Here is a 57671-nt window from a genome sequence, read left to right as displayed (position 1 = left end):
ACGGCTCCCGTCTGGACGGGATAGGTGAACTCTGAAAATGCTCTAACCTCGGCGAGCAGGGGGCTGCGGCTCGCGCACCTGGACGATTCAGGAGCTGCATGCATTAAGGCTTGCGCCTGACCCATGAGACTAAATCAGAACGACAGTTCCATCATACCGCCCGGCGCCGGGAGGCTGTTGCACGAAATGGTGCATTCCCGCTGGTTTTGGCGCTTTCTCATGCCGCTTTAGTGTGCGGCGTCGCGGCGTCGCTGGAGGAAGTGGCGGACGGCGGGGTCGCGTTCGAGGCCGATGGCGCGCTGGTAGGCGAGATCGGCCTGGGCGGGCTGGCGGGCGCGGTTGAGGAGGTCAGCGCGGGCGGCCCAGTAGGGCTGGTAATCAAGCAGGCGAGTGTCGGCGGCGAGTTCATCGAGGGTGAGGAGGGCGGGGTGCGGGCCGTCCACTTCAGCGAGGGCGAGGGCGCGATTGAGGGCAACTACGGGCGAGCTGGTGAGGGCGAAGAGCGCGTTGTAGAGGGTGAGGATGGCGGGCCAGTTGGTGATGCCAGTGCGATGGCGCTCGACATGGGCCGACTGGATGGCAGCCTCGAGCTGAAAGCGGCCGATGCGGCCGAAGCGGCTGGCATGGAGGAGGGAGGCTTCGGCTTTGGAATTGAGGCTGGCGTCCCATAAGGAGGTGTTTTGCTGCTGCAGCGGAACGAATTCGCCGGAGGCGTTGCGGCGTGCGGCGCGGCGGGCCTCGGCGTAGAGCATGAGGGCGAGGAGGCCGAAGGCTTCGGGTTCGGAGGGCAGCAGATCGGCGACGATGTGGCCGAGGTAGATGGCTTCGCCGGCGAGTTCGCGGCGCGCGGGATCGGAACCGGCGGGGTCTTGCCATCCCTCGGAGAACGCGGTGTAGATGGCGTCGAGGACGGCCTCAAGGCGCTCCGGCATCTGCTCACGCTGGGGAATGTGGAAGGGGATTCCTGCCTGACGGATTTTGGTCTTGGCGCGAACCAGGCGCTGGCTCATTGCGGAAGGCGACATGAGGAAGGCGGAGGCGATTTGAGCGGCTTCAAGGCCGAGCACTACCTGGAGCATGAGCGGGGCGCGGATGGCGGCATGGATGGCGGGGTGGGCGCAGGCAAAAAGAAGGCCGAGGCGGCGATCGGGGAGGGGGGAGGTGGCGGCTTCGTCGAGCGACGCGGGGACGGTATCGAGTTCGTCCGACCCGGCCTCAGGGCGCTGTCGGCGGGTGAGGTCGATGAGCTTGCGGCGGGCGACGGTGAGCAGCCAGGCGTCGGGATTTTGCGGGCAGCCCTGGAGAGGCCAGCTCTGGAGGGCCGCGGCGAAGGCTTCGGAGAGGGCGTCTTCGGCTGCCGATACGCTGCCGCAGCGGGCTGCCAGCCACGCGATGAGCTTGCTGTAGCTGGTGCGGGCGACAGCTTCAGCGGTCTGGTGGGCGCGGGCGGTGTCGAGAGTCATAAGTCAGGTGGTCAAGTGGGTGGCGTCTGGTTGCGCAAGACGCCACCCGGAGGCGTGTTCTGGAGGATCAGGATGGCGACTATCGGCTGGCGACAGCTTCCTGGGGGACGGGCGCAGCGTTAGCTGTTCCGGCGGAGGCCCAGATGGCGCGGACTTCGACCGAACCATGGTCGACAGCTGGGCACTTCGAAGCCCAGGAGAGGGCTGCGTCGAGATCCGGGACATCGATGAGGAAGTAGCCGCCGAGTTCCTCCTTGGAATCGACGAATGGGCCATCGAGGACCTGCACCTTGTTGTTCGCAGCGTGGAGGGTGGTGGCGGTGGTGGCGGGACGCAGGCGATTGGATCCGGCCAGAACGCCGGCGGCCGCGAGCGACTCGCGATATGCCATGTAGGCCGCGACGCCCTGCTGCTGCTGCTCGGCAGACATGGCGCTCCATCTGGATTCGTCAGAGTAGAGCATGAGGAGATATTGCATGGGGAGAACCTCCGTGTTGGGATTGTAGGCGTTTGATGGCCTCAATTTCATGACGAAGCGGGGATCGGTCAATCGACATGCCGCCCGAGATCTTTCTGGGCGAAGGAGGATTGATCGGGGCTCGATGGCGCCAGATTGCATTCGCGGGGGCGCAAGCCTCTCATTCCGCAAACGCTAGTCGATGCCCTAGAATCGATCTCGGCATGAAATGTCCCTACTGCGGGTTTGCGCAGGATCGAGTGGTCGATTCACGCGAGAGCAAAGAGGCGGACTCGATCCGTCGGCGGCGGGAGTGCGAGCGCTGCAACCGACGCTTCACGACCTATGAACGGATTGATGAGATTCCTTACATGGTGGTGAAAAAGGATGGGCGGCGCGAGCGCTTCGACCGGCAGAAGATTCTAAGCGGGTTGCTCCGGGCTTGCGAGAAGCGGCCGGTGTCGTCGAGCCAGTTGGAGAAGGTGGTGGATGGGACCGAGCAGTTTGTGATGGATGCGCAGGAGCGGGAGCGGTCGACGCGCGAGATTGGCGAGCTGATTATGGATCACCTCAAGGGGCTGGATACGGTGGCGTATATCCGGTTCGCCAGCGTGTACCGGGACTTCAAGGATGTGCGGGAGTTCAAGGAAGAGCTGGAAGGGTTGCTGGAGGGGAATCGGGCGGGGAAGGCCAAGAAGTAGTGCATCTGTTCCAGCCATCGACTGGGTTTCAGAAACAGGAAGACCAAATATGCAAACTCCTGATCTGTATAGCGGTCGCTGTTCTTGCCATCACCGCAGATGCCCAGCAGACGGCGAAGACAGCGGCACGAATATTGACGGCACGTACAAGCTCGTCACGCGCGTGAATGCGGACGGCACCGAACTGCGGTCCCCAACCGTCGAGGGGATCTATACGCTACGCCGCGGACACGGGAGCTTGAATATCTTTTGGAAAAAGAACAGCGCCACTCTCGCGTCGCAAGCGATGATCTTCAAGTATTCCGTGACCGCCGACGAGTACTGCGAGTGGATCGTGTACAGGGTGAGGAATAACGTTGACGCGCCGGGTAACAACACAGACGCGCCACAGGTAGCCAATCACTGTACGCGAGTCAGGGTTGATAAGGGCGAGCTTGTTTTCGCGGAGCCAGGAGAAGGCGTCGTCACGAGCTTCGATGAAACAGGCTTCAAGGCTACGATCGCGGGCGAATTGACCGACTACTGGGTGAAGATTGGCTGACGCTGGAAATCTATTCTTTCACGCCTCATCGAAAGAATCCGGGCAGAAGACCAAGAAGTAAAAGACGATGAGCATCAATCGAAAGAGAATCGCAGCTGAGTACTGAGGCGCATGGTTCAATTGTCTAAAGATGCCAGCATGCTCCCCGCGCGGAATGGAGTCGAATTGAGCCCGACCTCAAGGATGCATTTGCCGCATGCCTAATCCGCAGCGGAGTTGCTCAGCGCTTGATTGCGTTTGGCGGCACGAAGCCCGATCTGCAACCCATCCAGCGCCCCAGACCTGAGCCTGATTTTGATCCCGACGCCGACCCTTCCTCCAAGAAGCTTTAGGCTAGTAGCTAGGAGCTAGCAGCTAGAAGCCACTATGTCCGAGACCAAAACCCACAAAGTCACCCTCATCCCCGGCGACGGCATCGGCCCCGAGGTCACGCAGGCTGTCGTGCGCATTCTTGAAGCTACCGGCGTCAAATTCGATTGGGAGCAGTTCGCCGCCGGCGCTGAAGCCTTCGAAATCTTCGGCGAATACATTCCGCAGGCGCTCTGCGACTCGATTGAACGCAACAAGGTGGCGCTCAAGGGGCCTGTCACCACCCCCATAGGCGGCGGCTTCAAGAGCATCAACGTCACGCTGCGCAAGAAGTTCGACCTCTTCGCAAACTTCCGGCCCATCAAGCTGCTGCCGGGGCTCACATCCCATTGGCCCGGCGTCGATCTCATCATCGTCCGCGAAAACACCGAGGGCGAATACGTCGGCCTGGAGCACGAGGTGGTGCCGGGCGTGGTCGAGTCGATCAAGGTGATCACGGAGAAGGGATCGACGCGCATTGCGCGGTTTGCGTTCGACTATGCGCGCAAGCACCGGCGCAAGAAGATTCATTCAATTCACAAGGCGAACATAATGAAGCTCTCCGATGGACTGTTTTTGCGCTGTGCGCGCAAAGTGGCGGAGGAGTTCCATGATGTGCAGTACGGCGAGCACATCATCGATAACACTTGCATGCAACTGGTGATGAATCCGTATCAGTACGACACGCTGCTGCTGGAGAATCTCTACGGCGATATTGTGAGCGACCTTTGTGCGGCGTTTGTGGGCGGGCTGGGGCTGGTGCCGGGAGCGAATCTGGGACACGACTGCGCCATCTTCGAGGCAGTTCATGGATCGGCGCCGGATATTGCGGGGAAGGATATTGCCAATCCGACGGCGCTGCTGCAGTCGGCGATTCTGATGCTGCGTCATCTGGATGAAGAGGCCGCGGCGGACAGGATTCAGAAGGCTCTGGAGACGGTGTATGAAGAGCGCAAGTGCCTGACGCGGGATGTGGGCGGGACGTGTGGAACGACGACGTTTGCGAATGCGGTGTTGCAGGCAATGGGGTGATCTTCGTCCGGCAGGTGAGAAGCAGGTTCCCTGTGCGGGAATGACAGACAGAAAAGAAGAAGCAAGTGCAAAGCAAATGCAAGTGCAATCTCGGGTCCTTTGCTTCGCTCAGCGACTGTCTGGATTGTCAAGGGGCGGGTTGATGGAAAAGCGGAAAACGAGAGTGCCGTTTCCGCTTTCCCACAACCACGGCTACGGCTGCTGTGAGGTTGGTGTTCGTTAAACCATGGCTGCTGCCTGTTGGGTGGGCTCGCAGGCGGGAAGCTTTTGGCGGCGGACCTGGCGGGCTCTGGTCCGCGACGGTGATGCGCACTCCTTTTGGAGGTTTTCCGGCCGCGCGGAGGTGCTGCTGGAAGGCGATGAAGTCGGGCTCGTGGCGAGCCACGACGCTGCCGGCCAGGAACAGGATGCCGCGCACCGCGGCACGGCCTCGGCGCACCGAGCGCTTGCCCTGGTGCTTGCCCGAGTCGTTGGCCAGCGGGGCCAGTCCGGCCAGCTTGGAGATGGTTTTGTTCGACAGCGTGCCGATCTCCGGCATCTCAGCCATGATGCGCGCTACTGTGCGGTCCGCCACGCCTTTGATGGTGCGGAAGGCCTGATTGTTGAGCTCGCGCCACAGGGGGTCGGCTTCGATGAGTGTGGCGATGGCCTGTTCCAGTTCCTCGATTTGCTCAGCCAGGAAGGCGAGCTCTTGCTGAAGCCCTTGCGTACAGCGTGGTTGGTGACCAGACGCTGACGGTTCTTCTGGACGGTGCGCGCCTCGGTGAGCTGGCGCAGGCGCGTAACGCGGGCGCGCAGCTCGAGCTGGGTTTGTGGGGCCAGGCATGCTGGCCGGGAGTTCCTGGTTGCGGCGTACCAGGCGATCATGCCGGCGTCGATGGCATCGGTCTTCTCCAGCCAGCCCATACTCTGGGCGAACTGGCGCACCGCGCGAGGGTTGAGTACGGCTACCGGCAGGCCGTGCTCGGACAACTTTGCAAAGGCTTGCTGCTCATAGCCGCCGGTCGCTTCCATGGCAACCAGTTCCACAGGATGAGGTGCACAGAACGCGGCCAGAGCGGCAATGCCCTCTGCGGTGTTGGGGAAGGTTGCGGCGGCGCCATCCTCTCCGATGCGCGCGGCCAGAGACGATGATGCGATATCCACTCCACCAATGATCCGTGTCACGGTAACCTGCCTTGTATGTGCGACTGAAGTGTCTTGCGACTGTTCGGTCGTGCGTGACTTGGGCAGCGGCCCCTGGGCTGAGCGTCGGTCGCTAAGACCGCAGCATGAACGGGAGCCGTTCGCCCGCGCGGGAGCCGATGTCTCGGCTCCCCCACTACGACAGTCTCATCGAAACTGCCGCTTATTCAGAGATACAAGGATGACAAAGGGTGGCGGAGTGCGGGAGCGACAGAAGGAAACGCAATGCAAAGTGCTAACGAAAACGCCGGAGCTGATGGCTCCGGCGTTTTTGTGGAGTCTGCAGAGGTGCGTGGTTTAGTAGGAAAGTACGCAGCCGCCGGTCTGGCTGTTGAAGGCGTTGCTCCACAGCGACTGGACGGGGAAAGCGCTGCCGTTGGGGAAGGTGACCCTCGCGGAGGCGCCCTGGCCGGAGGAGATCCATGCGCATTTGTCGCCGTTTTCCTCGCCGCTGGAGTCGAGCCAGCCGCCATTCGGGAACTGGTCGGTTTCGCTTTCGGCCATCTCATGGCCGCCCACGATGGTGATTCCGGCATTGGGGCCGAGGCCGTTGAAATTGGCGCCGCAGCTTGCGCCCGCGTCAGTCATATAGGGAAGGTTGGTATAGGCAATGTTGCCGTAGGACGAACTGGTTGAGCTGTGCCAGGCGCAATACTGCGAGCCGAACCCGGAGGGCGTCACTCCGTGCGGTGAGGCGATCACGTATTGAATGCTCTGATTGCTGGAGGCGGAGGTGTTGCCGAAGTGCGAAGCCGCGCGTGTGGCCTCCGCGGCAATCTGCGACTGGCTGGGGCGCCGGGGCGCGGTGGTCGAGGTATCAGACCAAACGCCTGCGAGCATTCCGGATGGGTTTCCTGCGTGGGTGCCGCTGGTGCAGAAGTAGGTTCCGCTGCTGACTCCCTGGCAGTACTGGGTGACGCTGTTATTCCAGGAACTGCCACCCACCCCCGTGTAGAAGTTTTGGAGGATCTGGGATTCTCCGCTGGGATCCTTGCCAGTCCACTGCGAGCCCCACAGAACGAGGTAGACCTTGGGCGCGGTCTCCACGCCGACGCCGCCCACCCCACCGTGGTAGTAGAGCTGGTTTGTGGTGCTGGCGGCGCCAGAAGCACCGGCACGCGGATTCAAGCGGCGGTAAGTTTCCATCGCGTCCACGGTCGGGTGGAGGGTGACGGGGCGCTGACCAGGTTCGAGGATTACGGATCCGCCTGGGGGGACCATGGGTCGTAGCTGCGGGGCCTGAGCATCGAGGACGGCGACGGGAGTCGCGATGAAGCAGCCAAGAAGAGGCAGAACAACCCTCGACGCAAATAGAGACTTACTCATTCGGAAGACCTCCTGATGTGTCTTGCTTTCGTTTAGAGAGATTGCTCGCGCCGGGCTGTCCATGGGGGGGTGAACTGCCCAACTGCCGTGCCTCGTGCCCCGGCGCAGAGTGAATTGTGGAGACACTATTTGTTTTCTGATTTCTCCGTCAAGTGACGGAGGTCGGCCGACCTTTGGGGTCTAAGCGGCGCGGCGTTGCTCAAGCACGCAGCAGCGTTTTGAGATCGAGGACGAAGCAAACACACGGATCTTGGCGGTTCAACGCGATTTCCGCCAGGTTTCAGAGTTGTTTTAGTATGGAGGCGCAGGAAGTCAGAGAGGGAGGTCATGCATTATCTGCTCTTCTATGAGGTGAGCGAAGACTATGTCGCACGTCGCTCTGAATTACGAAAACTTCATTTACAAAAGGCCTGGGCGGCGAGCGAACGTGGCGAATTGATGCTGGGAGGGGCCTTGGCGAATCCGGTGGATGGAGCTGTTTTGCTGTTCAAAGGCGATTCGGTCGCGGTGGCTGAGGAGTTTGCCCGGGCCGATCCGTATGTGCTGAATGGGTTGGTGAGGCGATGGTATGTGCGAGAGTGGACTACCGTCGCCGGCGAACAGTGTGCTATGCCGGTGCGGCCGGATTAGGGTTGTCCCGGTGCCGAGTTGCGTGCTGGAAGATTTCACGGCAGCGCGTCCACGGAGTTAACCCTGAGGCGATGTGCGTATCTCCTCGGACGACTGCCTTTCCTGTACACTGAAATGTTTACTTCCATCATGCGAAACAAATATTCAATTGGCATTCTTGGGGCCACCGGAATGGTGGGCCAGCGCTTCATCCAGTTGCTTGAGAACCATCCGTGGTTCGAGATTGCGTGGCTTGCGGCCAGCGACCGCTCGAGCGGGAAGAAGTATGGCGAGGCGGCCAAGTGGCGGCTAGAGTTTCCGCTGCCGGATCGCATTGCGAACATGACGGTATCGTCGGCGGAACCGGTGGGGGCGCCGAAGATTATCTTCGCTGCGCTTGACTCTGATATTGCGAAGGAACTGGAGCCGAAGTTTGCCGCGGCGGGTTGCGCCGTGGTGTCGAACTCGAGCGCATTCCGCATGCATCCAGAGGTGCCGCTGGTGATTCCGGAGGTGAACGCGGAGCACCTGCACCTGATCGAGGAGCAGTCGTGGCGCAAGGAATCGGGCGGGTATATGGTGACGAACCCGAACTGCTCAGCGATTGGGCTGGTGGTGGCTCTGAAGCCTTTGGAAGAGCGCTTTGGGATCGAGCAGATTTTCGTTTCGACGATGCAGGCGATCAGTGGCGCGGGGTATCCGGGCGTGCCGTCAATGGACATTCTGGGCAATGTAGTGCCCTACATCAAGAGCGAAGAAGAGAAGATGGAAGCGGAAACGCTCAGGCTTCTGGGCCGTTTCGAGGGCCATCAAGTGAAGCCGCTGAGCGCGCGGATGTCGGCGCATTGCAATCGTGTGGCGGTGGAGGATGGGCACACCGAGTGCGTGTCGATCAAGCTGGGCAAGAAGCTGGGCCGGGCGGCGACGAAAGAAGAGATTCTGGCGGCGTGGGCGGAGTTCAAGCCTCTGGCAGGGCAGCAACTTCCGATGGCGCCGGAGCAGCCGGTGGAGTTTGCGCCACAGGACGATCGTCCGCAGCCGCGGCTGGATCGGAATCGCGGGCGGGGCATGGGCGTGACGGTGGGTAGGCTTCGTCCGTGCGGTCTGCTGGACTGGAAGTTCACGGTTCTGTCGCATAATACGATTCGCGGCGCCGCAGGTGCGGCCATCTTGAATGCGGAACTGCTGGTAAGCCTGGGCAAGTTGGAACCCGTGACGGCTGCGGCCACGCGTAGATAGACCGGGCTTTCGCCCTGACTTTCCGAAGAGTGGGATTTGCATGAGCCTTGTGGTTATGAAGTTCGGCGGGACATCGGTGGAAGATCCCGCGGCGATCAATCGGACCGCCTCGATTGTCGCCGGACGTGTGGCAGCAGGAAAAAAGCCTGTGGTGGTGGTGAGCGCCATGGCCCGGGTCACGGATCAGCTTCTGCGCTGCGCCGGGGCGGCTTCGCAGGGGGACCGTACCGGTGCGCTGGCGATCAGCTCGCGGCTGCGGTCGCGGCATCGCGACACGGCTGCTGCGCTGGTGAAGGATCACAAGCAAGCGGCCGAACTGGTGAACTGGATTGACCAGAAGTTCGATCAGCTGGATGAGGTTCTGCGGGGACTGGCTGCGATTCTGGAATTGACGCCGAGGATTTCCGATCTGATCGTCAGCTACGGCGAGCGGATTTCGAGCCGGATGATCGCTTCGGCATTTTGCGAACGTGGGGTGATCGCTGCGCATGTGGACTCGCGCGAGGTGGTGGTCACCGATTCGCAGTATCAGAAGGCGATTCCGATTGATTCCATCATTGAGAAGAGGGCGGCGGAGAAGGTGCGGCCCCTTGTGGATGAGGGAAAGGTTCCGGTGCTGGGCGGGTTTATCGGGTCGAATGAGGCGGGAATCACGACGACGCTGGGCCGCGGCGGTTCCGATTTCACGGGTGCGCTGATTGGCGGAGCGATGCAGGCTGAGGCTATCGAGATCTGGACGGATGTGGATGGCATCATGACCAGCGATCCGCGGGTGTGTCCGGACGCGCTGCGGGTGAAGGTAATCAGCTTTGAAGAGGCGGCGGAACTGGCGTACTTTGGCGCGAAGGTGCTTCACCCTGCGACAATTCTGCCGGCGGTGAAGAGGAACATCCCGGTGCTGGTGCTGAACAGCAAGAATCCGACAAATGAGGGCACGCGCATCATTTCATTGGCGCCGCACTGCAAGAGCCCGTTCAAGTCGATTGCGGTGAAGAAGAAGCTGTCGATCATTGACGTGGTGGCGAGCCGCATGCTGATGACCCATGGGTATCTGAAGGAGATCTTCACGATCTTCGACAAGCACCAGACGCCCGTGGATATGGTTTCGACCAGCGAGGTGTCGGTCTCGCTTACGGTGGATTCGAACGACAAGCTGCCCTTGATTGCAGCGGACCTGAGCAAGCTGGCGGACGTGAAGTACGAGGGCAAAAAGGCGCTGATCTGCATGGTGGGGGAAGATATCCGCGGGCAGAACGGGATGGCCGCGCAGGTGTTTGCGGCGGTGCGCCACATCAATGTGCGGATGATCTCGCAGGGAGCCAGCGAGATCAACATGAGCTTCATGATTGATGAGGAGGACGCAGACGAGGCGGTGCGCAGCCTGCATGGGGTGTTCTTCCAGGATCCTGATCCGGCGATCTTTGATGTGGAGGCGCGGAAGCAGGTTGCGCAGGCGGTAAGCTCCGGCAGCCCGCGGGAGTAAGACATGGCCTTGCGCGCAGAAGCTGCACTTTCGCTGCTGGAGACTGCGGTTCTGTTTGTGCCGAAGCTTGGCGCGCTGACGGCGGCACGGGCGCTTTTGGCGATTCCGAAGCTGGAGTTAGTCTATGAGGAGCCGGTTACGCTGGGCCCATCGCAGGCGTCGGCAGAAACACCTGAAGGCAAGCGCAACATCGTACCGATCACCGGCGGAACTTTCGAAGGGCCGCGGCTTAGAGGCAAGGTTATGCCCGGAGAATGGGACTGGCAACCCGCATCGCCTGGCGGCTGTTTCACTATTCATGCCGACCCCATGATCCAGACGAATGACGGCGCGATTATCGACGCCGGCAATGTGGGTAAGCAGTGCAAGAGTTCCGACGGAAGGCAGGGCGCGCTGTTGACCACGCCGACGTTCGAAGCGCCGAAGGGCAAGTATGACTGGCTGAATGGCGGGGCATACGTGGGAGCGCTCGACGAGGTGACGTCACTGAACGGCACGCCCGCGGTTCGGGCTCGCTTTTATAGGGCAGAAGGCGCGGCTTCCGCCGGCCAATAAGGGAGACTCGAGATGCTCTTTCTGGTACTCGGCAAGGGGAAAACCGGCTCGCTGGTGGCGGAGATTGCGCGCGAGCGGGGCCATGGTGTGCGCGTTCTGGATATGGCAGAGAACCGCAGCGCGTCGGCGCTCACCGGACCTACGTTGGCTGGGGTGGATGCGGTGATCGATTTCACCAATGCTGACGCGGCGGTGGAGAACATGCGCGCGGTGCTGGCGCTGGGGTGCCGGATCGTGGTAGGAACCACGGGGTGGTATGGCCAGTTGGCGGCCATGAAAGAGCTGGCGCACCGGCGCGGCGGGGCGCTGCTGTATGGCACGAACTTTTCTATCGGCGTGCAGAAGTTGTTCCGGCTGACGGCAGAGCTTGCACAGCTGGATGGATACTCATTCTCAATCGAGGAGACGCATCACACCTCGAAGCTGGATGCGCCGTCGGGGACGGCGCTGACGCTGAAGGAGATCATTCAGTCGATACGGCCTAAGGCGGATGTGTCGGTGGCTTCGCATCGCGTGGGGGATGCGAAGGGCGAGCATGTGGTGACCGCCAAGAGCGACATCGACGTGCTGGAGCTTCGGCACGATGCGGCGACGCGACGCGGGTTCGCGCTGGGAGCGGTGCGGGCCGCGGAGTGGGTTGCGAAGCAGGGTGCGGGGGCTTGGGATTTTCGGGAGATCTTCAATCAGTTGTGAGCGGAAGGCGCTGCGACGTTTTCTAGGGCGCGTCGGCCAAGACGTCCCGTGCAATTCCCCGTTTAACCGCGCCTAACGAGGCGCCGGAGTAGCTGATGATGCTGCACGAGTCGAGGAACGGGGACACGATATCGGGCTCGTCGGGTTGAAGATTGTAGAGACGGATTGATTGACTACCCAACCGGAGGTCCCCGACGCTCCCGCGCTTGGCAGCATGGTGTCCGGGCGTCCCAGCGGTTCTTCGTGTCGCCATAGCGGAGTAGCGCGATTTTTCAAACTCCGCAAATGTTCGAAGGTTACCCAGACCAGCGGAGGTTCATTTTCACGCGATATGCGCATCGAGTGAATCCTGGAGATTGAAACATATCTGAAGTCGCGACCGACCAAGTCGAGAGAACAACGGCATCGCGGCTCAGTCCGGTTGAGGATCTCATATTCCTCGTTGTCATTTCCGAGCAGCAGCGCCAAGCCCCGGCATGATCTCAGCCACCTGGTCGCAGTCGCGCCAACGGGTGAGGCAAGAGAGCTTGAACTCAAAGATTTGCTCCAAGACTCTGGGGTCCGCGAAAGGAGTGAAATTCGCTCTGATTCGCTGGCAACCGCTGCAGAACCCTGCGCAGCGGGCGCAAGTTCCCGCGGCGTAGATCGTATATTCCGGATGCTGCGCTTTCGAGTACGGCGGTCCATCCATGCGTAACCGTGAAGCTCCGTTCGCGTTGCCAGAGAGCAGATCGAAGTATTCTTGTGGTGCGTCATGGCGGTTAACGGCGGCGAAGACGGAGAATGACTTGGTCCAAATGATGCCGTTCTTAACTTGGAAATTTGCCCAAACAAGACTGAGGCGGCCGCCAAGCATCACATAATGCTTAATGAACCAGATGCTCCACCTGTGCGGTTCGACTCGTGGACTGCCACTTGGAAGGACCACGACGGGGAGGGCTCGAGCCATATCTTCTGTCGCGATCTGGTAGTCGCAGTGCTCCATGGAACAGGAGCCTTCCCAGGCGCCCCCAAGCTCCCCATTTGTGCATAATGCTCTGTGCGTCGCCCAAGTGCTTTTGCCCATCTTGACGGCGCGAATGTAGGCAAGAAGGCGCTCGGCGCGCCAGCGCAGGTGGCGTTGCTGGATTTGCACTAGTGCGGTCAGGCTCAGGATGAGCAAGACAGAGTACAGGGAAGCACACAGCAGGATTCGGCTCCAGCGCACATGGGATTTCATGGAAAGGTAGACTCCGCCGACTTCTGGTTTGTTCCTAAACCAGGCAGGAGCCAGCATAGACGATTCGGGGCTATCTGCGCAGGCGGTCGTGAATCGCAATCCAAGGTCGCTGAGCGGTATAAACTAGCCTGTCATGAATACAACTGGCTGTGGTACTGCGATTGTCACGCCGTTTCGCGCGGACGGGGTGATTGATGAGCAGGCGCTTTGGGCGCTGGTGAACTGGCAAATCGAATCGGGAATCGACTTCATCGTAGCGTGCGGGTCGACGGGTGAGGCGGCCACGCTCGAAGAAGACGAGTGGCTGCAAACTGTTCGCATTGTGATTGAGGCCGCCGCTGGGCGGGTGCCGGTGTGGGCGGGATGTACGCACAACTCCACGCGCACGCTGCTGAGGATGGCGGCGCAACTGCGCCAGGTGAAGGGCGTCAGCGCGGTTCTATCGGCGAATCCCTATTACAACAAGCCCACGCAGGAGGGTCAGTATCAGCATTTTCTGGCGCTGGCCAAGGCCGTGGCTCCGCTGCCGGTGTGCCTGTATAACGTGCCCGGGCGCACGGCCGTCAACCTGGAGCCGGAGACGGTGGTGCGGCTGATCGAGGCCGCGCCCAACATTCAGGCCATCAAGGAAGCCAGCGGCAAGCTGCCGCAGATTGCCGCTGTGTTGCACGGGGCGCCCCGGACGTTCAAGGTATTTTCCGGCGATGACAATATGGCGCTGGCGGCGATTGCGACAGGCGCGCAGGGGCTCATTAGCGTTGCGTCGAACGAGGCGCCGGAGGAGGTCAGCCGGATGATTCATGCGGCACTCGAAAACCAGTGGAGCGAGGCGCGCGAGATTGAGCGCCGCTATATGCGGCTGTTCGAGGCGAATTTCTGGGAGTCGAACCCGTCGCCCGTGAAGACGGTGCTGAGCCTGATGGGGAAGTGCAGCAACGCGGTACGCCTGCCGCTGGTGCCGCCCACGGCGACGACACGCGCCCGTCTGGAGCGCCTGGCGGGCGAGATGGGTCTGCTCAAGTTCGCGCCGGTGGAAGGTGATCTGAGGATGTTCTAAGAACTACCACAAAGGAAGACCGGGAGCGGGCCCATGGATCGGCGAACCTTTCTGCAATCGCTTTCTGCGGTGGCTGCGGTACCAGCGGCGACCTCAGCCGGGCAGGAAACCTCGGGCGCGACGTGCACGGAACGTCTGCGCTTTGCCGTGTCGGGTCCGATTACGGGCCCGGTTGCGCGGGTTTTGGCGCCGCCCTCCGGGGCGCCCCCGCTTGCTCAAAGCCCGCGCTACAAGGGGCTCCGCTTTACCGGGCGCGAACGAGAGTATGTGGAGACGATTGGCGCGGATACATGGTATCCGGGTTGGGCGGCAGACGGCACGCTCTATTGCAGCTACACCGACGGCGGGGTCAAGGACTCATCTGGGCGGGATGTTCGCGCCAATTCGCAGTGGGAGCAGCCGGGCGGATTGCATGAGGCGTGGCTTCGGGATCTTGGGTTGAGCTCGGACCAGGACCGAATTTTTGCGCCGGCGGACCGCGGCACCACGAGTGGAAACGCGATTCTGATGGGTGAGGATCCGTTTGCACTGACGGTGAAGCCGCTGGAGCCGTTTCGCCAGGTCAGCCCTCGTTACGAGGGGTATTATCCGTGCGCGAACCTAGTTCACAAGGGGATCTGGTACTACGGCGGCTATTACTGCCATCGGTGGCTGAACCAGCACAATGTCCCTATCACTTACGAGTTGGGGGGATTTGGCGGGTTTCGGATGTCGCGGGATGGGGGCGCATCCTGGCAGGAATCTCCCCATGACGATCAGCGGCCGCTGTTTCCGGAGACGGGGCGTTGTTCGGGCGGCGGGCCGATCCGGTTTGGGACGCCCCATTTTGTTGATTTCGGGCGAGATCTGGAGCACTCGCCGGATGGGTACGCTTATCTTGCGGGACACGGGACGTACTCGCCCGACGGGATTGCGAACTGGTCGAGCGGGGACGCGATTTCGCTGGGGCGGGTTCGCCCGTCGCCCGAGACGATGAACGATCCGGCGGCATGGGAGTTCTATGCCGGAGGCGAGCGATGGACGCGGGACTTCAGCCGCATTCGGCCGATCATCGAGTGGCCGGGCGGAGCGGGTTGCGTGAACATCACATGGCTACCGGTTGCGAAGCGCTACTTCGCATTCGCATGCGGCGGATGGGCCGACGGAGACGCCGGCCAGTACAACCTGTGGGTTCTGGAATCCGAGAATATTACGGGGCCTTGGTTCACCGTGACCGTTCTCTGGGGAGCCGGGGGCGGACAGCCTTACTTTGTGTGCATGCCGGGGAAATTCAACAGGACGCACCCGGACAGGATTGTCCTGTTTTACTCGGCAAACTGGCGTAAGGGCAGGTCCGGCGTGCACGAATCGTCAGATCCGGTGGGCCCGGGTGGGACCTACAGCCTTTGCGTTGCTGAATTCCAATTGATCTGAAAGAGGCCGGTTCCTATTCTTTTCCGCGTAGTTCCTGCTCGGCGCGATACCAGTCATCTTCGTGCTGGCCGTGCTTGTGTCCGCGCTGCTGCCAGTAGGTGTGGGCAAGGCGCGCCACTTCGTCGTGCGGAACATGCTGGTCATTGATGGCTGCCTGGCCGTTGAGGCTGACCGGATCTGCGGTCACGCCATTGCCGCCCTTCTTAGCGGCGACCTTACGTGGCTTGGCCGCGGTGGTGGCTTTGTCTGCGGTGGCCGCTTTGGCGGTCGTGGCGGCCTTGGTGGTGCTTGTCTTCTTCTTCGGTGTTTCTGCCATTCCTAGTCCTCCTGGAGATTTCAGCAGTTCGGAAGCATCCTTTTTATGGGGCCCAAGCTGCCATCCGCTGGGAATCGCACTGGCTTAGCTGGGTGGGAAAATTTCTCCCCTTCGAACTGCCTGAGGGCCAAACGAACGGGCCGTCTCTCCTAGGATACAAAATTCTTTGCTCGACTGTACCCCATAGCGAACTGGGGCATCCTGAGGGTAAACCGGGCGAGGGGCGTTCTGATTGATGATCAAGTTTGAGTGCGACTTGGGCAGGCTGGGTGTCGGCGACGGGCTTCTAGAGGATGGTACGAATGGTCGTCACATTTCGCGGGGGCAGGTTACTTACCGATATCTGTTCTCAAGCGCAGTTGAAAACGGCCCCTAATTGGCCTAAAGTTGTCACATTGCGGGAATTTGGCGGCTTTCGCAGTTCGAAGGCCGCTCCGTCGATTTGTCTGCACCGGAAGTTTGCGCACACCATCTAACCCCTAGAGGAAGTAGGAGATCGGCATCATGGAAAACAAGCCGGCACAGAATATTCAGGATACTTTCCTGAATACCGTTCGGAAGGACAAGACCCCCATCACCATTTACCTTGTGAGCGGAGTGAAACTTACGGGGAAGATTCGCTCATTTGATAAATACTCGGTTCTTCTGGAGAACAATAGCCAGGAGCAGTTGATCTTCAAGCACGCAATTTCAACCGTGGTGAGCAATCGAAGCGTCCTGCACGGCGAACATCGCGCGCCCGGAATGCACACCAGTCTGGGCCCTGCTCCGGTGGGTGTACCGTCTTCCGCATCAGGGACGGGAGATACTCCTCGTGGAGCCGTAACGATTGGCAGTTAAATCAAGCAGGATCGTGCAGCCGGGAAATCGGCCGGAGCGCGCCATCCTAGTGGGAGTGGACCTGCAGGTTCGCTCCCGCACCAAACGCGCAGGCGTGGAAGGCGCGCGGGCAGCCGTACGTCCTGAGGTTGGGCTGGAGCTTCCTCCTTCTGAGCCGTTGCGCACCACCGCCGCCGCCGGGGTCTCCGCGACTGCTTTAAATGCTGATGAATCACTTGCCGAATTCCGCGAACTGGTGCTGAGCGCCGGCGCAGAGGTCGCGGGAGAACTGCTGCAGCGGCGCCTTCGGCCTGATCCCGCGACGCTGGTGGGAGCCGGCAAGATTGAGGAGATTGCGGGTGTTGCCGAGTCTACTGAGGCGGACTTGATTCTGTTCGATCACGATCTTTCCCCCACGCAGTTGCGAAACCTTGACGCAGCCATGCCGTGCCGGGTGCTGGATCGCACGCAGTTGATCCTGGATATTTTCGCGCGCCATGCACGAACTCGCGAGGGCCAATTGCAAGTGGAACTGGCACAGCTCGAATACATGTTGCCGCGGTTGACAGGGCGCGGCAAATCCATGTCGCAGACGGGTGGCGGCATCGGCACGCGCGGACCAGGTGAAACTCAGCTGGAAACGGATCGGCGGCGTATTCAGCGGCGAATCGATCAATTGAAGAGGGATCTGGATGCCGTGCGGCGGGTTCGGCGGCAGCAGCGGCAGCGGCGCGAGACGGTTCCGGTTCCGACGGCAGCACTGGTGGGATACACAAACGCTGGGAAGAGCACGCTTTTCAACCGGATCACTGGGGGGCAGGTGCTGGAGTCGTCGAAGATGTTTGCGACCCTCGATCCGAAGCTGAGGGCGATTGAATTGCCTAGCCGGCGAAAGGTGCTGCTATCCGATACGGTGGGATTCATTCGTAACCTGCCGCACACTTTGGTAACCAGTTTTCGGGCGACTCTTGAAGAAGTGGAGCAAGCGGAGGTGCTGCTACACGTTCGCGATGCGGCATCGAGTTACGGGGAAGAGCAGAGGGTCCAGGTGGAGCGAGTGCTGGGGGAATTAGGGGCGCTCAACAAGCCGCGTATCGAGGTGCTGAACAAGGTCGATCTGCTAAACGGCGACGAACCGCAGGTCGTGCGGGAAGGAGCGGTCCCCGCAGGGACCGTCGGGGTGTCCGCCAAGACCGGTGAGGGCATCGACGACTTGCTGCGTGCGATCGACGAGGCGCTGCGGTCCGACCCGCTGATCGATGCCAGCCTGCGGGTTCCGCAGCACGAGGGTGCCGTGCTGGCTGCCATTGACGCCGGCATGGTCGTGCACAGCCGGGAGTACGAGGGCAATCTCGTCCATCTCTCGGTCACGGGGCCGGCCTCGCTGGTGGGGCGACTCCGCGAGTACCGCTTGCGGGATGACCGGAGCCCGGGCGCGCCAGCGGCGGGCGTGCCGAACCAGTCTTAACCCGGGGCATTCACCAGCCTCCGATCATCGGTCCTATTCTTAGATTTTATAATCAAAATGCGCATGGCGAACGCTTCCAGTGCGCCGCGCTTTGGGGCCGTGGCAAACTATTCCTGTGAATAATCAAGACAGTCTCAGCCCCGCCGTGCCGCTTCCGTCGATTACAACGCTTTCAAGCAGGGAGATTTACCGCAACGCATGGATGCGGCTGCGGGAAGACGAGATTCTGCGCTCCAATGGCAGGCAGGGAATCTACGGTGTCATTGAGAAGGACGACGCGGCTATCATCATTCCCATCGAAGGCGACCGCATCTGGCTGGTGGAGCAGTTTCGATACACGATTCAGGAGCAGGCGCTGGAACTGCCACAGGGCGGCTGGGAGATGGCGGTCGACAATCCTGAGGATCTGGCGCGTGGCGAGCTGCGAGAAGAGACTGGCCTGCACGCGCAGAAGATGACCTGTCTCGGCTCGCTGTGGATTGCGTATGGATTCACGCGGCAGAAGCAGCATGTGTACCTAGCCACGGGACTGACGCAGGCGGAGAAGGATCCTGATGATGAGGAACACGACATGGTAGTGCGGAACGTGGCGGTGTCCGAGTTCGAGCGGATGCTGGTGGATGGCGAGGTCCGGGATGGGTGTACCGTGGCAGCCTGGGGACTTTACCTGATGTGGAAGGCGCGACACTAGTGGCGGAGGCCGCCGGGCACAGGACGAAGTTGAGGTCTTCCAGCAACGCACATTAAAAGTCAAACGGCGGAGCCAGGTGCTCCGGCGTTGGGTTCCTGAACGCGAATTGAATATCAGGGGCGCTCTTCGAGGGGAACCCAGGGGCTCGGGTATTCGGGGCCGATGTATTCTGCGCGCGGGCGGATGAGGCGGTTGTCATCGAGCTGCTCGATGACGTGGGCAGCCCAGCCGGAGATGCGGCTCAGGGCAAAGATCGGTGTGTAGAGGTCGATGTCGATGCCGAGAGTCTGGTAAGTGGAAGCCGAGTAGAAATCGACGTTGGCGTTGAGCTTCTTATCTTCTTTGATGTAGAGCTCAATGGCGCGGGACATGTCGTACCACTTGGGCGTGCCGGAATCTTTGCCTAGCTGCTCGCTCATGCGCCGCAGGTGGGTGGCGCGGGGATCTTCCGTTTTGTAGACGCGGTGGCCGAAGCCCATGATCTTCTGCTTGGCCTGGAGCATGTTCTTGACGTAATCGACAGGGTCGGCGCCGGCTTTATCTATGTTGAGCAGCAGGCGCATTACGCCTTCGTTGGCGCCGCCGTGGAGCGGTCCCTTGAGCGCGCCGATGGCACCGGTGATGGCGGAGTGAATGTCACTGAGGGTGGCGGCGATGACTCGGGCGGCGAAGGTGGAGGCGTTCAGCTCGTGGTCGGCGTGCAGCACCAGCGCCATATCGAGGGTGCGGGTGGCGGTTTCGGAAGGCTTCACCCCGTTGAGCATCCACAGGAAATTGGCCGCGTGCGAGAGGGTGCGATCCGGGGGGATGATTTCCTTGCCCTTGCGGATGCGATCGTAGATGGCGACAATCATGGCGATCTGTGCGGTGAGGTTGTAGGCTTTGCGCACATTGGCGTCGTGAGAATTGTCCTTCTCGTCAGCGTCATAGAAGCTGAGTGCCGAGACCGTAGTGCGGAGGACCTCCATGGGGGTGGCCGAGGTGGGAAAGCTCTTCAGCAAATCGATGATGCGCTGATCGAGCACGCGGGCCAGTGCGAGCTGCTGCTGAAATTCGCGCAGCGCGAATTCGTTGGGGAGAATGCCGTTCCACAGCAGGTAGGTGGTCTCTTCAAATGTCGAGTTTTCAGCCAGCTCGTGAATATCGATTCCGCGATAAGCCAGCACGCCGGTGTCTCCGTCGATGTAGCAGATTCCGGAGTTCGCCGCGACAATACCTTCTAGACCCTTACCCGCAACAGCAGTTGACATAAATTCTTAGATTCTCCCTTTACTTAGATGGTTCCTGGCGGCCAAGGGCAACAGTTGAGACGTGGAGGAGGCTGCCAGCGCAAATTCCGGGCAAACTTCTTTATATCGTAGCGATTCCGTGGTTGTCACGGCGCGGCGAGCAGAATGTGGAGAGGTCGACCTGCGATGCGGGACTTCCGCCGTTGAGCGCTTTCTTCCGATATTCTTATATTTCCCCCTAATCTGCGGAAGAGGCTTGCGTGAAATCGGTGCAGGTGCCGCACAATATGGGAAACTCCGTTGAGGAGAGCGCAGCAGCGACGTCTAACAAAGAACGACGCCACACAGCTGAGCGGTACGCCAGGACGGTCCGCCAAGGAGTGCGAAACCAGACCATGAAAGACGACCTACTCGAGAATGCACCCAGAAGCTATTCCGGCGCGCTGCTTGCGGCCATAGGTATTGCGCTTTTGTGCGGGGTGGCATCGCTGATCTGGGCGTGGAGCCTGAGCGGCAGATTGAGCACGCAGCAGCAGGAACTCACCGACGCGCGGCAGAAGAATGTGCAACTGGCCGCGGACCTGCGAGAGACGGATGCCAAGCTGCGCGTTACGGCGGATGAACTGGGCAAGTCTCTAGGGCTGACGCAGAAACAGATGGATTTGCGGGCGCAGCAACTGCTGGCCCGCGAGAATGCTCAGGAAGCTGCAGCGCGGCGCCTGGAGACCGCGCAGAAGGAGACCGCGCAGCAGGTGAATGCGGTTGCCACCGATGTCTCGTCTGTGAAGACCGACGTGGGTGGGGTGAAGACCGATTTGGGCAAGACGAAGAACGATCTTGCCGGGGCAGTAGCGACGCTGACCTCAATGCGAGGGGACCTGAGCGATCACTCGAGCCTGATTGCGCGCAATCATGATGAACTCGAGATTCTGAAGCACAAGGGCGATCGGACATATTACGAGTTCACGCTGAGCAAGAACCAGCGCCAGCCGGTGGGGACGGTCAGCCTGGAGTTGAAGAAGACGGATGCCAAGAAGAGCAAGTTCACGCTGCTTGTGTATGCGGACGACAAGAAATACGAAAAGAAGGACCGGAACATCAATGAGCCGCTGCAGTTTTATAGCGGCGGACAGCCATCTCTTTTTGAAATTGTGGTGAATTCGATTGATTCGAAGAACCAGGTGAAGGGGTATTTGTCGACGCCGAAGGGCGCGCCTGTTCCGCCGCCGGTGGGTTAGCCGGCCGTGCAGAGCGGAGGAGTGCAGAGGGCCGGGCGAATGCCGGCCCTTTTCTCATTTGGCGAGATCATGCGGGAGCCCATCACGGGAGGAGCAAGGAACTCGCTACCCAGCGGAGCAAAGACGTGCCGCCCGTTATGGGAGAGCGGCAACCTGGAGGTCCGGTTTACAGAAGAACTTGCCCAGGGCTAGGAATTCGTTTGTCCCCTCGCAGGGGCCGAAGAGGCAGAGACGTTCCGTCAAAAGTGGAAAACAGTTTCCACTTGGCAGGGCGGGGGATGCGAAAAGAGTTTCTCTTTCGGCCATCTCCACTTGCCGCTCCGAACCACTTTCGAAGGGGTAAGCGATGAAGGGACGCTGAATTCGGCAGGGCTGGGGAAGATCTGGCGGCTCAGGCAGTTTGGCACGCGTATTGCTTCAACTCAGGCAGAGCTATTTATGCATCCGTGCCCAAATTCGAACCCATATCGAAGGTCGGAGTGCGCGCGTCCGCTCGTTTCGGCAGACGCGCCGGTTTCCGAGGTACGGGAGGCCGCGCGTCGTAATCGCGGGAGCGCAGCGACGGAACCCGGGATGAGCCACCACGCCCTGCGCCATGAACCTCAGCGCATTCAGAGCGAGGATCAACAGAGATCGGCAAAAGGCGGTACAGCGTGACCATTTCCAGGGGTTTGCCCCTTCTTCTAGTCGTGTATTCACTGTCATGTGGGTTGGCGCAATCCAGGCTTGCGGGTTTACCGCCGGTGTTTCAGGCCGCCACCAAATCGGCACTACCGCCGGACTCCGGTACTGCCTCCAACGGCGCCTACACGATCGGTCCGGCTGATGTGCTTACCGTGATGGTGTTGAGAGAGGCGAGCTTGTCGGGGAATCTTCTCGTTCGGCCAGACGGGATGATCTCAATGCCCTTGCTGGGGGATGTGAAGGCTGCCGGTGCCAATCCGCGCGAACTGGCGAATGACATCGCCGAGCGCCTTAAGAAGTACATTCAAGACCCCAACGTCACTGTCGTCGTGAGCCAGATCAACAGCAGGAAAGCCTACCTGATCGGGGAAGTCAACAAGGTAGGTCCGGTGGACATCACAAATGGTATGACCCTGCTGGAAGCAATCTCCAGCGCAGGCGGTCTCACGCAGTACGCCAATGTGCGGAAAATATACGTCCTTCGCAAGCAGAGTGCGAAAGACCTGCGCATCCCGATCCAATACAAACAAGCCCTGAAAGGCGACCGCGCTTCCAACGTGGTAGTCCAACCCGGCGACACGATCGTTGTTCCGTAGGCGAGCTATGAGACTGAATCTAACGCTAGTGGCCATATCGACATTCGTATGCATGCAGGCCGGCGCGCAGGCGCACCCCTCTGGCCAGGCAGGAAAGGCTACGCTGGCCTATGACATGCGCTATGCGGAGACAATGCAGTTTTACGGAAGTCAGCAAGCCACGAATCAGCAAAACACAAACCGGAGCTCAGCGTCTGGCGAGGTGGTTTATACAAATGGTCATGAGAAAAAGCCCTTAGCCCTCACATACTCCGGCGGGTACCTTTGGTCCATTCAAGGATCAGCCTCGGGAACGGGCTTTTTCCAGCACATGTTGATATCTCAAGGGTGGGTTGAGCGTAAGTGGAATCTGGTGCTCGACGATGACATAAGCTATCTTCCGCAATCGCCGATGTCGGGTTTTTCGGGGATCCCAGGGGTCGGAGGTCTTCCGCCCTCGCAGGGTCCGCCGACACAACCCATTCTGTTACTCAACACGCGAAGCATTGAGAACGCTACCGAAGCGAGTTTTAATCGAGCGGTTGACTTTAATAAGATGGCCGGTCTTCGCGGTAGCTTCAGGATTCTCCGATTCCCTGACGGGAATGGTCTTGAGACCAACGAAGTGCAGATAGCCCCGAGGTTTGCATGGAGTCTCAACCATCTAAGTACCGCCTCCATTGAGTACGTATTCGCGCGGTTCACCTATCCGGATTCGAATTTGATCATGGGTACGCAGACCCCGATGTTCGGCTATGCGCGCCGCTGGAGCAGGAAAGTGAAGACGGACCTGGCCATCGGACCGCAGTGGGTCGGCAGTTCTGACAGCCAGGTCCTTCCGGACTCGGTTGATGTTGCAGTTAGCGCCTCTGTCGAATACCAGGCGCGGGCAAGCACCGCTTCGCTCAGTTATTACCGCGCGACCACGGGAGGGTCGGGGGCCGGAGCGCTTACTGGGGAACACAATGATGATGTGACCTTTCAATTCGCTCACCCGGTCGGCAGGGACCTGACGCTAAGCGCGAATGCTTCGTACGGATTCACGAGCGGTCTGCTCCAAACGGGGGAAACCATGAGCAAGGTCGGTGGAGTCCAGGCAGAGCGCCGGTTAGGAAGCACAATAACAGCGTTCGCAAACTATACCTTCACCCAGCAGACCTCGACCGCAAACCTTCCGGCAAATGCTATAGCAGGCGTATCTCAAGTGATCGGGTTTGGTATAGGTTACGCTCCACGCGGCGGTCACACGGGCAGAAAATAAGCGAGGAGCAAGAGCATGTGTGCAAGACAGCGAGCGAAGCGAACATTGCCCATGGTCATCTCCAATAGTGATATCCCTGGCAGAGGAGACGAAGATTGACACGGGACAGGATGACCGGAAGGTTTGGAGCCAAGCGTGATGTTCTGGCCCGGTGCATGTACTGGAGCGGCGGCGTGTTGTTATCAAACTACCTGCCAGCGAAGAATTCGCTCCTCGTTCTTCTTTACCATCGATTGGGAAATCCCTCGGAAGACCCGTATGATCGCGGGGTGTTTTCGGCTACGGGTGAACAATTCGATGATCACATCAGATACTTGAAACGAAACTTCTCTCCGATCACGCTCGAGGAAGCTGAGGATTGGATCACGGGACCTGCGAGATGTGAATCCCGCGGATGCCGCGTTCTTGTGACCTTTGATGATGGGTACCTTGATAACTATGAAATCGGTTTTCCGATCCTCCGATCTCACGGAGTGCAAGGTGTATTTTTTCTGTCCTCAAGCCTGGTCGGGTCATCCGCTGTCCCGTGGTGGGATGAGATTGCGTATCTGCTTCGGACTGCCCGCAACAAACGATTCACGTTGCAGTACCCAGTTGAACTTGCGGTGAATATCGCAGAAGAGAGAATATCAGAAGGCATTCGTAAGGTGATCAATCTTTATAAGACGCCGGAGAACCAGGATCCAGAGCGCTTTATGGAAGGTGTCAGAGATGCTGTTCAAGGAGACGACCTCGGGCCGTCGGTCCGCCGATTCCTGGACTGGGATGAGGCGCGGGCCATGGTTCGAGGTGGTATGGCGATCGGTTCGCACTGCCATTCGCACCGCGTACTGAGTAAACTGGACGCCACGCAACAAGGCGTCGAATTATCTCATTCACGCTCCGTTTTGCAGGAGCGCGTTGGCATGCCGATCAATTCTGTAGCTTACCCGGTAGGGATCAAGGATTCGTTTTCGACCCAGACCGAGAGGCTGGCCCGGGAAGCGGGTTACAAGGTCGCGTTCTCGAATCATGGCGGGGTAAATCTGTCGGAGGACCTGTTAAATCCATATGATGTGAGGCGGGTCGGCGTATCGACGGCGCAAGACAAAATTCGATTCCGGGTTCAGGCAACGTCCGCCCGACTGACCGGAAAGTTCTGGCCATAATGCATGCCGCTTGTCGATCGGCAGGCAGGTACGCGGGCACCGCCGAGTGACTTGTACACTTATGCGGTTGAGGGGCTACTTGATGAAGAAAGAGATTCACAATGGGTGAGTTGGTCAGCATTATTGTTCCGACCTACAACCGGGCATACTGCATCCAGCGGACCATCGATAGTGTCCGAGCCCAGTCTCACGTGAACTGGGAGTTGATCGTGGTTGACGACGGTTCGAGTGACGACACGGCCGAACTGATTAGATCTAACATTGCAGAGGATAGCCGGATACGGTACGTATACCAGGATAATACTGGGGTTTCCGCTGCACGCAATACCGGAATACGCGCTGCGACTGGAGACCTCGTCGCTTTCCTCGATTCAGACGATGTTTGGAAGTCTTGGAAGCTGAACCTGCAAGTCCAGTGTTTCCGGGCTTTCCCTGAAATCGGTATGGTTTGGACGGACTTTGCCTCTGTGGACCGATTGGGTGCAATCGTAAATCAGCGCCATCTCAGAACGATGTACCATGCATACCGGTTCTTTCCCACCCCAGAAAGCTTATTCCCAGAAGGTCACGAACTCTCCTGCATTGGAATGACGGGTCTTGAGGGGGGGATGAAACCCCGGGTTTACATCGGCAACATATATTCGGCGATGCTGCGAGGCAACCTAGTACATACCTCTACTGTGATGGTCTCGCGGGATAGGTTGAATTGCGTGAAAGGGTTTGACGAAGCTCTGTTGCTTTCGGGTGAGGACTACGATTTCCATTTCCGTACTTGCAAATGGGGGAAGGTATGCTTCGTGGATGTCCCCTCAACAATGTACCAGGTGGATTCGAGCGATCGCTTGTCGCACTACCGAGCCCAGGTCGCAATGAACTTCGCAAAGACTGTAGAAGCCGCGATTGCAAGGGAGAAGGGGAGTGGGTCCTTCTCGGCTTCGGCTATTAATGAAGTCCTTGCTGAAGCTCATGGCTGGGCCGCGGAGGAACTTTTCAAGACCAAAGATAGATCTCGCGCGGGTGCGCATGCCTTTCGCTCTCTGAGGCACAATCCCAGGCAGCCCAGGCTGGCGCTTCTCTTAGGGCTTGCGATCGTTCCCGTGCAAGTGTCTGAAGCTCTGGTTCGCACGTACCGTTATCTCAAGCACGCCGTCTGATCACTGCCATGACTACGGAAGTAGATGTCTAACCGCTCAAGTGACCACACCGACTACTGATTTCAGGACAGCAGATATGGAACAGATCCAACTATCGAGTGACAGCGGCATGCAGGCTAGTGTGATTCTCGGGCGAGGTCAGGAGCGCGATAGGGCGGAGCGCGAACTGCTTGAGGCGGGAGTTCCTCTTCCACTTACGCATCGAACATTTTGGGCGGCAAATTCTTATCGCTGGAACCCACTCTTCGTTCTTGTGCGAGACGGTTATGGGCGTGCTCGCGGCGGGCTTGGTTTCGAACAGGTTCAGTCTCGAACCATGCCTGGCTATTCGATTGTCCGTGTTAGGAACTTTGGCGGCGGCTCTTCGGAGGAGGTGCGCAGGGTGGCCTTGGAAGCGCTGCTCATGTATGCGCGCCGAGGGGCGCGGGTGCTGCGCCTGCACGTGAATGTGTTCTCTCGAGAGGAACGAGAGGAAATTGCGAACCTCCTCGCCACGCTCGGATTCCGGGAACTGAATCCGCCGAGCTCTTATCGACATACGCTGGCTGTCGATCTCAAGCCGAGTGAAGAAGAGCTTTTTGCGGCACTCAGCAAATCAGCTCGAACGCGAGTGCGAGAGTGCGTGAAGAAAGGGTTGGCGACGGTTCCGATTACCGATCTTGCCTATGCAGCGCGCCTTGAGCAACTCCAGAAAGAGGCTCTGCGGAGAACGGGTGGCCACACCGCTTCCACCAACTGGGAAGGAGTGCTCACCATGTCCAGGGATCACCCTAGCCTTTCCCGCGTGCTTGGGGTGTTCACAGGAGAAAGCCTCGCGCCGGAGAACATGAAAGCTTTCGGATGGGTTTGCAATCATGGCGAAACCGGCGAGTATCGGGCAGCTGGCTCTTCGCGCGATGGCGAGTCAAGGCTACCTTTCGGTTACGCGGTGGTCTGGGAGATGATTCGCTGGGCCAAAGCAACCGGTGCGCATTGGTTTGATATGGGAGGCGTCACCGTGAGCGGGGGGAATGACCCACTGGAAGGTATCTCGGATTTCAAGCGCTTTTTCAGCCGGGAACTCGTCGAGGTTGGTGCTGAATGGGTATTTGAGCCCTCGCCGCTTCGGGCGAGAATCGCCAACGGAGTGTCCGGCCTGCGCGTGCAGTTGCAGAAATCTTTCGACAGGTGTGGTGGGGAAGGTGAGCGTGTTCGACCTGTTTCACATTAGTTCTGCTTGGTCCAGATGCAAACGCATCGCGCCACTTGATATATATCTTCAGGGTTTACAGGGTCGGTCTAAGGAAATATGTAAAGAATTAATAAAGATATATTCGATTGTGAACACAGGACCACAGCCTGTCGGGGGTGGTGAATAACATGCACTGCAACGGGAGGGTATTTAAGGCTTACTTTCAACTTAACCAGTTTGTGCTGGAGGTTGTAGAGTAGTGCTACATACCTCTGAAAGACGCCGGGCGCCGTTGCTGAAGATAGCAGTTCTCACCGCACATTTTCCGAGCCTTGAAAGGCCGACGCATGGACGCTCGGCGTACGATACCCTGCGTCTCCTGGCACTCGACGCTGAAGTAGAGGTATTCTACCCGCGTGCTACCTATCCCTGGTTCCTCAAGGCCCGCAATGATTTCAAGGAGGAGATACAGGAACCATTTGAGGCGCCGGGAATCAATGTCCGGTACATTGATTATCCGGCAGTTCCGGTATTGTCGCGGCCATTCAATGGCAGGGTAGCAGCGCGCGCTCTGTTGCCTCACGTGCGCAGGTTTGCGCCAGACGTAATCCTGGGCTATTTCCTTTATCCGGACTGCTACGCTGCACTTCTAATTGGCCGCGCCTTAGGCGTGCCCGTGTTTGCCAAGGCCGTTGGCAGTGATCTTCACAGCGTTACGGGCGCGCTGCATCGTAGGTTGACAAAAAGGGTGCTGCAACAGGCAAACGGAGTCCTGACGGTCTCAAGAGATCTTCGTGATGTGGCAATCAGGATGGGTGCGCCCACTAATCAGGTTGTTGCAAATGCGAATGGCTGCGACACCAACCGCTTTTGTGTACAGGACCGCAGTGCGGCAAGGAGGCGCCACAGTGTTACGCAGACAGAAGAGGCCGTGGTATACATCGGGCGCTTGGACCAAAAGAAGGGCCTGCGCGAACTGATCGGGGCCGCAGTCATGCTGCATGTTCGACGCCCTGAGATGCGCCTGTACTTGGTTGGGCACGGACCCGACAGGCCGATTCTCGAACAGGATATCCGGTCGAATCACGCTGAAAGCTACATTCATCTTCCTGGTGCGTGTACACCCAGTGATGTGCCGACTTGGATCTCGGCGTCCAACTTGATCGCTCTTCCAAGCTACGCAGAAGGCTGCCCTAACATTATTCTGGAGGCCTTGGCCTGCGGTCGGCCCGTGGTTGCCACTCACGTGGGTGGAATCCCTGAGATCATGGACGAGCAGTGCGGGCGGCTTGTGTTGCCGAGGCAAACCGTAGAGCTTGCCACTGCAATTAGCAGTGTCCTCGATCGCGAGTGGGAACCCCACGCGCTTTCAGCGCGGCAGACCCGCACGTGGAAGAATACTGCCGACGAGATGCTTCGGGTGATTTCGGGGAAACTCGAGAATGCCAAGCCAGGCGGCGATTCCGGCCATGGGAACATCCCCGCGGAGAAGGGTCAGAAACGTGACGTGGATAGCCGTCTATTGACTTACAGCCTGCGCGTTTGACCCGCGTCTTTCGCTCAGGAGGGTTGCGCAGGAGGAAAATACACGATCAGTTGCCCAGCTATTAAAGGGGCCGGCTTAAGCACCCCCGATTTTTCCAGAGCCCCGGTGGCTAAGCGCCAGGGGGCGCCACGGCAGAAAGGGTGGGACGGGTCATCCATGAGACCAGGCGCTCGGCGGGTCTAGTCATCCGCTTCGGGAGCATTTTGGATAGAACTCTGAATCGAGCTTGGTCTTCCGGTTCCAATACGCGCAGCATATAACAGAGCGCGATCAGGATAGCTAGAGCTGCGCTTCCACCGCAGAGTATGCCCCACAAGGGCCCGAGCGCCGAGGAGATAAAGTGCGCTGCCAGCGCGGCGAGACCGCTGATCACCGTGATCTTGGCGAGTTGTAGCCACGGGAGTTTCACGTTGAACAGGTAAATACCCAAGGCCCACATGATTCCCACGGCAACTATCTGCGCTGCGCCACTGCCGATGCACGCTCCGACCGCTCCGTACTTAGGAATGAGATATGCGGCCACTCCGATATCAATGACGCCTGCTGCCACAGTCGAGATGATTATCCAATTCTGCATTTCGGTACTTTGCAAAAGGCTTTCCACGGGGCCTAAAAAGGCCTTCGGCATGCAGAGCAGAGGGGCTAGTGACACCACCGCAGCCGCACCGACGTACTGGTTGCCATAGAGGAGAAGCAGAGCTGGCGCGGCCAGAGCCGCGGCAATAAAGTGCAGAGGCATCGAAATCAGAGCGATATAGCGGAAAGTGGCAGCGGTTATGGCGGGAAGTCTCGATCTGTCTCTTCCATACTGAGCGAAGATTGTAGCGCCAGTGGCTGACCCGAACACTTGTGAGCCCACCATCAGACGATCAGCAAGGCTAAACGCAACCGAATAGAATGCAATCTGACGCACGTCTGCACACAGATATTTAAGCAGGAAGAATTCTGATCGTTCCCAGACGATCAGAGACAAGATCATTGTTGCCACGCTTTGTAACGCGAAAGTGGTCATCCGCTTGTCCAACCCTTCAGGCGACTGTGTGTGCGATTCCCAGGAGCGAATGCGTTTGAGAGTGGGGAAGAATCGCACAAGAAAGTCCACAAGTCTCATGCTCAGCATCGACGCGCCAACTCCGAGGATTCCCCACTTAAAAACAACAGTTGCAGCAATGACAGCAAAGAAGGTGAACGTCGACATGACCGATGCCGGCAGGTTTGCCCAAAGCTCTTCAGCCGCGACGTTGGCCTGGGCTGAAATGGAATTCACCATCGAAGGCCAGATGCTGAGCACGATAAGAATCGAGGCCAGCTTATATCCAGGTTGCGCATCCGTCACGACCCAGATGAGCACCAGAACCGTAGCCAGGCTGGCCATCCCCGCCTGCAGCACCAAGGTGCGAATGTAAATAAGTCTAGCGGTGGCACGATCTCCCATACCAAGAAACTCAGCCATGTATTTTCGAGTTGTCGCGGGTACGCCGATGCCTCCCAGGCTGGCGGTCATGGATGCGATCCAGGAGACATAGACTACATATCCCATCTTGGAAGGGCCAAGAACCCTTGCGATGGCAATGGACGTGAATATGGTGACTACCGCCGCAATGCCGGTTTCCAACCCATACCATCCTGTATTTTTAGCTATTGTCTTCGTATTGGACATTCGTGGCGGACAACTCCTCAATAAAACCGGAATGGCGGGACGAGCGAGAGATGAATACCGATCGTGTAGCAATTCGTCTGCCGAACGCCTGCTGCTGAGAGGAAGGGATTTGCCCAAGTCGGAACGCCGTGTAGTGCAGCGATGTTCTCTTGAAGTGGAAATCTCTTTCCACTTGACCGTGGCTACGATGCGAAAAAGGTTTCCACTTCGCGCTCCAGTTTCGAGCTTCCGATCTCACTGAAAACAAGTAAATACTCGAGAATCTCTGATTTTGTAAAGCATCGTGATGTCCGTTTAGCCCTTCTGGTAGTTTGGCACAACTATTGCTTCAGACAAGGGCGCCGCACCAGAGAAATCCATGCCAAGCAGTGTGTCCATCCCGAACCACCTTGCAATCCGCACGCGCGGGTTTCTGTCTATAGGTGCGCAAATGCAGAGTGTGATCAGCCGCATCGCCCAGAGCGATTCTCCCGTGCTGATTCTGGGCGAACACGGCGTCGGCAAAAGGAGTGTTGCCGAACAGATTCATGCACATTCGAATCGATCCAGCCGATCCTTCCAAGAGATACAGGCGGCAGAGGTATCTGCCGCAAACCTATCGGCTGCCCTGTCGAACCACGGGACAGTGTATCTCGCAGAGGTGGGCGAGATTGGGCATTTGCTCCAAGACTTGATGATTAGCGCGTACCAGCAAGGAAGAATGCGATGCCGATTGCTTTGCGGATCGAGCCGCGACCTGCTGGACCGCGTCAGAGCCGGGCAGCTAAGAGAGGATCTTCTCTATCTGATCTCGACGGTAGCGTTGCGCGTTCCGCCGTTGCGTTACAGACATTCAGAGATTCTGGTGATCGCGGATGAGCTTCTCACGTTCTATTCACAAAAGTTTGAGCGGCCCAAACCGACTCTCTGCGACGAAATGATAGGCCATTTGACGGAGCATACGTGGCCTGAAAATCTGCCAGAGCTCCAAACAGCAATCAAGACGATTATCGCGATCGGCGATCAGGCAGTCTCTCTTGCCGCGATCCGTGCCGCTTCTCCGTCCAGAAGAAGGAGCTCAACTCCTCAAAACCTGCGTTTGAAAGAAGCAACAAAAGCATCTTCGATACAGATTGAGAGGCAACTCATCTCCGAGGTGCTTGGTCTAACGAGCGGCAATCGGCGGCGTGCCGCGATCGAATTGGGGATAAGCTACAAAGCCCTGCTGTACAAGCTCAAGCGGATCCAGGCAGAAGATCAACAAAAGCCCGTAAAAGAAGGTGTCGCATGATGTTCTCGCGCTTGCGACACTGTGGTTGCCTTCACCTTGCAACGCTGTTCGAAATCATATGTGCACAAAGGAGCGAACCCAAAGCGCGCTCGGAACCGAATCTAAACCGGTCAATTTTCGCGCAAGAGGCATGTCGCCAAAATCAGCGAGAGAGGATATCCGATGCTGGGACATAGACAGCTAAACGGTCATGACTACTTAGACATTCTGAGGCGGAGGGCTTGGTTCATTGCAGTTCCGGCTGTTTTGTTCTGCGCCATGGGCATCGCAGCGAGCTACATCCTTCCTCCGAAATATGTCTCGCAGACGCTCGTCCTGGTCCAGCAGCAGAAGGTGTCTGAGGATTACGTTAAGCCGATAGTGAACGAAGACCTGAACGGGCGGTTGGCTTCAATGAAGGAACAGATCCTTAGCCGGAGCCGGATCCAGCCAGTCATCGAGAAATTCGGGCTATATAGCGAGGGCAGATATACCATGGACGACCGCATTGAGTTAACGCGGAAGGCTATTGGAGTCACGCCGATCCATTCAGAGCAGGCGCATGGAGGAATGCCTGGTTTCTTTATCTCGTTCACCGCCCGCGATCCCAAAGTGGCTCAGATGGCCTGCGGAGAAATCACGTCCCTGTTTGTAAATGAAAACCTTGACGCTCGCGTGCAATCCGCTGAAGGCACCACTGCCTTTCTAAAGCAGCAACTTGCGGAAGCAAAGACAAATCTTGACGAGCAGGATGCCAAGCTCGCGGCTTTCGAACAAAAATATATTGGCAAGCTGCCAGATCAAAAGGGCACCAATTCGAATACACTCCAGGCGTTGACGACGCAACTGGACGCAGCGACACAATCCGTGAATCGGGCACAGCAGGAAGTTACGTTCCTAGAGGCTATGGTTTCGCAGCAGTCGGAAGCCAGGTCAGATCCTGCGGTCGTAACAAGACAGAGCGCTCTGGCGGACGAACTGAAGGAATTGAGGAAGCAGAAGGAAGCGCTCGACGCGACGTACACGCCAGATCACCCGGACGTAATCGCAATCAAGCGTCAGATCCAGAGCGTACAGAGCAAAATGGCTGCTGAGGCGGCCGATCAGAGCGTGAATCGCCCTGCTTCCCAAACTCATACGGATTCACTGCAGTTGCAGCAACTGAGAGCGCAACTTCGAGCGGCTCGCCAATCCCTCGACGCCGCAAAGCAGATGCAGGCTCGTATTCAGAACCAGGTGGGTGCCTACGAATCAAAGCTTGAGGCCGCGCCGGTGATCGAGGAGGAGTATCAGCAGGTCACGCGCGACCACGAGACTGCGCTGCAGTTCTATAACAGCTTGCTCCGGAAGATGAACGAATCATCGATGGCGAGCGAGTTGGAACATCGGCGGCAAGGCGAGCAGTTTCAAGTGATGGATGACCCGAATTTGCCGGATCGTCCAAAATTCCCAAATCGACGTCTATTCGCCGCAGGTGGTCTCGCCGGGGGCTTGTTTCTAGGACTGCTGCTGACCGGACTGCTTGAATACCGCGACACATCGTTGCGGACCGAACAGGACGTGCTAGCTCTTACCACCCTGCCGGTCCTAGCGGTGTTATCTCATATCTCGGAGATGCCACAAAGGGCGGAGAGAGGGCTACTCGCCAAACTTGTTTTGCCAAAGGAAGACCCCATTGAACTTGCGAGGCCAGCGGATGTATAAGAAATTTTTTGGGCTTCGTGATCTTCCCTTTGCGTGCAGTCCGGATCCGCGTTTCCTTTATGTAGTACCTGAGATTCAAGAGGCACTCGCATGCCTGCAGTACGGAATTGCAGCTCGTAAGGGGTTTGTAGTGCTGACGGGTGAGGTTGGCACGGGAAAGACCACCATTGTGAAGGCGGTTCTTGACTCACTGGCGAAGGACCGGGTGTGCACCGCTTTTGTGTTCAACCCGCGCCTAAATGTGCTGGACTTCCTGGAGTTTGTGCTCTCGGATTTCGGGATTCGGGTTGCTAGTCGCACAAAAGCCGGCATGCTGATGCAACTGAATAGCTGGCTCATTGAGCGGTATCGTGATCGCATGCTGTGCACGATTGTTGTTGATGAGGCGCAGAACCTCTCGTGGGAACTTCTCGAGGAAATTCGGTTGCTCACGAACCTGGAGACCAAAACAGACAAGTTGCTGCAGATTGTCCTTGCGGGGCAGCCTGAACTTGAGCAGAAACTTCTTCAGCCTCGCCTGCGCCAACTTCGCCAGAGAATTGCATTGTGGAGTAAAACTCGTTCGCTAACCTCTGAAGAGACGCATGCATACATAGATCAAAGGCTGAAGGTGGCTGGCGCGACGGAGCAGCTGTTTCCAGATGACTCGGCAGAAGCAGTGTTTCGGTGCTCTCAGGGGGTTCCTCGCCTTATCAATCTGATATGCGAACACGCATTGATCAGCGCATATGTAGATCACGTGAAGCCAATTCCCGCAGCGATCATTGAAGCAGTGGGCGCAGATCTCGACTTAGAAGGCAAGTCGGTGTGTGAAAGCGGCGGCAATCGGCAGTTGGTCTCGAAACCAAGCGGCCCTGTTGCCCTCAAGAAGATAAAGGAAATCTCAAACGGCGTTCACGGGCCGATCGAGGTGGAGATATGAGTCGAATCCATGAGGCGCTTCAAAGAGCGGACCAGGAAGGAACGGACCGAGCATATGCAAGGATGATGGCTTCATCTCACACTCTTCCCGTTCCTATGATTCAGGAAATGCCGCGTGCCGGGCGAGCCATCGATGTCGATACCATACCTGCCGACCGCTGTCAGCCGATGAAGGCTTGTCTGCCGTGCCTCGGGGAACAAGGGGATGCTGTCGAGCAGTTTCGCAACCTTCGTTCTCGGATGTATGAGTTCCGCGGTCAGTCCGCATTCAAATCGGTGGTAGTGAGCAGCGCGATGGCCGGAGAAGGTAAAAGCTTCGTCGCCGCCAACCTAGCTGTGAGCCTGGCGAGAAACACGAATCAAAAGGTGATGCTGATTGACGCGGACATGCGGAGGCCTACGCTACATGGACTTCTGGGCACCCGATGCGAGCCCGGACTGGCAGACTACCTGATGGGAATCGCAGAATTGGACCAAGTGATCCGTCGATATCAGCGAGCCCCCGAATCCAGAGGAGAAGATAACCTGGATCTAAATCTGTACTTAATGCCTGCAGGCAAGAAAACGGAGCACGCAACGGAGTGTTTGTCAGGTCATGGCCTTGCAGAAATGATGAGCATCCTGTCAGCGACGTTCGACTGGGTCGTAATCGATTCTCCTCCGGTTCTAATGTTTGCTGACGCCGTCGACCTAGCACGCGTGGCCGATTCGGTACTGCTTGTCGCTCGCGGGGGGCGCACCTCAGTCGAATCAGCGCGAAAGGCCCAATCGTCCTTTCGAAGTTCCCGCCTTCTCGGGCTGGTCCTGAACGCAGTGAAGAATCCCCCAAACAGCGACGAGTTGAACAGGTATTACCAGGGATATCAGCGGTAACCGACGTCGAGGTGCGTTGTTAAGAAGTCGAGGAGGCAGGTGTGGTCAAGCTATTCAACGTCTATCACTCAAAGCGAACGCTTTTCCTCGTAGGGTGTGAACTGGTGCTCGTGAGTGGAACCTTTCTATCCAGTGCAAAGGTGCTGATGGGCACTCAAAGTACGGCCGCTCTTATCGACGATAACGGCTGGCTCAAAATTCTCGGCATAACCGCGTTTACACTGCTTCTGAACTATTACTTCGACTTGTATGAGCCACGACGAATCTCAGAAAAGTGGGAGACGTACTTCCGAGTACTTCTGGCCCTAAGCCTACTTTCCTTTGTGCTCGGAGGGCTGTTGTATCTCGCTCCCGGTTTAGATATTGGGCGAAACGTAGTGCTACTTGGAGTGTCAGTCCTCACTTTCGTTCTGCTGGCGTGGCGACGTACCTTTGAATGGATTAGTGGACTATCGCTCTTCTCGGAACATGTGTATGTGCTTGGCTGCGGGAGCCAAGCCCGTACGGTTATCGACCTGATCAGGTCAGAGCGCGTTTCCGGAATGCAGGTGGTTGGATGCAGTGGGGAAGCCCAAGCGCAAGCAGAGCTGACCCAGTTAGTCGAGGACTTGGACGAGTCTCATCGCCACAGCACTAGGGTCGACCGGGTTATCGTTGCAGTGGAGGATCGCCGCGAACGCTTCCCGACCAGGGAACTGCTAGATCTCCGTCTTCATGGAGTTGTCATTGAGAACTGCAGCACACTGATGGAGCGGTTATCGGGTAGGTTGCCATTAGAAGGTCTATACCCCAGCACCCTAATTTTTGCCGATGGGTTTCGACTGAGGCCTTTCCAACGTTTAGTGCGACGGATACTATCGTTCGCTGTCGCATTGATTGCCCTTAGCATCTGTTTACCGTTCATCCCGGTCATCATCCTGGCGGTGCGGATGTCATCTCCGGGACCCGTGTTGTTCCGTCAGACGCGGGTGGGCCGTTTCGGCAAAACGTTCACTGTTTTTAAATTTCGTACCATGCGCCAGGATGCCGAGAAGAACGGAGCTGTATGGGCGAAGGCAAATGATCCTCGTGTTACACGCCTGGGAAAAATGATGAGGAAAACGCGATTGGACGAAATACCTCAGCTTTGGAACGTTCTTAGGGGAGACATGGCATTTGTGGGTCCCCGTCCAGAACGGCCAGAGTTCGTGGAATGGCTCAGAAAGGATATCTCTTTTTATGATCTTCGTAACATGGTCTTGCCCGGGCTCACCGGGTGGGCACAGGTGCGGTTCCAATACGGCGCGAGTCTTGAAGATACAAAACGGAAGCTCGAATACGATCTCTACTACATCAAACATCAATCCATCGGACTCGATCTGTTGGTGATGTTCGAGACGATCAAGACCATTGTTTTGCGCCGGGGTGCACAGTGAGGATCGTGTTCTGGGCGTCGCTCGCAGGCATTTTATACGCATACGCCGGATATCCGCTGCTCATATGGCTACTCGCACGTTTGCGCCCGGTGCCATGGGTGACGTCCCCCATTCAGCCGGAAGTGAGCGTGGTTCTTGCCGTACATAATGGCCTTTCGATGCTGCCACGCAAAATTCGGCATCTACTTTCGCTGGATTATCGAGGGATAAAGGAAGTCATCATCGTGTCGGACGGCTCTTCAGATGGAACGGAGGAGTATCTCGCGACTCAAGATGATCGTCGTTTGAAATGCATCATCTTAGGAAAGCATTCGGGAAAAGCAGTCGCGGTGAATACGGGCATTCAGGCGGCTTCCGCCGAGATCATTCTTTTTGTAGACATTCGTCCGGAAATCGCACCGGGTGCCATTCAACAATTGGTCAGCAATTTCGCTGACCCGTCGGTCGGGTGCGCGAACGGAGAATTGATTGTTCGCTGCGGGGATGGAAGTGGAGCGTCCGCGGCAATTGGCGGGGCATACTGGAGTTACGAAAAATGGATCCGAACGAGTGAGTCCAAATCGGGATCGGCCGTCGGTGTGTACGGAGGGTTCTACGCGATCCGGCGGTCGCTAGCCGTCAGCCAACCTGCAGGGCTGATTTTGGATGATATGTTCCAACCACTCTCAATCCGACGCCAAGGGTTCCGAGTCGTTCTCGATCCCAAGGCTTACGTGTATGATGCGTGGCCACAGACCGTCGGCCGAGAGCTGCACCGGAAAGTTCGTACCCTTGCGGGAAATTTTCAGCTTTTTCAGATAGCGCCATGGACCCTTACGTGGCGAAATCCACTTCTATTTCGATTAATATCTCATAAAGTCATGCGCCTCTTCGTGCCGTACCTTTTCGTTGCGGCGGTCGTATGCACATTTCTACTTTCGCCTACGTCCCACTTCTATGCTGCTCTGGCTGCGATTCAGATGCTTGGTATAGTCCTGGCTTCGGTAGGCCTGCGTTATGACGTCCCGGTGCTGCACCGGGTAGCTTCGCCGATGAGTGCGGTCTTTGTACTGAACGCGGCAGCCGTGCTTGGGCTTTATAAGTTTCTGTTCACGCGTGGACCACTCTGGACGATTTGGAAGTCTTCACACAGTTCAAACGTCACTCTGCACCCCGGAGCGGCGGGGTCGTCTTCTGGTCCGGCGGCGCAGAGTAATCAATCCGAATAGCAATCACATCGTCAAGCGGCTGAGGTCGGTCGAAATGTCTTCCAACATAACAAGACGCACCTGGATTGTTGCACTTGTCCTTGCGGCGGCAGTAGCCGGCGGCTTCCGCCTCCATTTCGCGAGAGTACGCGCGGCGCGGCTGGAGAGCGTAGTGCCACCCGTGCCCTACTTCCCGTCCGGGGCAATCTGGACGAAGGATGTTAGCAATGCTCCCCTTGATCCTAAGTCGTCCGCGATGATCAATTGGCTCCAAAGCGCAGGCGGGTGGGGCTCCGGAAGGATGCGGGTTGACTTTTCATTGCGCGTGTTGCAGGCGGGACCAGAGACGAAACTCGTTCCGACTCACCGCGGAGACAGCCTATATATCTGGGGTTCCGATGCGGTTCCTGCTGTTCCTCTTCCCGCAGGCGGGGGAATGGAGGGGCAAGCGGGATACCAGTGCCCGGTGGAACAGCGGGACTGCCATTTGATCGTTGTAGATCGCGGCCAAGGCAAACTATATGAGGCATGGCAAGCGAATTACGTGAATGATGCTCTAGATGCCACTTTTCTTGCGGTATGGGATCTCAGCCGCATCTACCCTCTCACAGGTCGTGGAGACCAGTGCACCAGTGCTGATGCTGCCGGTTTCCCAATCGCCCCATTGCTATTCAGTGCGGATGAACTTGCTACAGGGCATATCGATCATGCAATTCGGTTCATCCTCCCTAATGGGAGGATGAGGTCTCGAGTTTTCGTTCGTCCCGCAACCCATGCAGGCGCGCCTCGTGGGCCGGAGGGCGCCCCACCAATTGGAGCACACTTCCGCCTTAAAGCATCTTACGATCTTTCCGGGCTGTCCCCTTCGGCGCGCGTTGTTGCGCGGGCGATGCAGAAATTTGGGATGTTTCTCTCCGATGGAGGAAACATAGCTCTGACCGCACAAAGCGATGCAGATACTCAGGCCAAGTACGCAGACGTAGGCTTCGGACCACGCGACCTACAGGCTTTGAAGGTATCGGATTTCGAGGTGGTGGATGGAGGAGAACCCATTCCATTGACCGGAGATTGCTCGAGGAACAGGTGAAGCTCCTGTGAATTTCATGAATAGCGGCTCCAGACGTCTCGACAAGCCGGCAGGTGTGCTAGCTCGAATGTCCTCGCTCGACGGCCTACGCGCGGCTTCAGTCGCTTTGGTCCTTCTGAGGCACTTGAGTGGGACGCGCGGCTTTGGGAGGGTGGATTTGTTGGTTGGAGACTATGGCCACCTTGGTGTGACGGTGTTCTTCGTCATCTCGGGCTTTCTCATTACCACCCTACTTATGTCGGAACAAGAGTCGAATGGCCAGATATCCATAAAGTTGTTTTACGCACGGAGATCCCTCCGCATCTTCCCTGCGTCATACACGTACGTAATTGTTGCATCCGCGCTATCGGCCCTCGGAATGATACATCTGCGGCAATCAGACATTTGGCACTCTTTCGCTTATACCGCCAACTATCTCCCCAGCCGGTCCTGGTATATCGGGCATCTATGGTCCCTCTCCGTAGAGGAGCAATTCTATCTGCTCTGGCCAGTCGCCTTCGTTCTAGCGGGTTATAAGAAAGCTCGGTGGGTGGGACTATGGGTGATTCTCGTTGCCATTGTTGCACGAGGAGCAAACCGCGTTCTTCTTATTGACACCCCATATCACGATCTGGAGATGTTTCCCATGGTGGCAGACAGCCTCGCTATGGGATGCATGCTTGCGCTATTGAGGGATCGGCTTGAGTCCTGCAAGCCGTATCAATTGTTGTTGCGCCCCGCCGGATCGCTGACGGTTCTAGGTGTCATCCTTATTCTTAACCGCTTCATGGCGTATTCAGTAATTAATATCTTCGGAACGACTCTTATCAGTTTTGGGATCGCCGTTCTTATTCACCGTTCGGTTCACAGCCCGCAAGATTGGGCGGGACGTATCCTAAACTGGAAGCCAGTGGTCTTTATCGGCGGCCTTTCCTATTCTCTCTATTTGTGGCAGCAACTCTTTTTGAATCGGGAGTCAGGCGCTTGGTTCAATACGTATCCTCAGAACCTCATAGGGGCGGTAACTCTGGCGATGGCGTCCTATTATGCAATTGAAAGGCCAATGCTTCGCTTACGGAAGCGTCTGCATGTCAGGCCGGCGGAGCGGATCATCTCATTCATGCCTTCGCCGGAAGCCACAAAGTCGCTCTCAAGTTAGAAAGTTGTTGTGTGGAGTGGTGAGATGTGTTTCCGTCTGAGTGACCGGATCGTGCCAGGGAATGGAAGCTTGTGGTTCCGCGGAAAATCGGCATCTTAACATTACGCTGATGCCGGTTTACCAGGTGCTGTGTATCGCATCCGTGGGGCAGCGCGATAGAGGTCGAAATAAGCGTTGACCATCGATTCCAGGCTGAATCGGTCCTCGAAAGAAGCTTTGGCGCGCGCGCCACAATGCTGCCTTTCGCTTTCGCTCGTTGCGAAGCGCAGGATGGCGGCGGCCATCGCCTTGGGATCTGCCAACGAGACCGTCATGCCTGCCCGCGCAAGCCTGACAACCTCGGACATCCCACCCACGTCTGTGACGATCGCCGGCAGCCCAAGCGAAAACGCTTGAAGGAGCGACATCGGCAGACCCTCTGAGGTTGACGACATGATGAAAGCATCGGCAGCGGAAAAGAAGGGCGCCACTTCCATTTGTTGGCCCCAGAAAGTGACTTGAGTCGAAATGCCTAGGTGAGCTGCCAGTGTTTCCGTGCGTTGGCGTTCGTTGCCGTCCCCTACGATCCAGAGTCGCAGATCAGGAAGTGTGGAGAGCGCAAGGTGGAAGGCCTTCAGTAGCAGTGAGTGATTTTTTACAGGTACCAGGCGACCCACGTACAGCAAGGTGAAGCCCGTCTTCACCGGGATTGTTTCCGGCGCAGCGTGCTCCAAAGGGAGTGCGCCATTATAGATGCGCCGAACCTTGCGCCGCGGAGTAGTGCGAAGGTTCAGAAGATTCTGTACTGTTGCGTCACAGATGCCGACTACCCAATCGCAACTTGCAGCCGCCGCGGCATACTTGCCTTCAACCATCAATCTGTGTGGCGCGGCAACTAGGCTGTGTCGAGTGGAGACAATGCATTTTACACCTGCCAACCTTGCTGAAAGCGCTGCGTAGATTGTGGGTGTCGGGTTGTGAAGGTGGACTATGTGGGGCCGTGTATTCTTGAAAATCTTATAGAACTGCAGGGCAGAGTCGGCAAAGTGGTTTCCGACGTTCGATTCCACCAAGAAGCCTTCTTTTCGCATCGCTTCGCCGAGCAGGCCGAGCGCCGCAATCGCATAGACGCGCGGATCATGGCCTTGTTGGCGTTGGAAGCGACACATCTGGTAGACGAGCGTTTCGGCGCCGCCTACCTCCATGCTGTCTACAATATGGGCGATCTTCATCGATGTGCTTTGCATATTCTCGTTTTTGGGTGTAGTCGGCGTCGCGCCTCGAAGGGTGCTGCATTGTGAATTACCGCGTCAAGTTGGTAACGCGAAGTAGGACGTACATAGCGAGAATCAGGGAAACGGCCAGCATTCCCGAATAGCGAAGCGCCGGGCCGAGTTGCAGGCGTGGAGCAATCATTCCACGATCTGCGGCGATCTGGAAGATTACTTCAGCAATCCCGCCCAGAAGGAAAAGCGTCATGGCGTAGGCGCGGGAAAGGAACCACCCAGTGACGAGAAATCCAATCAGCGACAGTAGCACCAGACCCCCAAGGCGATTGATCTCCGTTCGCTCGATGGGTGCTGATTGTAACGGTGGTGACGGTACCAGAGGCTCGACGATTCGCATCGGCTCCGATTCATGGACCTTCAGGGGGGATGCGATTGCCATCGCATCCCGTATCGAGGGTAGAACGAATAGTGACCAGAAGAACAACCCTGTGATGCCTAGTTCAGCTGCGCATACCACGATGGAATTATGGGCAGTGAGACCGGTGTAATCTGGCATTCGACCGAACCCCACTCCGAACAGCGGGTGGCTTTTGAGCAACTGAAGTCCAGAACTCCAGAGAGCAGTGCGGTCAGAGCCGGATTCGGCGGAGATTTCTCGGCCGCCGGTAAACCCCAGAACGGATGCCCCCATAAAAATCGCGCCGGCAGTGATAAGAGATGCCACTCTGCCAATCCGCTTGCGGGCGGCAGCGGCGGCAAGGACGACCAGCGCCAACAAAGATCCCCGTGAATGAGTGAGGAATGCGCCATACAGGAGAATACAGACAGGTAAAATCACGAGGCCAATATTCCGCATGGTCTTTTTCGGGCGCCACAAGGCAAATGCCATGGGAACCATGCATACCAAGAACTGGGCAAAGTCGTTCGGATCATTCATGAAATGTTGGCCCCGAAGGCGGTAGAACCATTCGCCCTGATCGCTCCTCTGTGCCAATAGGTATGACGATTCGTCGAGTAGAGCCGGAGAAGGCGCGTCCCCGCCAACCGCTCGCAACTCCAGCGATCCCTTAAGGATGACAAAGAAGCAGACAACCTCAAGAGCTACGATCAGGATAATGAGCTTCTTTTTGCTGTTGCAGTGTAGGCAAACCAGGAAGTAAGCGAAGGCGCAGGGAATGAAGCCGTTGAAAGCTTGCAGCGCTCCGCCGATCCAGCCGCTTACGGCTACCGAGAACGGGACGGCAAATCCGAGTCCAATCAGTGCCAGGGACTGCGGCGACTTGATGATGTTGGAGGTTGGCAGCAAGGGAAGCGACACAAGGAATATCGAAAGCGCGAGAACGAACTCCAGCCGATAAGGTGCAAGAGGCCCGAACACCGTTTCGGTCCCGAGATACGCAACGAAGAGGTAGAAGGTTGAAAGAGCGAATCCCATAGTTGGTTAAATGATCGGACCAGAGTAACCGGGCACGTTGGGTTTTACGTTGGTCTTGCCCCGTGTTCTTGAGTAAGAATGCCTTCAGAAGCTCAGCGTTTTGGTGGAGTGCATAACTACCGTTCTGACGTTGAGAGCGATCTGAGCACAGGTGGTTCGGAGTGAAGCGACTTGTTCGGCTCTGCTGTTTCAACCTGTGAGTGACGGTAATGGGAACTGGTTGCAAGAAACCGCTTCTCAATCAGGTGCCATAAGGTGAATGCGGCGATAAAGATGAGCATAATGCTGGTAGCGAGAAACAAAGCAGGGCTGAGCGCCGCCACTCCGAGGGCGATCAGCACTTGGAGGATGGGCCAATGGACGATATAGACGCCATACGAGAAGTCCCCAAACTTGGAGAAGTTGCCAAAATATCTCCAAAACCCGAACACGAATACAACACCGCTGATCCAGAAGAGGTCGAGCGAATCGTGCGTGAAGAAGTGATCTACCAGAAATAAGGCGCCCGTGATGCACGAAATCAACAGGAAATGCTTTTTGAGCGTGTCGAAATAGATTAAGAGCAATATGCCGGCGCTGAAATATGCGAGCTGAGCGGGGAACTGCACCTCCATGCGAGCGAAGATCGTCCGTGTGTCATCAAGTGGCGCCAGGGATCGCGCGCGCTCTAAAGCATCCAGGAGAGCAAAACCGTATTTCCACACGCAGGACAAGCAGAATACGGCGGCCATGATGGCTTTGGTACCGAAGCGTCTGCAAAGGTAGTAGATAAGCGGGACAGAGAGATAGAAGATCACCTCGATCTTTAGTGTCCAGAGTGCACCATTGACTGCGGTATTTACGTGTGTTCCGAACACTCCAGGCAAAGAGGGGGCAGCGAAGTTGAGAAATAGAAGGTTGGCAACAAGGTATTTCCAGAATCCGACTACGAAGTATCTCGACAGCCGGAGCGTGCTCAGCGCACCAAGAGTAATAGCTGTCAGTGTGACTACCGTGACGTAAGCCGGATAGATGCGCCTTAAACGCTTCTCGAAGTAGGAAGAGACAGAGGACGAGCGTGTATAGCTTCTGTAAATCAGCATGCCGCTAATTACGAAGAAGCCCCTCACGGCAAAATGCGGGGACAGGTAAGTGCCGAAGGCGGAGAAGGAGCTGAGGCTGGTGAGCGCAAAGATATGAAATAGGGCGACGATTGAAGCCAGAATCAAACGAAGGCAATCCAGGTTATTCTCGCTGAATTTTGTGGTGCTCACAGTGCGACCTCCTGCAGATCTGGGAGAAGTGAAAAAGCTTTGATGTGCCATAAGCGGACCCGACGGACTAGCTAACCGCGGTCATGAAGGTGAGTGCTGCCGACAGCTTCAGCATGCATGCGCCGGCATAAACGGTCGGTGCATACCCTCTGACTGAGCAATGAGAAAAAGTGCTTCACTTCGGAGTATTATTGAGTCCATAATCTCATTAACAGGGAATCGAATGCCACACTTAAATTGCAAAGAAAGTAACGCTTGGTGAAACTTCCTCGACACGCAGAAATTTGGCTGGTGCCATACTTGCGGGACCGCCTGCAGAAGAGCGTGCGGCGCGTGAAAGCGAAGCGCGCATGGATTGCGATCACGGATCATTATGAACCGCTGGGGTTGGACGCCTCTATGACCGAGGCAGTTCGCAGGGTTTCGCGCTGGCGTGATCAGTGGCCTCGCATTGCGGAACAGGCTCCCCGGGATGCGAGTGGGAAACCGGCGCAGTACAGCTTCTTCTACCCGCAGGAGGAATATCGCCGAGAACTGCTGGATGGCATCGCGGAGATCGTGCGCCGAGGAGTGGGTGATGTTGAAGTGCATCTTCATCATGACCATGAAAAGAAGGACACCTTCGTTCGCAAGGTGACCGACTTTTGCTCGTGCTTGGTAAACGAGCACGGGCTTCTTCGCCAAGTAGAGGGGCGGACGGTGTTTGGATTTATTCATGGGAACTGGGCACTCGACAATTCGAGGCCGGATGGGAGATGGTGCGGACTGAACGGCGAGATTGCCCTCCTGCGCGACCTTGGGTGCTATGCGGATTTCACGATGCCATCTCTTCCGTCTGCAACTCAGGGACGGGTGGTGAATAAGATCTATTGGTGTACGGCCAATGCGGATGGAAGCCCTAAATCCTTCGATCAGGGCATCGAAGCCAGTGTCAAGGGTGGCCAACAGGGCGACCTCTTGATGATTACGGGGCCGCTTGGAATTCGCTTTCGGAGGGGAATGCCAAGATTGGAGACTGGCGAGGTGGCCGGTTACGATTTGCCTACACCGGCACGAATTCGTCAGTGGTTCGATGTTGCGCCCGTGGTTGGAGAGGACATGTTCATCAAGCTCTATACCCATGGCGCTGCGGACAGAAACCTGGGGCCGCTCCTGGATGAGGGTCTTGGGAATCTGTTCCGATGGATCGCTGAAGAGGCAGATCAACGGGGCATCGAGCTTCATTGGGCTACCGCATGGCAGATGTACCAAGCTGCCGATGCGCTTATCCGGCGCTAGGATTGCACTTTTTCATCTGCTGCCGTGTGTTATATGTTCGGAGGAGCGCTCATGCGTCGGATAGCAGTTGTTACGCCCCATTTTCCCAGTCCCATGGCGCCAACGGATGGTCGGCATTCCTATGAGACGTTAAGGGTTCTTTCGAAGACTTACAAGGTACACGTCTTTTACCCGAGACCGGCCTATTCGGAGTTTTGGAAACCGGGAAATCTCAAGAAGCTGTGTTCGGACAAGTTCCAAGTGCCGGGGGTGAGTGTTTCATATCACGATTATCGGGCGATCCCTTTGTTGTCTCGTCCGTTCAACGGGGCGGTAGCCGCGGCGAGCGTGCTGCGTGATGTGCGGGCCTTCGATCCGGATCTAATCCTCAGTTTTTCTTTGTATCCGGGGGGATATGCCGCGCTTCAGGTTGGTCGAGAACTCGCCGTTCCGGTTGTGGCAGTTGCGGTCGGATCCGATGTCCACAATATTCCTGACCCGTTTACGAGGATGCACACCCGTGACGTCCTGCGAAAGCTCGATTTTCTCGTGACGGTTAGTGAAGATCTACGTCGGCGCGCTCTGACGTTGGGAGCTCGGGCCGAGGCTAGCCGCACAGTGCGGGGCGGATGCGATCTCTCCGTTTTCCGTCCTCGCGATCGAACCGAAGCGCGGAACCGGTTGGGAATCGAGACAGGCACCGAGGCTGTTCTCTACGTTGGCAGGCTGGATGCGCGCAAGGGGCTTCGAGAACTGGTGCACGCGGCGTCTTTGTTGCAACCCACGCGGAGCCAACTCCATGTTTATGTGGTCGGCGATGGTCCAGACAGGCCTTTGATCGAAAAGTCCATACGCACTTACGGGGCTTGTGCGTTTGTGCACCTTGTGCATGGATGTTCGTTCCAGGAGGTGTCAAATTGGTTGGCTGCTGCCGACGTCTTCACCCTTCCGAGCTACATGGAGGGCTGCCCCAACACCGTCATGGAAGCTCTTGCCTGTGGACGGCCTGTGGTGGCCACGAGTGTGGGGGGTATTCCTGAGATTCTCAATGAGCAATGCGGATTGCTGATTCCACCGCGCGACTCTCACGCGCTCGCGGAGGCGCTCAGGTCGGCTTTGGAGCGCGACTGGAATTCTGCCGCTATCTCGTCCCACTGGAGCCGTAACTGGGCGGTATCTGCAAAAGATTTGGGAAGTACGCTGGAATCAGTTATGCGTGAGAACAATTTATAAGCTGGCTGGTGGTAAAGGGCAACAATTCCACTTGTTCGCCGCTAGTCAGCCAGGCGTCTAAGTTCTTGGCGCATATGATCAAATGTTTTTTGCATTGCGTCTGGTGTGGGGACGAGTTGCTTCCAACCCAACCCGTGCAGCTTTGTGTTATCGAAGCGGTTCCCACCCCAGCTGCATGCGACTTTATACGGGGTTAAAACGGCAGGAAGCTGACCCTGCGATCGCCGATGATAATTCTCTAGAATCCGGCTTAGCATGCGTGTGATGAAGTAGGGGAGCCGAATGGATCGAATTGGCTTGACGTGCTTGCGATACTCGCGCAGATACTGAGCGGCAGTTGGGAGATCGTCATCGTGAATGTTGTAGGTGTTACCGGCGGCATTTGGGTGAGTTCCAGCCATGACAATGGCTTCGGCGCAATTCTCGACGAACGATAGGGGCAAGAGGTTCCTACCCCCCAGGTGAAAAAACATAGAACCGATCTGCAAACCGACTCGGCTGGAGAAAGCACCTCCTCCAGGACCGTAAATAACGCCCGGACGAAGGACGACTAGCTGGAAACCGAGTTCGCGCTCCAGGTCCCGAGCGAGTTGTTCCTGGCGGATCTTTGAGTGGGAGTATGGGTCTCGCCACTCTGGGTGGGTCTCAGTGGGCGACAATTCGTCGATCCGTGCACCTCTGCGCAGGAGCGCGGCTCCATACACGCCAAACGAACTGATGAGGACCAGGCGGGTGTTGCCCCTGCGGCTTTCCTCTCTGGTCCTTAGTGCTTCAATCAAATTGCGCGAAGCTATCACGGTATCGGCGAAGAGTTCGGCAGGCGAGCCTCGCAGTCCTGCCGCCAGGTGGAATATGAGAGAAATTCCTTCAAGAGCTCGAGCGCATTCAGACCTGGAGCGTAGATTCCCGTAGCACAGCTCGACGTGTGCATCGGGGTACAGACGAGCGATGCATTCGAGTCGCGCGGCTTTCGACGGGTCACGCAGGAAGCAACGGATATGTTTATGACCATGAGCGAGCAATCTACTGATTACGTGAGTTCCCAGGAAACCCGCTGCGCCTGTAACTAGAATCTTCATGCGAGCACCGCCGGATATACCTCTGCAACAATCGTGTCAATTAATGAGGAGACCCTCAATATTTCCTCGTATGCAATAGGTGGAGGGGAGTTGTTCTCGATGCTGCTATAGAACTCAGTCAGCAGACGACGCATTCCGTCAAAAAAGTGGAAGCGCGAACGAGAGAAAAGACGAACGTTCTTGATGCTCTGCCGGAAGTAGTCGGAAGAAACCTGGAAGGCGGGAGCCAGGCGGCCCAGGGCGGATGGGAACTGCTGCTTGCGTTCCAGAACCAGAGTTCGCGCATTAAAGTCGGCGTACGCAGTGTTCCGCGTGCCATAGAACCGCATGGTGTGCCCGACCGGACGGGCGTGCGCGCTAAATGTAGCGTAAGCGCTCACCTTCCCTCCTCGAATCATTACCCGCAGCTCATCCAGGAGTTGGTCGGCACCGCTCATATCATCATCTGCGGCGCGGCAGTAAGCGTCGACGTGCATCTCCGGATCCGAGTCATCGAGATACGGCACGATCTTATTCAACACATGGTCGAGCACATTCTGAAACAGCATTCCAGGCATGCTGCGCACCCAGTGGTGCGGGTCGCGGCGAATGGCCATTCCGTACTCGCCGGACAGGTTATATCCGTAAAAGCTTTCGATGTGCACCGGAGCACCCAGGACTCCTGCCTGGTACATCGCGCGCAGATCGAGGGCCTGGCGCTCAAAATTGGGCCAATAGTTGACAGCCAACTTGCAATTCGAGTTGGCCGCTGCCTGAACAATCGCCTGAGTGTCTGAGTGGCGGAGCGCTACAGGCTTTTCGAGGAAGACATGACATCCAGCATTGAAGCATTGCCGCACCAGCGCAACGTGGGATTGAGGTGGAGTTGTGATGTGGATCACATCTATTTGTTCAGCAGCGAGCATCTCGGATAGATCGGAATACCAACGAGGAATCCCGAAGCGGGCGGCAAGTTGTTCAGCCATGAGCGGCTCAAGGTCAGATACTGCTACAAGTTGCGCCGAGCCCACCTTGCGGATTTCTTCAACGTGCGCGTCCGCGATCTTGCCGCATCCCACAATTGCAATTTTCACCGTGAAATTTCCTTTAACCGGATTTGTTTGCGCCACAGATGGTGGGGCAAGTAACATGGACGTACTAACAATGAAATAGTTCTTCGCAGAAGACCCCTTCAATCGGGCTCCGGCCTCTCCCTTGGTTCAAATTCATGTTTGGCAATCAGCTGGTTTGCTGCCTGCCTTACAAAGTCACGGGACCGCTCTGCGAGCGGTTCCAATTTGGAACCCGAAGGTAACGTAATTGTTAGGTACTAATCGCCACTAATGTGGTAAAAGAGTACCAGCCTTCAGAATTTCATCCGATGAAGAAAGTGGAGAGAACGATGCAGAATTGCGCCCTGAAAGTTTGTATGGGCATTTGGGTCGGCATCATATGCTTCTTTTTGCCCGCCGCCACAGCTCAGATAGTCATCACGCCTAACGTCCCTCTATATCCTTTTCAGGTATTACCGGGATCAAGCCGACAAATCAACGTTCAGATAACCAGCGGTGGTACGAAGTGCGCCGCGCCCAGTCACGCTTGCACAGTGAACTGGACAGTAGCTTCGACAACGGGCGGTGCGTCCGCTACATTTAGCGATCCGAAGAACACGCAAGCCACCTCCATTAGTGGGGCTCTCCCCACCATGCAGGTGAACGTTGGGCCGACGGCAGGTAATTGCTCGATTTCCGGTACTAATGGGGCCTACAAAGTTTCGTCGACGGCGACCGTCACTGTGAAGGCTCAGGCAACCGACGACACAAGTAAGGCGGCCACGTTCTTGTTTAGCGTTTGCGCGAGCACCACGCATGTAATCGTCGCGCCGGCTTATCAACAGGCGTACCGCGGACAACCGATGACGCTGCAATCGTGGGTGCTCGGCAACACCGATGAAACGGGCACCTGGAGGATAGACAGCCAACCGAGCAATGGGGACGGAGTACTGGCCGACACCATCAATCGCGACACCGTGTTCACAGCGACCGTGACCGGGCGTTACCAGGTTTCTTACACCTCGCGCGCCAGCGGAAATCAGATTGGCACCGCAATCGTTTACGTGTCCCCGAATGCCATGCCATCCTACAGCGCTACTCCAAACCAAACCCGACCCCACGAGTGTTACCGCGACCCTCAGTTGACGGGCGGCGATTATGAAGTTGGAGCGGGGAAGGCGTTTACGACTATATCCGCGGTGCCGGCGATTACAAGCTGGACGCCCGGTACAATCATGCGTATCTGGAATAGCGACACGACAAACGCCAACCCGTCGGTATATCACGAGTATTTCCAGGTGAAGAATTCCGGTACGGCTGCCCAGCCCATCCTTGTGTGCGGAGTGCCGGATGCAGCTGGCAACCTGCCCATTCTGGATGGAAAGAACTCAGTTGGCCAATCAGACGTTTCGACTGGCGCCGCCGCTGGTTACGGCATTCTCACCTTGTGGGCGGGGCCGCCTACTCCCTACGGCTACTGGCAAGACGGGGCTGCGGGCCCGAATTATGTGTCTCTCACCGGCCTGCATCTTCGTAACGCGAGTCCTGGAGTTACCTACACTCCGCCCGGTGGCGGATCTGCCACACCCTGGCTGGAGGGGGCGGCCTGCGTCAATCTTCGTTCGGGCGCTTACGTCGATGTCAGCGGAAACGACATGGATACATGCACCAACGGGCTGTTCACCGCAGAGAATTCGAACAGCGGCTGGGTAGACATCACGCAAAACGTCACCGTAATGGGAAATCACATCCACGGTTCGGGATGGTCTACCAGCTGGAGCGAACACCAGGTGTACTTCCAGAGTTTCTTCGCGCTCTTTGAAGGCAACCGGGTGGATAAATACACGCCGGCTGCGCAAGGTTCGGATATTAAGTGGCGCGGAGTCGAAGGGATTTTCCGTTATAACTACCTCGATACACAAGCACCGGGATCGAGTGGTCCGGCGAGAGATTTCGATCTGGTCGAGAATCAGGATGCTGCTCCCTACACGTCGTTTGAAGACTACCTCGTGAAAGACGGCTTGTACTCGCTGGGAGATACCGCGGGGGCGAACGTCATTGCGGCTTACCAGGAATCTGCGCAGAAGGACTTCATCTACGGCAACCTGATTGGGCGAGCCGGTTCTCAGCAGATTCATTATGCTGCGGACAACGTGCCAGGGATGACCAATCGCAATGGCACGCTGTATTTCTATTCCAACACCATGCCTGATGCCGAAATTGTGTTCGATACGGGCGAGAACCAAGATGGCTTCAACCCCATTTTTCCGCAGCGTGTGGATGCCAGGAATAACATTTTCTGGCCCGACACAAGCCGCGGCTACGGCAATGGAACAATGGCAATCAACGGGTTCGAGACGTTAATCCTGAGCGCCAGCACCAACCTGTACCAGACGGGCGCGATGTCGATTGCTACGCCAATTGACGGGATCAACTGGAACACGGGCGCGGTCACAGGCTTTGCCGCGGGTTGCGATTCCACTCCATGTTTCTGGCCATTGAGTTCGCCGATCGATACTCACGTCTACGGTTTGAGCAGCGCCAATTTCCTCACTACTTCAACCAAGCCGTTCGATCCCACTACTTTGGTTCCGCCTGCCGGCTCTGCAGCCATTGGGGCCGGAACGGCACTGACCGGCGCGATCGCAACGTTGCCCGTGCGCTGGCAATATTCACTGGCGACCTCTACACTCACGCCGCGCCGCTCGCCTCTCACCATTGGTGCTGAGGATGAAGGCAGCGCAAATGCAGTTGCGACGCCCGGGACACCGGCTTTCACTCCGGCCGGCGGAAGCTATAGCTCCACGCAGAGCGTTTCAATCAGCACCACTACGGCAAGCGCCAAGATCTACTACACGGTCAACGGCACTACGCCCACAACCAGCTCCACTCTTTACTCGGGCCCGATCAGCGTATCTGCTTCCGAGACGGTCAAAGCCATCGCGGTGGTGGGCTCCACGAGCAGCGCGGTAGGATCGGCAGCTTACACCATCTCTACGACGGTGGCAACACCGGCTTTCACTCCGGCCAGCGGAACCTATACCTCCACGCAGAGCGTTTCAATCAGCACCACTACGGCAAGCGCCAAGATCTACTACACGGTCAACGGCGCCACGCCCACAACGAGCTCCACTCTTTACTCCGGACCGATCAGCATATCTGTTTCCGAGACGGTCAAAGCCATCGCGGTCGCGAATTCAACGAGCAGTGCGGTGGGTTCGGCAACGTACACCATGTCTACGACTGTTGCAACGCCTACCTTCACCCCGGCGGGTGGAAGTTACTCCGCCGCGCAAAGCGTTTCAATCAGCACAACGACCGCGAACGCCAAAACCTACTACACGACCAATGGCACCACGCCTACAACCAGTTCCACCCTCTACTCCGGACCAATCATCGTGTCTGCTTCAGAGACGATGAAGGCTGTATCTGTGGTGAGCTCTACGGCTAGCGCGGTGAGCTCAGCAACCTACAACATCGGATTGATCGCGAGTGCCACGCCAAAGTTCGTTCAGGAGTGTCACCAGTTTGTGCAATACGGAACAGTGACTTCCTGCACGTTGTCCGGTGTGGGAGCGGGTCACACCCTAGTAATTGGAATTGCCGGCGGCGTGATCGGTGTCGCACCGACGGCCTCCTCAGGAACTCCCACGCTGGCCGTCACCGATAAGGACGCTCTATCTGCCTATCTCGTTCCGAATACCACGTCCGGGTCGGTCACGATTACCTTCAAGTACTCTTCTTATCGCCGGCTGTGGCTGAGCGTTGCTGAATATGCAAACGTCGCAGCATCACCCCTTGATGGCATCGCCGCAGCTTCATCTTCAGCCTGGGCGCAAACGGCAATAAACAGTCCCACCTTCAAAACGACCAAAGGTTCCGATTTGGTCTGGTCGTTTTGTGCGGTGCCAAGCGACTACTCCCTTTCAGTGGGAACGGCTCCCCTGAGTTGGACGAAGCGCCCGGTAGCGACTGGCTCCGGCTACACCATTCTCCTCGAAGACGGCCTCGCACCTTCCGCCGGAACGTACTTCGGAGAGGCAACTGGACCAACCGGTGGGTACAACATCCTCGCGGTGGCGCTTAAACCCTAAGATCTCGTCATGTTATATTGAGATCCTTTCAGCTTTTGCTTACACGCGAGCGTTGCAGCCTAGGCGTATTCCAAAGATGGGTACGCCTGGGCTGCATGGCTTTTTTCTTCGCTCTGCCGATACCACTCTACAGTTCGGCGAAGTCCCTCCGGGAAACCTACGATCGGCTCATAGCCAATCAGTTTCTGGGCAAGCGTTATGTCCGCGAGTGACTCTCGAATGTCTCCCGCGCGTCCCTGCGCGTACAACGGGCTCCCCTTGAATCCAGTCAACCTGCGCAGATGGTGGAACGTGTCGTTCAATGTGATGCGCGACCCCGTGGCCGCATTCATGACCTTTCCTCGCACCTTCTCGGCCGGTGCGGAGGCTGCCAATAGATTGGCATGGACCACATTGTCGATGTAAGTGAAGTCTCGGCTCTGGCCCCCGTCTCCGTAGATGGTCGGAACTTCTCCTGCCAGCATCTTCCTGCAAAAAATCGCGAGCACGCCCGAGTAGTGCGAGGTGGGGTCCTGGTGAGGTCCAAAGACGTTGAAGTATCGTAACACCACGGTTTCCATACCATGCACATGAGAGAATGCGCTCAAATAGTGCTCCCCGGCCAGCTTGGCGGCGGCGTAGGGCGAAATAGGCTCAGGCAGCATACCCTCATGCTTTGGCTGAGTCGGAGAGTCTCCGTAGGCAGATGAAGAGCCCGCGTAAACCAGCCGACGCACTCCCGCTGCCTGGGCAGCCATCAGCAGGTTGAGTGTGGCGCCAACGCAGCACTGGTTTGTAGCAATGGGATTTGTTATGGAGAGCGGCACTGATGGCAGCGCCGCTTCGTGGAACACGATATCTACCGCTTCGCATGCCTTTGCGCATACCCGCGGATCGTTCAAGTCACCTTCGATGAACTCCATCGCTTCGAGCCCATTGAGGTTCGCGCGCTTTCCGGTGATGAAATTATCGACGCCGCGAACCAATTCTCCGCGGGCAAGCAGTGCCGCCGCAATCGAGCGCCCGATGAATCCGGCTGCGCCGGTGACTAGATACAGTTGCATGGGAAGGACCTCCGAATATTCAGGTGAAATTGAGTCTGGAGATGAGGCGACCCCGGACGGGCGAATTCATGGCGCGCGGAACTCGAGGCTGCGCAGACTGACCTGGAAGTCGCGACGCATCCATCTGTCCTGGGTTCCGCGGGGATAAGCGATAGCGCCAACGATGTCGGGGGCACGTTCAATGTCTTCAACCGCCCAGTCGTCTTGCATGGAGCAGGGGAGGCGCGCTGTCACGATGGTGGAACGAATACCGGCCTGAACTGAGCACAAATCTGCGATCATTCCCGTCCCGGCAGCCTTCAATAGAGCCTCTTTGCGAGTCCAAAGCTGCAAGACCGCCTTCTGGCGCTCATTGGCAGGCAATTCTGAGATATGTCCAAACTCGTCCTTACCAGCAAATAGCTCCGCAACCTCTTCTGCAATCTCTGCTGCGTGGATGTTTTCAATGTCCACACCGACCTCGCTCCGGGCAAAAGCAAGCACAGCTGTCCCCTCGGTGTGAGAAACGTTGAAACACAGGTTGTAATGGTTTGAGGCGAGGCGAGGCTTCCCGGCGCTCGCATATGTGAACACGACAGCAGACGGGGGCCTGCCTGCATACGCGCCAACCAGCGCTCTGAGCAGCCCGCGGCATCGCATGTAGCGTTGCGTATCCAGCATGAACTTGAACCGCCGTGCTCGTTCCAGCTCATCCCAGGCCAGCGAACCGCACAGGTGCGCCGCAGTTGCATCGTCGATCGCCTCATCGAGTTTTGCCCAGTACAGATGCACCCTGCCATCGGATAAGGCGCGATCCGCTCCAGGCTCCAGTAAAGTATCTTCAATATTTTCCACGAGAGCGCTGAGCCTAGTTCCAGACTGAGTTGACAGTGGATGAGTAGTCGGGACGCTCCCCCGATTGCTTCGGAGACACCAGGTTGTACTGCTTGATCTTGTACAGAAGCGCCTTATAGCTGATTTGCAGGTCAACCGCCGCTGCTTTGCGATTCCACCCCTTTGTCTGCAGTGTTTGGGCGATCACTGTAGCTTCAGCATTACCCTTCAGGTCACGGACCAGGTGTTTGAGACTGGCCATTCTCGCTGCGGAGTCATCGGTGACCAGTGCGAATGAATGCTGGCTCGGAGGATTCAGTTCCTCGATGATGGCCTGCTCGTCGCCAATGACGAGATATCGCTTGATCACGTTCTCCAACTCGCGAAGATTCCCGGGCCAGGAGTGTTTTGAGAGAATGCGCATAAGAAGAGGTGAGATGGGAAGCAGGCTGCATTGATATCTCGCAGCAGCTTTGCGGATGAAGTACTTTGCTAACAAGGGAATCTCCTCGACGCGCTCCCGGAGCGGAGGCATCCTCACCGTGAATCCATTGAGGCGATAGTAGAGATCCTCGCGAAATTCCTTTTGCGCAATGGCGGTCTGCATGTCGATATTGGTTGCCGCAATCACGCGTACATTTACCTTTACGGTTGTCCTGCTTCCCAGCCTCGCAAAGCTTCCATCTTGAAGAACCTGCAGGAGCTTGGCTTGGAGCGGGTAGGGAACCTCGCCAATCTCATCCAGGAAGATAGTCCCCCGGTCACACATCTCAAATTTTCCGGGCTTTGATCTTACGGCTCCGGTAAAGGCACCCTGCTCGAACCCAAAAAGTTCGCTTTCAAGGAGATCGGCGGGCATAGCTGCGCAGTTCACCTTCAAAAACTCACGCTCGCTGCGGTCTGACATGCTGTGAATCAGCTTTGCCGCGACTTCTTTCCCGGTCCCGCTCTCGCCCAGGATTAGTACTGGCATGTCGGTGCGCGCTACCATGGCGCACTGCGACTCGATGGTCCGCATTTTTTTGCTGCAACGGACAAACGCCGTATCGCCGTCAAGATGGGTGATGGTATTTTCGCCAACCTCCGGCAGTGCTTCCTCCTCGACCGGTCTCCGATCTCTGGGCTCACACGTTGGTCTGCTGAGAAGAAGGCTTACCAGGGATGCCGCGCTCACCCCCTCCAGCAGTCCTCGTTCATGCGATTCCCTGGGAGATCCCAGCATAACAACGGGAATGGACGGGTACCTGGAGCAGATGCGTGACAGTGTAGTCATTCCACCCTGCCATTCTCCCGTACCCCTTACCTCCCCGTCCACCACGAGCAAATCAGGGAGCGGTTGCTCATCCAACTGCTGCTCGAGTTGATGTTCGTTCACAACGATGACGTTTGAATGACCGGCGATCTGCTCGAACACGTCGGCGAATGCTGGCTTCGCCGAAACGATGCAGATATGCGGCCGTTCCCTGTCCAAAGGCTTCACGGTCTCTTCGTATCCAAGGCAATTCATATTTACAGCTCCATCACAACGGTTCAATGGGATCCCCATCCTGTCTGTGTTTAACAAAGCGCGTCCGCGACGTACCGGCACCGGGGGGCGTATGCCGAAATCTACCAGGCTGCTCAACATATATTGCGATGCCACTCGCCGGTGGGTTGCAACCTATGCCGGCGGTCATCGTCAGTACCGTTACCGAGCAATTCTTTCTGGTATTGCAGTGGCGTTATCGTAGAAATAGTGGCCTGAGTCTTTTCGGCCGAGGCCCCGCAACAGCTCTGCATACTTACGAGCTATAACCTTGCGTTCAAACTGTGCAATCCTGCTGGAATCGGGATGAAACATTCGTGGAAGCAAGCTTCTGCGTGCGACTGCGTCGATAAACATCTGCTTCATCTGTTCGACATCATAACTGTCCGCCCACCAACCGCCCCGCGTGCTGTCAAGCAGGCGGCGCACATCGCCGCCCGGCCGAATGCACGCCAGAACAGGCTTGCGAGCGCCGAGGTAATCATAGAACTTAGCGGAAACATTAAGCGGATCGTGCGTAATCAACAGAGCGTAGTCAGCGCTATTCATTGCTTCCAGCGCTTCTCGCTGCGGCTTATACCCAAGCAATTCGACCATGTTGCCAAGTTCAAGGAGTTGGTTGCGGTACTTCGGATCTTCAATGCGCCCGATGAATTTCAAGGCGAGACGGGACTTAACGGCCGGCGGAAGCGATTTCAAAGCGAGAACCAACGCAGTAGGGTCCGTTGACCCATACACGCTGCCGACGTATGTGACATTTACCTTTCCGCCAGGGGTGTGCTCCAGGAAGTCCTCAGCGACGGGGATCCGTGTTGCGTCAAAGCCATTCGGGACGTAATGGAACTTTGTAGCTGGTTCTTGCGGATACCTCCGTTGCATCGTGTCGAGCGCGGCTTCAGTAACAGCAACCACCGCCGTTGCGCTGGCAACTGCCTCGTGCTCGGATTTGATCGCAAAGTCTCGCGCTCTCTCGCTTCTGCTGCCGAACTGAAAGCTGCTGGCGGCATCGAATGAGGTTGCCAACCATTCGTCACGAAAGTCCAGGACAATCTTCAGAGCAGGGAACTGCTTGCGAAGCTTCTTGGCTAGCAAAAAGTTCGAGTAGGGCGCTCCCGTGATGAGTACCACATCGATGTTCCGGTCGCGGATAAGTCGCGGGGCCACTCGCGTCAAAACCGGATGCCACAGCACCTGCGGGTCCGGTAAGAGGAGATCCTGAAAGGTCCTCTTTAAAAGGTGTGTGTGCTCGCTTCCGGCTGCTGCTGCAGGTTGGATGGTCGATGGGCGCGAATGGGTAAAGAATTTCTTCAACCCTTTTTTCACGCCGAACGGAAGATCAATAGTCAAGGTGCGGTGGATCCGCACCTCATGAGAAATGTCGCGCAATTGCGATGGATCATAGCCGACTGAAGAGGGGTTCTTGGTGGTCAGTACATCGAGCCGTATGCCCTCCGGGGGGAGATAGCGCGCGAGACTGGCTGCTCTCAGGACCCCGACGCCGCCCGCGGGCGGAAATGCGTATACGACTAAGAGAACGTTCAATGGCTTCATGCTCGGTGCCCTCTCGCGCGGATTCGTTCGCGACTGCGCACGTATGTGGATATCCCTGGGGGTTCCCATCGGGCTCGGAAGTAGAATGGCCCTATGCAAAACACCAGGTGTGGCGAGATCACGACGTCTGTTCTTGGTTTTGGGTGCGGTTCCGTGCTTGGACGAGTGGGACGCAATGAATCCCTGCGCGCTATGCACCTCGCCTGGCAGTCCGGAATGAGCCTGTTTGAAACTGCCCCGAGTTACGGGTTTGGGGAAGCTGAGAGCCTTCTAGGTGGATTTCTGAGTGGAAAA

General features: G+C 57.3%; 47 protein-coding genes and 1 pseudogene. 31 read left to right on the top strand and 17 right to left on the bottom strand.

The genetic code is table 11. The annotated features are described in order from the left end of the window. Window positions 1-227: 227 nt before the first annotated feature. On the bottom strand, window positions 228-1463 hold the full coding sequence (locus VGL22_RS06945) for an RNA polymerase sigma factor (RefSeq protein ID WP_465266176.1): 1236 nt from the start codon (window positions 1461-1463) through the stop codon (window positions 228-230). Between the two features lie 79 nt (window positions 1464-1542). Next, window positions 1543-1941 (bottom strand): YciI family protein, encoded by a 399-nt coding sequence (locus tag VGL22_RS06940; RefSeq protein WP_465266175.1) that lies wholly within the window; start codon window positions 1939-1941, stop codon window positions 1543-1545. Between the two features lie 203 nt (window positions 1942-2144). Between VGL22_RS06940 and nrdR the strand changes: the two genes are divergently transcribed. The 3 genes from nrdR to VGL22_RS06925 all read left to right on the top strand — a co-directional run bounded on the left by nrdR (window position 2145) and on the right by VGL22_RS06925 (window position 4542). Further along, complete coding sequence (gene nrdR / locus VGL22_RS06935; RefSeq protein WP_465266174.1) at window positions 2145-2621, top strand: transcriptional regulator NrdR; 477 nt, start codon at window positions 2145-2147, stop codon at window positions 2619-2621. A 49-nt stretch (window positions 2622-2670) separates the two neighbouring features. Continuing rightward, window positions 2671-3162, top strand: a complete 492-nt coding sequence (locus VGL22_RS06930) for a hypothetical protein (RefSeq protein WP_465266173.1) — start codon at window positions 2671-2673, stop codon at window positions 3160-3162. Window positions 3163-3528: 366 nt separating this feature from the next. After that, window positions 3529-4542: an isocitrate/isopropylmalate dehydrogenase family protein gene (locus VGL22_RS06925; protein ID WP_465266172.1), complete on the top strand. Its 1014-nt coding sequence runs from the start codon at window positions 3529-3531 to the stop codon at window positions 4540-4542. Window positions 4543-4789: 247 nt separating this feature from the next. Here the strand turns inward: VGL22_RS06925 and VGL22_RS06920 are convergent. Both VGL22_RS06920 and VGL22_RS06915 read right to left on the bottom strand, forming a co-directional pair. Beyond that, window positions 4790-5709 (bottom strand): annotated as a pseudogene (locus tag VGL22_RS06920) (IS110 family RNA-guided transposase); the annotation flags it as partial. A 315-nt stretch (window positions 5710-6024) separates the two neighbouring features. After that, the gene (locus VGL22_RS06915; protein WP_465266171.1) at window positions 6025-7053 is read right to left on the bottom strand and encodes a hypothetical protein; all 1029 of its coding nucleotides are present in this window, start codon (window positions 7051-7053) and stop codon (window positions 6025-6027) included. Between the two features lie 327 nt (window positions 7054-7380). Between VGL22_RS06915 and VGL22_RS06910 the strand changes: the two genes are divergently transcribed. From VGL22_RS06910 to VGL22_RS06890, 5 genes are all read left to right on the top strand, one after another. Continuing rightward, a complete protein-coding gene (locus tag VGL22_RS06910; protein WP_465266170.1) occupies window positions 7381-7683 on the top strand; it encodes a YciI-like protein in 303 nt (100 codons plus the stop codon). Window positions 7684-7812: 129 nt separating this feature from the next. After that, entirely contained in the window at window positions 7813-8901 is a 1089-nt protein-coding gene (asd, locus tag VGL22_RS06905; protein WP_465266169.1) for an aspartate-semialdehyde dehydrogenase, read from the top strand. Window positions 8902-8941: 40 nt separating this feature from the next. Beyond that, complete coding sequence (gene lysC / locus VGL22_RS06900; RefSeq protein WP_465266168.1) at window positions 8942-10384, top strand: lysine-sensitive aspartokinase 3; 1443 nt, start codon at window positions 8942-8944, stop codon at window positions 10382-10384. A gap of 3 nt (window positions 10385-10387) precedes the next feature. After that, window positions 10388-10939, top strand: a complete 552-nt coding sequence (locus tag VGL22_RS06895; RefSeq protein ID WP_465266167.1) for a DUF3237 domain-containing protein — start codon at window positions 10388-10390, stop codon at window positions 10937-10939. A 12-nt stretch (window positions 10940-10951) separates the two neighbouring features. Beyond that, complete coding sequence (locus VGL22_RS06890) at window positions 10952-11632, top strand: 4-hydroxy-tetrahydrodipicolinate reductase (protein ID WP_465266166.1); 681 nt, start codon at window positions 10952-10954, stop codon at window positions 11630-11632. A 445-nt stretch (window positions 11633-12077) separates the two neighbouring features. On the opposite strand, the gene VGL22_RS06885 is transcribed toward VGL22_RS06890, so the two are convergent. Then, window positions 12078-12851: a hypothetical protein gene (locus VGL22_RS06885; protein WP_465266165.1), complete on the bottom strand. Its 774-nt coding sequence runs from the start codon at window positions 12849-12851 to the stop codon at window positions 12078-12080. Window positions 12852-12984: 133 nt separating this feature from the next. Here VGL22_RS06885 and dapA point away from each other — a divergent pair, with 133 nt between their 5' ends. Beyond that, a complete protein-coding gene (dapA, locus tag VGL22_RS06880) occupies window positions 12985-13908 on the top strand; it encodes a 4-hydroxy-tetrahydrodipicolinate synthase (RefSeq protein WP_465266164.1) in 924 nt (307 codons plus the stop codon). 33 nt (window positions 13909-13941) lie between these two features. Continuing rightward, a complete protein-coding gene (locus VGL22_RS06875) occupies window positions 13942-15321 on the top strand; it encodes a hypothetical protein (protein ID WP_465266163.1) in 1380 nt (459 codons plus the stop codon). A gap of 13 nt (window positions 15322-15334) precedes the next feature. Here VGL22_RS06875 and VGL22_RS06870 read toward each other — a convergent pair whose 3' ends face one another. Beyond that, the gene (locus tag VGL22_RS06870) at window positions 15335-15637 is read right to left on the bottom strand and encodes a DUF2934 domain-containing protein (RefSeq protein ID WP_465266162.1); all 303 of its coding nucleotides are present in this window, start codon (window positions 15635-15637) and stop codon (window positions 15335-15337) included. A 504-nt stretch (window positions 15638-16141) separates the two neighbouring features. On the opposite strand from VGL22_RS06870, the gene hfq reads away from it, so the two are divergent. The 3 genes from hfq (at window position 16142) to VGL22_RS06855 (ending at window position 18615) form a co-directional block, all read left to right on the top strand. Continuing rightward, the gene (gene hfq / locus VGL22_RS06865) at window positions 16142-16477 is read left to right on the top strand and encodes an RNA chaperone Hfq (protein WP_465266161.1); all 336 of its coding nucleotides are present in this window, start codon (window positions 16142-16144) and stop codon (window positions 16475-16477) included. Beyond that, window positions 16467-17924, top strand: a complete 1458-nt coding sequence (gene hflX, locus VGL22_RS06860) for a GTPase HflX (RefSeq protein WP_465266160.1) — start codon at window positions 16467-16469, stop codon at window positions 17922-17924. The genes hfq and hflX overlap by 11 nt, the downstream gene beginning before the upstream one ends. Window positions 17925-18039: 115 nt before the next feature. Continuing rightward, window positions 18040-18615 (top strand): NUDIX domain-containing protein, encoded by a 576-nt coding sequence (locus VGL22_RS06855; RefSeq protein ID WP_465266159.1) that lies wholly within the window; start codon window positions 18040-18042, stop codon window positions 18613-18615. Window positions 18616-18728: 113 nt separating this feature from the next. On the opposite strand, the gene VGL22_RS06850 is transcribed toward VGL22_RS06855, so the two are convergent. Continuing rightward, window positions 18729-19865 (bottom strand): citrate synthase, encoded by a 1137-nt coding sequence (locus tag VGL22_RS06850; RefSeq protein WP_465266158.1) that lies wholly within the window; start codon window positions 19863-19865, stop codon window positions 18729-18731. 374 nt (window positions 19866-20239) lie between these two features. Between VGL22_RS06850 and VGL22_RS06845 the strand changes: the two genes are divergently transcribed. From VGL22_RS06845 to VGL22_RS06815, 7 genes are all read left to right on the top strand, one after another. Beyond that, complete coding sequence (locus tag VGL22_RS06845; RefSeq protein WP_465266157.1) at window positions 20240-21082, top strand: hypothetical protein; 843 nt, start codon at window positions 20240-20242, stop codon at window positions 21080-21082. Window positions 21083-21792: 710 nt separating this feature from the next. After that, complete coding sequence (locus VGL22_RS06840; RefSeq protein ID WP_465266156.1) at window positions 21793-22362, top strand: polysaccharide biosynthesis/export family protein; 570 nt, start codon at window positions 21793-21795, stop codon at window positions 22360-22362. Window positions 22363-22390: 28 nt separating this feature from the next. Continuing rightward, the gene (locus VGL22_RS06835) at window positions 22391-23602 is read left to right on the top strand and encodes a hypothetical protein (protein WP_465266155.1); all 1212 of its coding nucleotides are present in this window, start codon (window positions 22391-22393) and stop codon (window positions 23600-23602) included. Between the two features lie 95 nt (window positions 23603-23697). Further along, window positions 23698-24750 (top strand): polysaccharide deacetylase family protein, encoded by a 1053-nt coding sequence (locus VGL22_RS06830; protein ID WP_465266154.1) that lies wholly within the window; start codon window positions 23698-23700, stop codon window positions 24748-24750. Between the two features lie 101 nt (window positions 24751-24851). Then, complete coding sequence (locus VGL22_RS06825; protein WP_465266153.1) at window positions 24852-25904, top strand: glycosyltransferase; 1053 nt, start codon at window positions 24852-24854, stop codon at window positions 25902-25904. A 382-nt stretch (window positions 25905-26286) separates the two neighbouring features. Beyond that, the gene (locus tag VGL22_RS06820) at window positions 26287-27114 is read left to right on the top strand and encodes a hypothetical protein (RefSeq protein ID WP_465266152.1); all 828 of its coding nucleotides are present in this window, start codon (window positions 26287-26289) and stop codon (window positions 27112-27114) included. 253 nt (window positions 27115-27367) lie between these two features. Continuing rightward, window positions 27368-28621, top strand: a complete 1254-nt coding sequence (locus tag VGL22_RS06815; RefSeq protein WP_465266151.1) for a glycosyltransferase — start codon at window positions 27368-27370, stop codon at window positions 28619-28621. 109 nt (window positions 28622-28730) lie between these two features. On the opposite strand, the gene VGL22_RS06810 is transcribed toward VGL22_RS06815, so the two are convergent. Continuing rightward, complete coding sequence (locus VGL22_RS06810) at window positions 28731-30281, bottom strand: oligosaccharide flippase family protein (protein WP_465266150.1); 1551 nt, start codon at window positions 30279-30281, stop codon at window positions 28731-28733. Window positions 30282-30639: 358 nt separating this feature from the next. Between VGL22_RS06810 and VGL22_RS06805 the strand changes: the two genes are divergently transcribed. From VGL22_RS06805 to VGL22_RS06775, 7 genes are all read left to right on the top strand, one after another. After that, window positions 30640-31551, top strand: coding sequence for a sigma-54-dependent transcriptional regulator (locus VGL22_RS06805; protein WP_465266149.1), 912 nt, complete (start codon window positions 30640-30642; stop codon window positions 31549-31551). A 162-nt stretch (window positions 31552-31713) separates the two neighbouring features. Continuing rightward, a complete protein-coding gene (locus VGL22_RS06800; RefSeq protein WP_465266148.1) occupies window positions 31714-33234 on the top strand; it encodes a GumC family protein in 1521 nt (506 codons plus the stop codon). Continuing rightward, a complete protein-coding gene (locus VGL22_RS06795; protein WP_465266147.1) occupies window positions 33227-34156 on the top strand; it encodes an ExeA family protein in 930 nt (309 codons plus the stop codon). Before VGL22_RS06800 ends, VGL22_RS06795 begins: the two co-directional genes overlap by 8 nt. 62 nt (window positions 34157-34218) lie before the next feature. Then, window positions 34219-35028 carry a CpsD/CapB family tyrosine-protein kinase gene (locus VGL22_RS06790; protein WP_465266146.1) on the top strand — a complete coding sequence of 270 codons (810 nt, stop codon included), beginning with the start codon at window positions 34219-34221 and terminating at the stop codon, window positions 35026-35028. Window positions 35029-35069: 41 nt separating this feature from the next. Next, window positions 35070-36443: a TIGR03013 family XrtA/PEP-CTERM system glycosyltransferase gene (locus VGL22_RS06785; protein WP_465266145.1), complete on the top strand. Its 1374-nt coding sequence runs from the start codon at window positions 35070-35072 to the stop codon at window positions 36441-36443. 128 nt (window positions 36444-36571) lie between these two features. After that, window positions 36572-37651 carry a glycosyltransferase gene (locus VGL22_RS06780; RefSeq protein ID WP_465266144.1) on the top strand — a complete coding sequence of 360 codons (1080 nt, stop codon included), beginning with the start codon at window positions 36572-36574 and terminating at the stop codon, window positions 37649-37651. Between the two features lie 1082 nt (window positions 37652-38733). Beyond that, complete coding sequence (locus VGL22_RS06775; protein WP_465266299.1) at window positions 38734-39855, top strand: acyltransferase family protein; 1122 nt, start codon at window positions 38734-38736, stop codon at window positions 39853-39855. 101 nt (window positions 39856-39956) lie between these two features. Here VGL22_RS06775 and VGL22_RS06770 read toward each other — a convergent pair whose 3' ends face one another. The 3 genes from VGL22_RS06770 to VGL22_RS06760 all read right to left on the bottom strand — a co-directional run bounded on the left by VGL22_RS06770 (window position 39957) and on the right by VGL22_RS06760 (window position 43751). Continuing rightward, window positions 39957-41066, bottom strand: a complete 1110-nt coding sequence (locus VGL22_RS06770) for a glycosyltransferase (protein WP_465266143.1) — start codon at window positions 41064-41066, stop codon at window positions 39957-39959. A 70-nt stretch (window positions 41067-41136) separates the two neighbouring features. Continuing rightward, a complete protein-coding gene (locus VGL22_RS06765; protein WP_465266142.1) occupies window positions 41137-42498 on the bottom strand; it encodes an O-antigen ligase family protein in 1362 nt (453 codons plus the stop codon). A 116-nt stretch (window positions 42499-42614) separates the two neighbouring features. Beyond that, window positions 42615-43751 carry an acyltransferase family protein gene (locus VGL22_RS06760; RefSeq protein WP_465266141.1) on the bottom strand — a complete coding sequence of 379 codons (1137 nt, stop codon included), beginning with the start codon at window positions 43749-43751 and terminating at the stop codon, window positions 42615-42617. A 333-nt stretch (window positions 43752-44084) separates the two neighbouring features. Here VGL22_RS06760 and VGL22_RS06755 point away from each other — a divergent pair, with 333 nt between their 5' ends. Further along, window positions 44085-45029: a hypothetical protein gene (locus VGL22_RS06755; protein WP_465266140.1), complete on the top strand. Its 945-nt coding sequence runs from the start codon at window positions 44085-44087 to the stop codon at window positions 45027-45029. A gap of 51 nt (window positions 45030-45080) precedes the next feature. Then, window positions 45081-46241, top strand: a complete 1161-nt coding sequence (locus VGL22_RS06750) for a glycosyltransferase (protein WP_465266139.1) — start codon at window positions 45081-45083, stop codon at window positions 46239-46241. A 41-nt stretch (window positions 46242-46282) separates the two neighbouring features. Here the strand turns inward: VGL22_RS06750 and VGL22_RS06745 are convergent, their stop codons facing one another. Both VGL22_RS06745 and VGL22_RS06740 read right to left on the bottom strand, forming a co-directional pair. Next, window positions 46283-47320 carry an NAD-dependent epimerase/dehydratase family protein gene (locus VGL22_RS06745; RefSeq protein ID WP_465266138.1) on the bottom strand — a complete coding sequence of 346 codons (1038 nt, stop codon included), beginning with the start codon at window positions 47318-47320 and terminating at the stop codon, window positions 46283-46285. Then, window positions 47317-48495, bottom strand: coding sequence for a Gfo/Idh/MocA family protein (locus VGL22_RS06740; RefSeq protein WP_465266137.1), 1179 nt, complete (start codon window positions 48493-48495; stop codon window positions 47317-47319). The genes VGL22_RS06745 and VGL22_RS06740 overlap by 4 nt, the downstream gene beginning before the upstream one ends. Window positions 48496-48905: 410 nt before the next feature. Between VGL22_RS06740 and VGL22_RS06735 the strand changes: the two genes are divergently transcribed. Further along, window positions 48906-52445: a chitobiase/beta-hexosaminidase C-terminal domain-containing protein gene (locus VGL22_RS06735; RefSeq protein WP_465266136.1), complete on the top strand. Its 3540-nt coding sequence runs from the start codon at window positions 48906-48908 to the stop codon at window positions 52443-52445. Window positions 52446-52504: 59 nt separating this feature from the next. Here the strand turns inward: VGL22_RS06735 and VGL22_RS06730 are convergent, their stop codons facing one another. The 4 genes from VGL22_RS06730 to VGL22_RS06715 all read right to left on the bottom strand — a co-directional run bounded on the left by VGL22_RS06730 (window position 52505) and on the right by VGL22_RS06715 (window position 57377). Beyond that, window positions 52505-53488, bottom strand: a complete 984-nt coding sequence (locus VGL22_RS06730) for an SDR family oxidoreductase (protein ID WP_465266135.1) — start codon at window positions 53486-53488, stop codon at window positions 52505-52507. A gap of 66 nt (window positions 53489-53554) precedes the next feature. Then, a complete protein-coding gene (locus tag VGL22_RS06725) occupies window positions 53555-54322 on the bottom strand; it encodes a 4'-phosphopantetheinyl transferase family protein (RefSeq protein ID WP_465266134.1) in 768 nt (255 codons plus the stop codon). A 13-nt stretch (window positions 54323-54335) separates the two neighbouring features. Beyond that, window positions 54336-55928, bottom strand: coding sequence for a sigma-54 interaction domain-containing protein (locus VGL22_RS06720; RefSeq protein WP_465266133.1), 1593 nt, complete (start codon window positions 55926-55928; stop codon window positions 54336-54338). 60 nt (window positions 55929-55988) lie between these two features. Then, window positions 55989-57377, bottom strand: coding sequence for a glycosyltransferase (locus tag VGL22_RS06715; protein ID WP_465266132.1), 1389 nt, complete (start codon window positions 57375-57377; stop codon window positions 55989-55991). Window positions 57378-57470: 93 nt separating this feature from the next. Here VGL22_RS06715 and VGL22_RS06710 point away from each other — a divergent pair. Beyond that, window positions 57471-57671: aldo/keto reductase (locus VGL22_RS06710; RefSeq protein WP_465266131.1), on the top strand; the 201-nt coding region annotated here is incomplete at its 3' end.

It is taken from the genome of Occallatibacter sp., assembly GCF_036502485.1.
Taxonomy (GTDB): Bacteria; Acidobacteriota; Terriglobia; order Terriglobales; family Acidobacteriaceae; genus Telmatobacter.
This window is presented reverse-complemented; position numbering and strand designations above follow the sequence as displayed.

Coding starts and splice junctions, on each gene's coding strand:
- VGL22_RS06945 (WP_465266176.1), bottom strand. CDS start 1,463: ATGACTCTCGACACCGCCCGCGCCCACCAGACCGCTGAAGCTGTCGCC.
- VGL22_RS06940 (WP_465266175.1), bottom strand. CDS start 1,941: ATGCAATATCTCCTCATGCTCTACTCTGACGAATCCAGATGGAGCGCC.
- nrdR (WP_465266174.1), top strand. CDS start 2,145: ATGAAATGTCCCTACTGCGGGTTTGCGCAGGATCGAGTGGTCGATTCA.
- VGL22_RS06930 (WP_465266173.1), top strand. CDS start 2,671: ATGCAAACTCCTGATCTGTATAGCGGTCGCTGTTCTTGCCATCACCGC.
- VGL22_RS06925 (WP_465266172.1), top strand. CDS start 3,529: ATGTCCGAGACCAAAACCCACAAAGTCACCCTCATCCCCGGCGACGGC.
- VGL22_RS06915 (WP_465266171.1), bottom strand. CDS start 7,053: ATGAGTAAGTCTCTATTTGCGTCGAGGGTTGTTCTGCCTCTTCTTGGC.
- VGL22_RS06910 (WP_465266170.1), top strand. CDS start 7,381: ATGCATTATCTGCTCTTCTATGAGGTGAGCGAAGACTATGTCGCACGT.
- asd (WP_465266169.1), top strand. CDS start 7,813: ATGCGAAACAAATATTCAATTGGCATTCTTGGGGCCACCGGAATGGTG.
- lysC (WP_465266168.1), top strand. CDS start 8,942: ATGAGCCTTGTGGTTATGAAGTTCGGCGGGACATCGGTGGAAGATCCC.
- VGL22_RS06895 (WP_465266167.1), top strand. CDS start 10,388: ATGGCCTTGCGCGCAGAAGCTGCACTTTCGCTGCTGGAGACTGCGGTT.
- VGL22_RS06890 (WP_465266166.1), top strand. CDS start 10,952: ATGCTCTTTCTGGTACTCGGCAAGGGGAAAACCGGCTCGCTGGTGGCG.
- VGL22_RS06885 (WP_465266165.1), bottom strand. CDS start 12,851: ATGAAATCCCATGTGCGCTGGAGCCGAATCCTGCTGTGTGCTTCCCTG.
- dapA (WP_465266164.1), top strand. CDS start 12,985: ATGAATACAACTGGCTGTGGTACTGCGATTGTCACGCCGTTTCGCGCG.
- VGL22_RS06875 (WP_465266163.1), top strand. CDS start 13,942: ATGGATCGGCGAACCTTTCTGCAATCGCTTTCTGCGGTGGCTGCGGTA.
- VGL22_RS06870 (WP_465266162.1), bottom strand. CDS start 15,637: ATGGCAGAAACACCGAAGAAGAAGACAAGCACCACCAAGGCCGCCACG.
- hfq (WP_465266161.1), top strand. CDS start 16,142: ATGGAAAACAAGCCGGCACAGAATATTCAGGATACTTTCCTGAATACC.
- VGL22_RS06850 (WP_465266158.1), bottom strand. CDS start 19,865: ATGTCAACTGCTGTTGCGGGTAAGGGTCTAGAAGGTATTGTCGCGGCG.
- VGL22_RS06845 (WP_465266157.1), top strand. CDS start 20,240: ATGAAAGACGACCTACTCGAGAATGCACCCAGAAGCTATTCCGGCGCG.
- VGL22_RS06825 (WP_465266153.1), top strand. CDS start 24,852: ATGGGTGAGTTGGTCAGCATTATTGTTCCGACCTACAACCGGGCATAC.
- VGL22_RS06810 (WP_465266150.1), bottom strand. CDS start 30,281: ATGTCCAATACGAAGACAATAGCTAAAAATACAGGATGGTATGGGTTG.
- VGL22_RS06805 (WP_465266149.1), top strand. CDS start 30,640: ATGCCAAGCAGTGTGTCCATCCCGAACCACCTTGCAATCCGCACGCGC.
- VGL22_RS06800 (WP_465266148.1), top strand. CDS start 31,714: ATGCTGGGACATAGACAGCTAAACGGTCATGACTACTTAGACATTCTG.
- VGL22_RS06795 (WP_465266147.1), top strand. CDS start 33,227: ATGTATAAGAAATTTTTTGGGCTTCGTGATCTTCCCTTTGCGTGCAGT.
- VGL22_RS06790 (WP_465266146.1), top strand. CDS start 34,219: ATGATGGCTTCATCTCACACTCTTCCCGTTCCTATGATTCAGGAAATG.
- VGL22_RS06775 (WP_465266299.1), top strand. CDS start 38,734: ATGAATAGCGGCTCCAGACGTCTCGACAAGCCGGCAGGTGTGCTAGCT.
- VGL22_RS06770 (WP_465266143.1), bottom strand. CDS start 41,066: ATGAAGATCGCCCATATTGTAGACAGCATGGAGGTAGGCGGCGCCGAA.
- VGL22_RS06765 (WP_465266142.1), bottom strand. CDS start 42,498: ATGGGATTCGCTCTTTCAACCTTCTACCTCTTCGTTGCGTATCTCGGG.
- VGL22_RS06750 (WP_465266139.1), top strand. CDS start 45,081: ATGCGTCGGATAGCAGTTGTTACGCCCCATTTTCCCAGTCCCATGGCG.
- VGL22_RS06745 (WP_465266138.1), bottom strand. CDS start 47,320: ATGAAGATTCTAGTTACAGGCGCAGCGGGTTTCCTGGGAACTCACGTA.
- VGL22_RS06730 (WP_465266135.1), bottom strand. CDS start 53,488: ATGCAACTGTATCTAGTCACCGGCGCAGCCGGATTCATCGGGCGCTCG.
- VGL22_RS06720 (WP_465266133.1), bottom strand. CDS start 55,928: ATGTTGAGCAGCCTGGTAGATTTCGGCATACGCCCCCCGGTGCCGGTA.
- VGL22_RS06715 (WP_465266132.1), bottom strand. CDS start 57,377: ATGAAGCCATTGAACGTTCTCTTAGTCGTATACGCATTTCCGCCCGCG.